Here is a 57,152-nt window from a genome sequence, read left to right as displayed (position 1 = left end):
ACGTTATCGAACGGCTGGCCTTGGGCCAGCGCCCCGCTGCCGATTTGAGCGATTGGGATGCCGTGGTTGACGGTCTGCTGAAGCCGGAACGTGAAGTCACCATCGCCATGGTTGGCAAGTACATCGAATTGCCGGACGCCTACAAGTCCCTGAACGAAGCCTTGCTGCACGCCGGCATCCAGCATCGCACCAAGGTGCGTATTGACTACATTGACGCCGAATCTGTCGAAACCCAAGGCGTGGAAATGCTGAAGGATGCCGACGCCATTCTGGTGCCCGGCGGCTTCGGTGACCGCGGTACGGAAGGCAAGATGGCGGCCATCCGCTATGCCCGTGAAAACAAGGTTCCGTATCTGGGTATCTGCTTGGGCATGCAATTGGCCGTGATCGAATATGCCCGTAATGTGGTTGGGCTTGGCGGTGCTTCGTCTACCGAATTCAACAAGCAATGCGCGCACCCCATCATTGCATTGATCACTGAGTGGACCAATGAAGCCGGCGAGCAGATTACCCGCGATGAAAACTCCAATCTGGGCGGCACCATGCGACTTGGCGCACAGGCTTGCCATCTGGAGCCGGGTACACTGGCGCGCAAGGTGTACGGAGCCGACACCATTGTCGAGCGCCATCGTCATCGTTATGAGGTGAACAGCGGCTATATCGCCCGCCTGGTTGACAAGGGCCTGCGCATTTCCGGCCGCAGCGCAGACCAGAACCTGGTGGAGGTCGTGGAAATCCCGACTCACCCCTGGTTCCTGGCCTGTCAGTTCCACCCCGAGTTCACCAGTTCCCCGCGCGGCGGCCATCCGCTGTTCAGCGGCTTCGTGGGTGCGGCGCTGGCTTACAAATCCTGATACAACAATAATTAATTACGCTTGCTAGGAGTGGCGCCATGAATGAACGCTTGCTGAGTCTGGGTTCCATCACCATGGGCAATTCCCGCCCGTTTGTGCTGTTCGGCGGCATGAACGTGCTGGAGTCGCGAGACATGGCCATGCGCGTTTGCGAGCACTATGTCGAAGTGACGCGCAAACTGGGCATTCCCTATGTCTTCAAGGCTTCTTTCGACAAGGCCAACCGCTCATCGATCACCTCATATCGCGGTCCGGGTCTGGAAGAAGGCCTCCGGATTTTTGAAGAGATCAAAAAGCAGTTCGGCGTTCCGTTGATTACCGATGTCCATGAACCGCATCAAGCCCAGCCGGTTGCGGAGGTCTGCGACATTATCCAGTTGCCCGCCTTCCTGTCGCGGCAAACCGATCTGGTCGTCGCCATGGCCAAAACCGGCGCCATCATCAACATCAAGAAAGCCCAATTCCTGGCGCCGCAGGAAATGAAGCACATCATCACCAAGTGCAACGAAGCTGGTAACGACAAGATCGTGCTGTGCGAGCGCGGTTCCAGTTTCGGTTATAACAATCTGGTGGTGGACATGCTGGGCTTTGGCGTCATGAAGCAGACCGGCCATCCCGTGTTCTTTGATGTCACACATTCGCTGCAAATGCCCGGTGGCCTGCCCAATGCCGCCGGTGGTCGTCGCGCCCAGGTAACGGAACTGGCTCGTGCCGGTATGGCGGTCGGTCTGGCAGGTTTGTTCCTGGAGGCCCATCCCGACCCTGAACAAGCCAAATGCGATGGTCCTTGCGCCTTGCGCCTGTCGCAACTTGAAGCATTCCTCAGCCAGGTCAAGGCCATTGATGACCTGGTCAAGCAATTTCCCGCCATTGATACCCATTAATCCTTAGGAGCCCTGGACATGTCCCAGATTATCGATATCCGCGCCCGTGAAATCCTGGATTCCCGCGGCAATCCCACGATCGAAGCCGACGTCATCCTTGAGTCCGGCGTTATCGGTCGCGGCTGCGCTCCCAGTGGCGCATCCACCGGTTCTCGTGAAGCCCTGGAGCTACGCGACAAGGATCCGAAGCGTTACGTGGGTAAGGGCGTGCTGACCGCCGTCGGCAATGTCAATCGCGATATCTGCGACCTGCTGACCGGTCGCTCCGTGTACGATCAGGCGGACATTGATCACGCGATGATCGCGCTCGACAATACCGAAAACAAGTCCAAGCTTGGCGCCAATGCCATGCTGGCTGTATCGCTCGCCTGCGCCCGCGCCGCCGCCATCGACAAGCGCGTGCCGCTGTATGAATACATCGCCGCCCTTCGCGGCGCGACCAGCTATACGATGCCGGTGCCGATGATGAACATCCTCAATGGCGGCGAGCATGCCGACAATACCGTTGATATCCAGGAGTTCATGGTTGAGCCGGTCGGTTTCACGTCCTTCACTGAAGCCCTGCGTTGCGGCGCAGAAATTTTCCACGCCCTGAAGAGCGTGTTGAAGGCCAAGGGCCTCAGCACTTCCGTGGGTGATGAGGGCGGCTTCGCTCCAAATCTGCGCAGCAACGAAGAAGCGCTGCAGGTCATCATGGAAGCCATCGAGAAGACTGGCTACAAGGCCGGTGACAACGTGCACCTGGCGCTGGATTGCGCCGCCAGCGAGTTCTACAAGAACGGCAAATACCATCTGGAAGGCGAGGGCAAGTCCTTTGATTCCGAGGGCTTCGCCGATTACCTGGCAGGCCTGACCCGTCAATATCCGATCATCTCGATTGAAGACGGCCTGGATGAATCCGACTGGGCAGGCTGGAAGTTGCTGACCGACAAGATCGGCGACAAGATCCAGCTGGTCGGTGACGATCTGTTCGTGACCAATCCGGCCATTCTGCAACGCGGCATCAACGAGGGTGTCGCCAACGCCATCCTGATCAAGTACAACCAGATTGGCACCCTGACCGAAACCCTGGATGCCATCTACCTGGCCAAGCAGAACGGCTACGCCACCGTGATTTCGCACCGTTCCGGCGAAACCGAAGACTCCACGATCGCCGATCTGGCCGTGGCGACCTCGGCCGGTCAGATCAAGACAGGTTCCCTGTGCCGCTCCGATCGCATGGCCAAGTACAACCAATTGCTGCGTATCGAGCAGGAACTGGACTATGTGGCTGCCTACCGCGGTCGTGCGGAGTTCCGTACTTTCCGTTAACCGTAAACCGGCTTCCGTTTTCCTGTGAAACGGAAGCCGCGGGGTGTTGTCATGCTGAATTCCATGTTTGGGCGTATGGTTTTCCTGCTGGCGCTGTTGGCGATCACCTGGCTGCAATCCATCCTGTGGATGGGGGAAGGCGGGATCTTTGACAACAACGAACTTGCCGAACAAATCAAGGAACATCAGAACGAAAACCGCCAGCTGGCAGAGCGCAACCGCATCCTGGATGCGGAAGTTCGTGACCTGAAGCAGGGGATGGAAGCGGTTGAGGAACATGCCCGACTGGATCTGGGCATGATCAAGAACGGCGAAACCTTTGTCCGCGTCACCCGCCCGCAAGCTCCGGCAGCGCCGGTGGTTGAGAGCGAGACACGTTGAAGATTCACGCGGTTGTCCCGGCCGCCGGAGCAGGAAAGCGCTTTGGCGGAGAAACTCCCAAGCAGTACGTATTGCTTGGGGATAAGACCGTCATGCAATGGACGCTTGACCTGCTTTCCGAATTGCCGGAAATCCGCGATATCACGGTTGCCATTCATCCCGAAGACACGCAAGCGCCGCGACTGGATTTACGCCACCCCGATAAAGTCCGTTTTACCGCCGGCGGAGTCGAACGCGCCGATTCGGTGCTGGCCGGATTACAGGCGATATCTTGCTCCGCAGACGACTGGGTGCTGGTGCATGATGTCGCCAGACCCTGTGTCCCGATCGGCGATATCAGGCGTCTGATTGCAGAAGCGACCCTGGATGCTGTCGGCGGTCTGCTGGCTTTGCCGGTCCGAGACACCTTGAAGGAAGCAGGGGATGATGGTCGTCATGTCAGCCGGACGGTTCCCCGTGAGCATATCTGGCAGGCGCAAACCCCCCAGCTGTTTCGTTACGGCCTGCTGCGGCAGGCGCTGGAGTCGGCGGCCGCCAAGAACCTGGCGGTCACGGACGAATCCTCCGCGATCGAGCTGTCCGGTCTGCGTCCGCGCCTGGTCAGGGGCAGTCCGCAAAACATCAAGATTACCTATCCTGAAGACCTTGCACTGGTTGAACATTTTCTGGGCCTGAAGCCATGAACACCTTCCCCCGTATCGGACACGGCATCGATGTCCACCGCTTTGGCGACGGCGATCATGTCACCTTGGGCGGTGTCCGCATTCCGCATGATCATGGTCTCATTGCACATTCTGATGGCGATGTTGCCCTGCACGCTCTTTGCGATGCCCTGCTGGGCGCACTGGCGCTGGGCGATATCGGCAAGCATTTCCCGGATACGGATAATGCATACCGTCAGGCCGACAGCCGCGGCCTGTTGCGTAAAGTCATGGAGTTGGTCCGTTCACACGGCTATACCGTCGGTAATTGTGACCTGACGGTGCTGGCCGAGCGACCCAAGCTGTCGCCTCATATTATGGAGATGCAGCAACGGATTGCCGCCGACTTGGGCATCGCTGCGGACTGTGTCAGTATCAAAGCCACGACGACCGAGAAGTTGGGTTTTGTAGGACGAAAAGAAGGTATTGAAGCTCATGCGGTTGTCATGCTGTTTCCTGTCAGGTAAATCATGCGAATCCTTTTGAGTAATGATGATGGCGTCTTGGCGCCTGGCCTGGCGGCCTTGGCCCAAGCCTTGAAGAATATTGCCGAAGTAACGGTTGTCGCACCGGAAAGTGAGCGCAGCGGTTTTTCCAGCGCACTCACGCTGGACCGGCCGTTGCGGCCATTGCGTCTTTCCAACGGTTTCTGGTCTGTTAACGGCACTCCGGCGGACTGCGTGTATCTGGCGGTTAACGGTTTCTTCGATCAAGAGCCGGACATGGTTATTTCCGGCATCAACAGCGGCGCCAACCTGGGTGATGACGTCCTGTATTCCGGCACGGTCGGCGCTGCCCTGGAAGGCCGGTTTCTGGGCAAACCTTCCCTGGCGGTATCGCTCTGCGGCGCGTCGGTGAAGCAATATACCGAGATCGAGCACTACAATACGGCTGCCAACATGGTTTGCGAGTTGGTTCAGCACTGGAAGGAGCTGCAACTGCCGGTGCATAACATCATTAACATGAATGTTCCCGATTTGCCGCAGGATGAAATACGCGGCTTCCGCCTGACCCGGCTGGGCAAGCGCGAGCGCGGCTTTTCCGTGAGTACGGTCGAAGACCCGAGGGGACGAAAGGCCTACTGGATCGGGCTGGCCGGAAACCCCAACAGAAATGAACCCGGCACCGATTTTCATGCCATCGACCAGGGCTATGTCAGCCTGACGCCGTTACAAACTGATCTGACCAGCCACGACGCACTTCCGGCGCTGACAGAGTGGCTCGACCGTCAACAAGGAAAATGAAACCATGCAATATCCCCGTCTGCGAAGCGGATTATCTGTCGCGCTGACCCTGGCTGTGATGGCCTGTTTGCCGGCTTGCACCAGCCTGCATCAAAAGCCGGAAGCCCAGCCCGGCGCAACCGCGGAGGCCAAGCCCAAGGAACCTCTTCCGGCGCTGAGTTACCCGCTGTACCGCGTCAAATCAGGCGATACCCTGTGGGCCATCGCGATGCATTTCGACAAGGATTACAAGGAGCTGGCGCGGATCAATAGCCTGGATGACAAATACACCATTTATGCCGATCAGGCGCTGCGATTGGAAGAAGAGGGCAAACCGGAAGAGCCTGCCAAGACGGTTGTGAAACCCCCGGTTACCCCCCCCGTGGTTGCAGCCGCCAAACCGGCGACAGCCAAAAAGCCGCCCAAAAGCGCTGCGTCAAGCGTAGCCGCCGCGGCTGCAAAACCGGCAACCGGCGCTGTCGCCAAACCTGCCGCCGCAATCGCCAAAACATCACCGTCTGTCAGTTCCCCGGTGCAACCCCTGCCGAAAAGTGGTTCACTCAAATGGGGGTGGCCCGCCAGTGGCGCGCTGCTCCAGCGGTTTAGCAATGAAGGTGTTGGCAGCAAGGGACTTGATATATCGGGCAATCGGGGAGACCCGGTCCGGGCAGCCGCTGAGGGTGTGGTTGTCTATGCCGGCGAAGGTCTTGTGGGCTATGGCAAGCTGATCATCGTCAGACACAGCGAAGATTACATTTCCGCCTACGCGCACAATGACCGTCTGATTGCCACGGAAGGGCAACGCGTAAAACTGGGGCAAACGATTGCCGAATTGGGATCTTCCGGTGCAGAGCGTGACAAGCTGCACTTCGAGATTCGCTACAAGGGCAAGCCGATTGATCCATTGACGCAATTACCCGCCATCAACTGAAACCAGCCTGCCGACCCTTTATCCAGAAAGGGGAGGCAGTGCCATGACAACTTCAAAAATACCCGCATCCGCTCCAAAAATCCGTAAGGTCGCCGTGCCGGGCAGTACGGATAACACCCAGATTTATCTCCACGATATCGGCGCCTCGCCGTTACTCTCGGCTGAGGAAGAAGTCTACTTCTCACGACTGGCCCGCCAAGGGGATGAAGCTGCCCGCAAACGCATGATCGAGAGCAATCTCCGGCTGGTAGTGAAGATCGCCCGACGATATGTGAATCGCGGACTTTCCTTTCTGGATCTGATCGAGGAAGGCAACCTGGGCCTGATTCATGCTGTTGAAAAGTTTGATCCTGAACGCGGCTTTCGCTTCTCGACCTACGCCACCTGGTGGATCCGTCAGACGATCGAGCGCGCGCTGATGAGTCAGACACGCACCGTCCGCCTGCCGGTACATGTCGTCAAGGAATTGAACTGGTATCTGCGGGCCGCCCGCGAACTCAGTCAGAAACTGGACCATGAGCCCAGCGCTGAGGAAATCGCCACCTTGCTGGAAAAGCCGCTGGAAGTGGTTGAACATATGCTGGGGCTAACCGAGCGCGTCACCTCCATCGACAGTCCGCTGGCGGGCGACACGGAAAAGAGCCTGCTCGATACGTTGGCCGATCCCCATACCGCCGATCCCGCCGACACCATCCAGACCGATGACCTGAACCACAATCTGGAACACTGGCTGGAGCAGTTACCCGAGCGGCAACGCGAAGTCCTGATGCGGCGTTTCGGCCTGGCGGGCTATGAGGCGGCCACGCTGGAGCGGGTGGGCGAAGAAATCGGGCTGACCCGGGAGCGCGTCAGGCAGATTCAGGTGGATGCCCTGCGGCGTTTGCGCGAAATTCTGATGCGGGAAGGATTGAACGCGGATACGCTGTTCAACGATGAAACACTGCACTGACACATGGCCTCCCCGACAGGAATCGAACCTGTAACTGCCCCTTAGGAGGGGGCCGTTATATCCATTTAACTACGGGGAGAAGCGCGGGTTGCAGATTCTAGCAACCCGTTTCCCGTTTGTCCTCTCGTTTTACGCCGACGTTATCCCTACCCGGAGTTGCGGTTTTGCTGCTGATTGATCCCGAACGCCGTCGTCGCCTCGCCTTGGCCTTTCTCGCCAATGCTCGCTCTCACTATCTGACAGGTCATGCCGCACAGGCGGTTTCCGATTACAAAGCTGTCCTGCTGGCATTACCGGACAACCCGGATGCCCTGCACGGTTACGGTATGGCCTTGGCCAGCCTGAACAGGTTTGATGAGGCACGGGAATGCTTCGCCAATCTGCTGCGCTATCAACCTGATGATGCCGATACCCTCAATAATCATGCGCTATCGCTGGCCAAACTGGGCCGCCATGAGGCGGCACTGGCCGATTATGCCAGGGCTTTGCAATCCGATGCGGACCGTGCGGATATCTGCTTCAACCAAGGTTTAAGCGAAATTGCTCTCGACCGGACGGAAGCCGCCGTCGCCAGTTTCCGGCAGGCGGTTGCGCTGCGTCCCGGATTCATCGATGCCCTGCATAATCTGGGCACTCTATATATCCTGCTATGGCGGCATGAAGAGGCCGCTGAGTGTTTTGACCAACTGGTCCGTCATGAACCTGCTTACCCCTACGCCTTGGGTAAATTGTTCTATACCCGTCAGTTCTGTTGTGACTGGGGACGCTTCGACGAAGATATCCGTTTGTTGCGTGCTGCTGTTGAAACCGGCAATCCGCTGATTACCCCCTTTGCTTATCTGGCTGCTTCATCAGGGGCGGCGCATGAACGTCGGAACGCTGAAATTACTGCCCGGCGTTTTCCACAAACCCCGATACCCGCTGTACGAAGGCCTCATCACCTGAATCAGCGAATCCGGGTCGCTTACCTTTCCGCGGATTTTCATGACCATGCCACGAGCTACCTGATGGCGGGCATGTTTGAAAAACATGATCGCCGTCGTTTTGAAATTTTCGCCATTTCCTATGGGCCGGATACCGGCGATATTCGTCAGCGTATAAAAGAGGGCTTTGATCACTTTTTGGATGTCCGATTGCTGACGGATGCTGCCGTAGCCGATTTGATTGCAGGGCTGAATATTGATATCGCTGTCGATCTGAAAGGACACACCACCCACGCCCGACCCGGCATCCTGGCTTATCGACCGGCTCCCGTCCAAGTCAACTACATGGGTTACCCGGGGACAACGGCACTGCCTTATCTGGACTACATTGTTGCGGATGCCGTGGTTATTCCTCCTGATGAACAGGATGCCTACACGGAGAAAGTGGTCACCCTGCCGGATTCGTACCTGGCCACGGATGATCAGCGGGAGGTATCAGCCCGCCGGTATACGCGTCAGGAAATGGGTCTTCCCGAGCAGGGATTTGTCTTTTGTTGCTTCAACAACAGCGGCAAGCTGACACCCGGCATGTTTGCACTCTGGATGCGCCTGCTGCTTCAGGTTCAGGGAAGCGTACTTTGGCTGATGACCTGCAATGCCGCGGCAACGCGAAACCTGCAGGCAGAAGCCCGGCGAATGGGCGTGGACTCCGGGCGACTGGTATTTGCCGACGTAATGCCGTCAGCGGAGCATCTCGCGAGACTGGCGCTGGCTGATCTTTTTCTGGATACCTTGCCGGTTAATGCGCATACCACCGCCTGCGACGCCTTATGGGGCGGCCTACCCGTACTGACCTGCCCGGGAAGTACATTTGCCGGGAGGGTGGCCTCCAGCCTGTTGCATGCGGCCGGGTTGCCGGAACTGATCTGCCGTGACTTGCAGGAATATGAAACCAGGGCTCTGGAATTGGCCGCATCACCGGACCGACTGGCTGAATTGCGCACCCGCTGGCAAGCACAACGGCTTTCCTGCCGTTTGTTTGATACCCGGCGCTTCTGCCGTCACCTGGAGTCGGCCTATGAAACCATGATGCAGCGAAGCCTGGCGGGCGAAATGCCACAAGGCTTCGCCGTGCGGCCGTTGCCGGATCAGGAACCCGCCACCCCGTGACGACCCGCCCAGTCCCGGGCAAATTGCGCGGCGCTTCGGCCTGACCGGTTACCGCGACCTTGCGCCCACTGCAAGGCCGCCATGCGGGCGCTTTCGTCCAGTGGCAAGCCATACGTCGACAGCCAGTGGCCGACAATATCCAGATAGGCATCCTGTGTCATGGCATAAAAAGACAACCACATTCCGAAACGGTCAGAGAGCGAAATCTTGTCTTCCACCGCTTCACCGGGATGCAGTTCGCCATCATCACCGACCGATGTCTGAAGATTGTCACTCATATACTCCGGCAGCAGGTGCCGCCGGTTGCTGGTCGCGTAGATCAGGACGTTATCGCTACCGGCATGCAAACCCCCGTCCAGCGTGGTTTTCAAGGCACGATAACTGGCATCATCGGCGGTGAATGACAGATCATCGCAATAAATAATGAAACGTTCAGGGCGATGGGCGACCAACGCGATAATGTCAGGCAAATCGTTCAATAAATCGCGGTCCACTTCGATAACGCGCAGGCCCTCCGCAGCAAACTCGTTCAGCAGCGCCTTGATCAGGGATGATTTGCCGGTGCCGCGACTACCGGTCAGCAGCACGTTGTTCGCTGGCAAGCCCTTCACAAACTGCAGGGTATTGCGACGGATCTCTTCCTTCTGGCGGTCAATGGCGCAAAGGTCGTTCAAGCGCACGGGACTGAGATCGCGCACGGTTTCCAGAAAGCCGGATTTACCCGCCAGGCGCCACCGGAAAGCCTTGCCGTTTTGCCAATCCGGCGCAGGCAAGACAGGCGGAAGGACATGGCGAGACTGGGCGACGAGTTGACGCAATTCCTCGATGAAATCAGCCGGTAAATTCATGATTTAGATATCCGAAAGAAGGATGTGGGCGCTATAATACACAAATCGTTACGTTTTCAACCGGATTGTATGAAAACCTCCTTGCGTCTTGCCTTAAGCATTATTCTTGCCATTCCCGCGCTTGCCTGGTCAGCCGGGTTCGATGACGCCATGCTGGCCTTCGAAAATCACGATTTTGCCAAGGCCAAAGCCATGATTGAGCCTGCCGCGCGCTCGGGGGATGCCGCCTCCATGACCTTGATGGGCAGGATTCTGGATGAAGGCATGGCCCAACCGGCCACCGCGGTAAACTGGTATCGACAAGCCGCCGAGAAAGGATTTGCCGAAGCGCAGGTTCAGTTGGCTGAATTGTATGATGCGGGGGAGGGCGTACCGCAGGATATCGAAATCGCCGTGATCTGGTATGAAAAAGCGGCGGCCCAGGGTAATGAAGATGCCTTGGTGGCTCTGGGGCAGCATTACAGTGTCGACCTGAACCACAAGAAATCCGCCGTCACCTATTATTTGCGGGCGGCTGCGCTTGGCAATGATACGGCCCAGTACCAGCTTGGACTGATATATCTGGGTGAAAAGGGCATACCCCGCGATGATATCAAGGCCTGGATGTATTTCAGCCTCTCGGCGGATCATATCCCCGAGGCCGCGCAGGCGAGGGATGTCCTTGAATTGAATATGAGTCCGGAAAGCCTGCAAGCCGCCCGCAAGGCCTTGGCGGATTGGGAAGCTTCTCATTGATCAATGATCATTTTTTGATTCTTCCGGTCGATTAAAAGACCTCTTTCGTCCCAAGCCCCTGTCTTGCAGGGATGAAATCATGTATTTTCGGGTGGTCTGTCCGGCAGTAATGGATCGATCCCGAAGTATTTGATCACTCTCGGAACCGGCCGGCTGTTCTTAACCTGCCTCTCGGGAGAGACCGCCCATGTTGCTCAAGAACAAGATCAGCCTGCTTCGTCAGGCGCTCGACCAGGCCGGCTCCTATGCCGAATGGAAGGAAATCGGGCTTGAGCTGGATGCGTTGACCGGCCTCGACCTCTGGAAGCTCGACAATGCTTCCGAACACTACAATCACGAACTTATCCGCGACCGCCTGATGAACCTGCGCCGCAACATGCGCCAGCAGGATAACCGCCAGCTGATGCGCTCGCTGCGGGAAGGCCTGCACCATGATCTCGGCAATATCGGCAATCCCTTGCTGTATTCCTACGCCCATGTCGGCACCAAGCGCCTTATCGAGGACTACATCGATCAGGTTTGCCTGTCACTGGAACACATCTGCGATACCGAGCTCGATTTCCTCAGTCTGGAAAACAAGAGGCGCTTCTTCGAAGATACCTACCACAGCTATGGCCAGCCATCGCTGATGCTTTCCGGCGGCGCAACGCTGGGGCTTTGGCATATTGGCGTCTGCAAGGCGCTGCACGAGCAGGGACTGTTGCCAAAGGTGATTTCCGGTTCCAGCGCCGGTTCCATCGTAGCCTCAATCATCGGCACGCATACCGACAGTGAACTGGAAAGTTTCTACGACGGCGACGGATTGTACCTGCACGCCTGGACCTTCAAGCGCCTGCGTGACGGCTTGCTGGGTCAGGGCTTCGCGGACCAGCGGCAACTGGAGCGTTTCCTGCGCAACAATATTGGCGAATATACCTTCGAGGAAGGCTTCGCCCGGACCGGCCGTCACATCAACGTCACGGTATCTCCGGTGCATGCGCATCACAACAAGGCGCGGCTGATGAACGAACTGACATCACCGTATCTCCTGATGTGGAGCGCCGCCCTGGCGTCCTGCGCGGTGCCGATCCTTTTCCCGCCGGTGACGCTGACCACCAAGACCGATCAGGGCGATTACCAGCCCTATATGCCGCTGAAACAATGGGTGGATGGCTCCGTCCGCACCGATTTGCCGCGGCAGCGTCTGGCGCGCCTGTTCAACGTCAACTTCTTCATCGCCAGCCAGGTCAATCCGCATATTGTCCCATTCATGCAGTCCGACCGCGAACGCCTGGAAAAGGGACGCTTGCGCTCATGGCCGAAAAAGGTGGCTCGCGCCCAGGTACAGATGCTGGGCATGGGCATGCTGGACTTCATGCGCGAACGCACCGGCATTGAAGTGCTGCGCCAATTGCTTGATCATGGTTACGGGATAATCGGTCAGCGGTATTACGGCGATGTCACGATCATCGCCCGATACACGCCGCGCCATTATTCCTATATGCTTCAAAATCTGGACAAAAAGACACTGGTCTGGTTCCGCACCCAGGCCGAGCGGGTCACCTGGCCCAAGATCGCCATGATCCAGACGCATGCAAAAGTAGGGCAGACGCTGGATCGCTGCCTCAACAAGATTTCCCAGCAATTGCAACAACAAGAAGAGCTGCGCCCGGCGAAGGTGATTCACCTGAACACGCGGCGCCGGCACAAGGCTCAACTGGGCTAACACTTTCAAGAAAACATCATCAGGGTTTAGTCGGGAATCATGAGTATCGAATTACCGGGTTACAAGATCGTTCGGGAACTGGGCAAAGGCGGGATGGCGACAGTCTATCTGGCCGTGCAGGTTTCCTTTGGACGCGAGGTCGCCCTCAAGGTCATGGCGCCGCACCTGGCCGCCGAGACGGGGTTTCCCGAGCGTTTCAACAGCGAGGCCCGCATGGTGGCCGCGCTGTCGCATCCGCACATTGTGACGGTTTACGATGTGGGTTCGCACAACAACTATCATTATCTGGCCATGGAGTACCATACCGGGGGCGACCTCAGCTCCCGTATCTCCAGCGGCGGCCTGACTCCCTATGAAGCCCTGCGCATTACCAAGCAGCTGGCGGATGCCTTGGGCATGGCCCACTCCAAGGGCGTGGTTCACCGCGACATCAAACCTGATAATGTCCTGTTCCGCGCCCATAACGACGACGCGATCCTGACCGACTTCGGCATTGCCCGCGATATGCAGGCGGAAAGCAATCTGACCCAGATCGGTTCCACGGTCGGCACGCCCAAATACATGAGCCCTGAGCAGGCGCGCGGTTTGAAAGTGGATGGACGCGCAGACCTCTACAGTCTCGGAATCATGCTTTACGAAATGCTGACCGGCAAGCCGCCGTTCAGCGCCAGCGACTCCATTTCGCTGGCCATCAAGCATTGCCAGGAGCCGGTGCCGCCGCTGCAAGGCGACCTGTCGCGTTACCAGCCCCTGATCGACAAATTGTTGGCCAAGGACGTCAAGAACCGTTTCCAGAACGGGGATGACGTCATGCGCGCCATCGACAATGTCCTCAAGCCGGCCGCCCAGCGTCCGGTGGCGGCCGCTCCGGCGGCCACTCCGGCCCAAAAGCCGATTGATCGCGCGGCCGCCGGGTTAACCCTGACTCTGGGCGTTCCATCCGCCCTGGAATCGCTCGCGCCTCCCACCGAAGCCGAGAAAAAGCCGTACGAGCCTTTCTTCAAGGTTTCCGAGGATATGGGAGGGAACTTTTTCTTCCGCAAATATACCTATCACCTAGCTTTTTCGTGCGATGACTATGATGAGTTCAAGGAAAAGCGCGAACGCATGCATCGCAAGCTGAAGGACTGGATGGAAAGCCGCGGCAAGAAGGCCGCCGAGCTGCATGTCTCCATTCAGGCCCACCCCTGGATTCATGCCCGGATCTGGGAGGTGCTGACCGATGACCAGCCTTACGACAGCCCGTTCGGCATGCTGCTGGAACAGGCAACCGTGACGTTGCATGTTTACGATGAACTTGAACCCGCCGGCAAGAAGATGCTGCTCCGGAACAAGGGCAAGAAGGTTCCTGCGGAAGAGTCCGTGATCACCTGAGCCTGGAAAACGGCTGTTTTGAACCGCGTCATGCTGTCTGTCCATGATTTGAACTGTATCTCCTGAGGTTGGCACGCCACTTGCTTGGATGGCTGCATAACCCAGGAGAGCAGGGCGATGCTACGAGTCCTTTTAGTCAACGATACCCCCAAGCAAGTCGGCCGTTTACGGACGGCGTTGGTGCTGGCCGGTTGCGAAGTGGTGGAAGAAGTTACGTCCGCCCTGATGATCCCCCGCCGCGTTTCCGACCTGAAAGCCGATGTCGTGATCATTGATACCGAGTCTCCCAGCCGTGATGTGCTGGAGCAAATCTGTGTCGTCACCCAAGACGAACCCCGGCCCATCGTGATGGTCAGCGAAGACAAACAGCCCGCCGCCATCAAGGCCGCCATCAAGGCCGGCGTCTCGGCTTATGTGGTGGAAGACATTGACCAGCACAGGCTTGGCGCGGTGCTGGAGGTAGCGCAAGCCCGTTTTGAGCAGGATCAGGCGCTGTTGTCGCAGATCCGCGAAGCCGAAATGAAACTGAGCGAACGCAAGACTGTGGAACGCGCCAAGGGCATCCTGATGCAATTGCGGGAGATGAATGAAGGTGAGGCTTACCACGCCATGCGCAAAATGGCGATGGACCGCAATATCCGCATTATTGATGTCGCCCAGAAATTATTGGCCATGAATGAATTACTGGCCTGAACGCTTGCACCATCACGCAACCGCCTTCGGGCGGTTTTTTTATGCCCGCCGCTCGCCGCACCACAACGGCTCCGATTGCTCACACTTCGCACCGTGCATGCACTGAATCGGGGTGCGCCCGGGCGGCAAACCCGTAAGCGATCAATATTTGAACAAACATGGCTCCCATTCACGTTCTGTGGCCTCTGTCTGCGCGGATAAAACAGCGATTTGAACCGCAATCGACCGTCATCGGCTGAAACATCGGCACAAGACCCGAAATTAGGGGCGTCCATCACAGTGCCTTTCCCCATAACAGCGCAAAACAGGCACCAAAAGCGGGAATCACGGTGATTTCAAGGAAAATCCTGGTTGGCACAGGTGTTGCACTGTCTAAGGCAAGAGCAACTATTTGGCCAAAGTTGGCTTTCGCTCCGATGCCTAAACGCGTTTCCTCGGGCATCTGCAATAGGTTGGGACAATGGCGTCCTCAGGTTAGCAGCCGAGGGACGCCTTTTTTTTGCCTTTTTTCCGTGACTGACGAGGTATTTATCATGGTGCAGATTCCTGAAGACCACATGACCAACACAATTGATCCGCTGGCCGAGGTCGCCGCCGAGGGACAATCCCGCCGTGATTTCCTGAAGAAATCCGTGATGGCTGCCGGAGCCGGATTACTGGGAGGGGCTTCCATGAGTGTATCCACCACCGCTTGGGCGGCTGGCAGCGACAAACCGGAAAAGACCGAGGTCAAAATCGGTTTCATTCCATTGACCGACTGTGCGCCGATTATCGTGGCGTCGGTGCTGGGTTTCGACAAGAAGTACGGCATCAAGATCATTCCCAGCAAGGAGGCTTCCTGGGCGGGCGTACGCGACAAGATGCTGAATGGCGAGCTCGATGCCGCCCACGTGCTTTATGGTCTGGTTTACGGTGTACAGCTGGGCATCGGCGGCCCCGCCCGCGACATGGCAGTGTTGATGACGCTGAACCAGAACGGACAGGCCATTACCTTGTCGAACCAGTTGCGTGAGCAGGGCGTCGTGGATGGCAAATCGCTGAAGCGGATGATCGACAGCAACAAGCGCGAGTACACCTTCGCCCAGACCTTCCCGACCGGCACCCACGCCATGTGGCTGTATTACTGGCTGGCGGCCTACGGCATCCACCCGATGCAGGACGTCAAGACCATCGTGGTGCCGCCCCCTCAAATGGTGGCCAACATGCGTGTCGGCAACATGGACGGCTACTGTGTCGGTGAGCCCTGGGGCGCCCGGGCCATCTACGACAACATCGGCTTCACCACCGCCACCACTCAGGACATCTGGGCGGACCATCCGGAAAAAGTACTGGGTTGCACCCGGGCCTTTGTCCAGCAAAACCCGAATACCGCCCGCGCCATGCTGATGGCCGTGCTGGAAGCGGCGCGTTACATCGACGACATGAAAAACCGTTCGTCCGTGGCCAAACTGATTTCCGACAAATCCTATGTGAATGCGCCGGAACAAGTCATCGAACAGCGCTTCCTGGGTAACTATGACAACGGGGTTGGCCGCAAATGGAAGGATGAGCATCCGATGCAGTTCTTTGATGAAGGCAAGGTTAACTTCCCGTACCTGTCGGACGGTATGTGGTTCCTGACACAGCATCGCCGCTGGGGTCTGCTGAAATCGGATCCGGATTATCTGGGCGTCGCCAAGGGTATCAACCAGATCGACCTCTACAAGCAGGCCGCCGCGCAGGTTGGCGTGACGGTGCCCGCCAGCCCGATGCGCAGCAGCAAGCTGTTTGACGGCAAGGTGTGGGATGGCAGCAATCCGAAGGCATACGCCGCCGGCTTCGCCATCAAGGCCTGACCCCATTGACCGGAGGAAGTGATATGACTGCCGTTCTGAGTGAAACCGTCGTGAAAAAGCCGCCGATGTCGCGCCGCAAGCCGCTGCCGTCCATCATGATCAAACCGGCGGCCTTCGTGAAATGGGCCTTCCCGCCGATTCTGGGTCTGGCCTTGTTCATTCTGGTGTGGGCGATGGTGGCGCAGTTCCGCCATGAATTGCCCGGGCCGCTATCCACCTGGAATTCCGCCGTCGAGCTGTTTTCAGATCCGTTCTACAACAATGGCCCCAATGATCAGGGTATCGGCTGGAATATCCTGCGATCCCTGGGTCGGGTGGGACTGGGATTCGGGATGGCGGCATTGATCGGCATACCGGTCGGTTTCCTGATCGGCCGGGTCAAGTTTCTGGGCGACATGTTCGCTCCGGTGATTGCCTTGCTGCGACCGGTATCGCCGCTGGCGTGGCTGCCGATCGGCCTGCTGGTGTTCCAGGCCGCCAATCCGGCGTCCATCTGGGTCATCTTCATCTCCAGTATCTGGCCGATCATCCTCAATACTGCCGCCGGTGTCTCTCAGGTACCGCAGGACTACCTGAATGTAGCGCGGGTGCTGCGGTTGTCCGAATGGAAGGTTTTCACCAAGATCCTGTTTCCGGCTTCACTGCCGTACCTGCTGACCGGTATCCGTCTGTCCATCGGCACCGCCTGGCTGGTCATCGTGGCCGCGGAAATGTTGACCGGGGGTGTGGGCATCGGTTTCTGGGTCTGGGATGAATGGAACAACCTGAATGTCCAGCACATCATCATCGCCATCTTCGTTGTCGGCATTGTCGGTTTGCTGCTGGAACAGATGCTGATCCGGATCGCCAACCGTTTCTCGTACGACAACTGATCAGGAGTTAAATCATGAGCAAGTTCCTGAGCATTGAAAACGTGGATATGCGCTTCAATACCAAGAAAGGGGAGTTCGTGGCCCTCCAGGATATCAACCTGAGCATCCGCGAAGGGGAGTTTGTCTCGCTGATCGGTCATTCCGGTTGCGGCAAGTCGACCCTGCTGAACCTGATCGCCGGCCTGACCATGCCCAGCGAGGGCTACCTGATCTGCAACGGTCGTGAAATCGCCGGGCCCGGTCCGGAGCGGGCGGTGGTGTTCCAGAACCATTCGCTGTTGCCGTGGCTGACCTGCTTTGAGAATGTCTATCTGGCGGTGGAGCGGGTATTCGGTGACAAGGAGCAGAAAGTTCAGTTGAAGGAGCGGACACTGTCCGCCCTGAAAATGGTAGGACTGGATCATGCCGTCCACAAGCTGCCGAAGGAAATTTCCGGGGGCATGAAGCAACGGGTCGGGATTGCCAGGGCGCTGGCCATGCAACCCAAGGTGCTGTTGCTGGATGAACCTTTCGGCGCGCTCGATGCGCTGACCCGTGCCCATCTTCAGGACGAATTGCTGAAGATTGTTGCCGCGACCAAGGCGACAGTGGTGATGGTGACACACGATGTCGATGAAGCCGTCCTGCTCTCGGATCGCATCGTCATGCTGACCAATGGTCCGGCAGCGACGGTCGGCGAAATCCTGGAGGTTGACCTTCCCAAGCCCCGCGAGCGCATGTCGCTGGCTAATGACGCCCGATATCACCAACTCCGCTCGGTCGTTCTCGATTTCCTCTATCGCAAACATTTGCGACCTGCCGCCTGATCTCTCCGTTTATTAACGGCTAATTCCGATTGCATTGACTGAAGTCAGCCCCCGCCGGGGCTGGCAAGGGTAACGTTTGCCTTGAACAGGCTGATATGAGGTGTTTGTATGAATAAGTTGCTTGCTGTGTCCGTTGTGATGGCTTCGGCCTTCCCTTCACTGGTACTGGCCGACGGGCTGGATGATGTCATGACCGCCCTGAGCAGCGGCAAGACCTCCCTTGAACTGCGTCTTCGCGCCGAACGGGTGGAAGATTCCGGCAAAACCGAAACCGCCAATGCGCAAACATTGCGCACCGTTCTGGGTTACAAGACCGGCGACTATCAGGGAGTCACCGGCTTCGTCGAGTTTGAGAACATCAGTGATTTTGGTCAGGATGACTACAACGATAACGTGACTGCCGATCCGGTCCGCAAGACCTTCCCCGTCATTGCCGATGTAGCCGTTACTCAGGTCAATCAGGCTTTTCTGGAAGGCTATGGCCTGAAACTGGGCCGCCAGAAGCTGATTTTCGACAACGCCCGCTTCATCGGCGACGTTGGCTGGCGTCAGAATGATCAGACGTTTGACGCCCTCAGCTACACCAACAAGGTCTTGATTCCCGCCACCGCCTTTACACTGGCTTTCGTCAACAAGATTAACCCGATTACCGGGATGAGCCAGTCGCGTAACGTTAACGCCCCGCTGGCCAATATCCGCTACAGCAAGGTCTTCGATAATTGGGGCATCACGGCCTCGGGCTTCTACTACGCGGTGGAAGAGGAAGAAACCGTCGGAGCCATCGGCCCGGCCAACTCCTTCCAGCATAGCGGCGCCCGCGTGGAAGGCTCGGTGGGCGATGCGCTGTATGAGGTGTCCTACGCCAAGCAGGACTCATACAAGAACGGCGCAGCGACTCCGGAAGCCAACTATTCCGACCTGCAATTGGGTTACAAGTTCGGTCCGGTCACCGTCAAGGCCCAGTACGAAGTGCTGGAGCCAGGCTTCAAGACGCCCTTGGCAACCCTTCATGCCTTCAACGGCTGGGCGGACCGCTTCCTGACTACGCCGACCAAGGGACTGGAGGACACCAACCTGAAACTGCTGGCCAAATATTGGGGACTTAACTTTGTTCTGGCGGCACACAGCTTCCAATCGAACAGCGGCGGTATCGATTTCGGCAAGGAAGTGGACTTCTCGGTCATGAAGCCGGTCAACCGCAACCTGTCACTGCTGCTGAAGTACGCCGACTACCAGTCTGACAATACGGCGCTGGTGCTGGCCGGAACCGCCAAGAACACGGACCTGAAGAAAACCTGGCTGCAGGCCGCCTACAAGTTCTGACGACGGAATCGATACGATAACAAGAGATAACAACAAAAAATCATCAGCGTTGTGATTCACGGAATGCCGTCGCAAGACGGCTTTTTTGTCCGAAAAAAGCACTTCCGGATATATCGAAGCTCCACAGGCGATAGACGCAACCTGTTAGAATGGCTGCATTATTTTGATGCGAATCCATTCCGATGGGCCTATGGCGTTCGGTGTATGTCACGTTGTTCAGCCTGACACTGGGCGGATGCCAGTCCGTCGGCTACATGGCGCATCTGGGCAAAGGGCAATGGCAGATGCTTAGCCATCGTCATTCCATCGACAACGTCCTGCGTAATCCCGATACCCCCGAAATCACCGTCCGCAAGCTGGAATCCCTGCAGAATATCCGGCAATTTGCCGCCGGGTTGGGATTACCCGCCAAAGGACAGTTTGATACCTATGTCGACATCCACCGGCGCTACGCCATGTGGTCGGTACAGGCGACCCCGGAACTTTCGCTTCAGGCGCGAAGCTGGTGCTACTGGTTTGTCGGTTGCCTGAGCTTCCGCAACTACTTTGAAGAAGCTCAGGCCGATAATTTCGCCGCCGGACTCCGGCAACAGGGTTATGACACCCACATTGGCAAGGTGGCCGCGTATTCAACACTGGGTTGGTTTCGCGACTCGATCCTCAGCAGCCAGCTGGATAAAAACGAAGCCGATCTGGCCGAGCTGGTGTTTCACGAATTGGCGCACCAGGTGGTTTATGCCAAGGGCGACCCGGTTTTCAATGAAAGCTTCGCCGAGGTCGTCGCCCATGAGTCGCTGCGGCGCTTTCTGGTGGGGCGACCCACCGAGCTGCAGAGCGTCCTGTTGCGGCTTGAGCGACAGCATCGCTTTGCAGAGCTGGTGCAGGAATACCGACGCGAACTGCAACGCCTGTATGCCTCGTCACTGAGCCCTGATGAAAAGCGGGCCGGCAAGCAGCGTATTTTCAACACGCTGAAAGAGGCTTACCAACGGTTGAAGCAGGAGTCCTGGCATGGTTACAACGGCTATGACACCTGGTTTGACGGCGTCAACAACGCCCGCATGAACAGTGTTTCGGTCTACCACGACCTGGTGCCCGCGCTGGACGCCTTGCTGGCCTCGACAGGCAACGATCTTCCCGCCTTTTTTAACCGGTGTCGTGAGCTGGCCAAGCTGCCACAGTCGCAGCGTCACGCCATTCTCGGCTATTCCCACTTTCAGGTTGAACTGATTCATGATTGAGCTTGCATCCTTTGCGGAACATCGGGTGGCGCTGGCGTTTAGCGACTACCTCAAAAGCATCGGTATTTCCAACCATGTCGAAGTGGAAACGGACCGCTTCGCCGTTTTCCTGAAACACGAGCAGGATGTGGAACGGGCCCGCACCGAACTGGACGAGTTCATGGACAACCCCGAGGATAACAAGTACTGGCAGGCGTCCTGGCAAACGGGAAATGTCATCGACCGGGGGATTAACCGCGAACAGACCGGGGCCGCTGGAATCTTGCGGGGACTATGGGCGAGGGGAGGCATCCTGACGCTGGCGATCACCCTCATTTGCCTGGTTGTCTGGCTGGGCCTGCTGGCTGAGCCGGAAACCGTCTTCAACGCGCTGCAATTCCCGGATGACTGGCGCCAGATGAACGGCCAATGGTGGCGATTACTGACTCCTGTTTTCCTGCATTTCGGAATGATCCACCTGGTTTTCAACCTGATCTGGTGGTGGGATCTGGCCGGGCTGGTGGAAAGAACCCAATCGAGAATGCAGTTGCTCGGGGTTTTTCTGGTCACCGCGCTGGTCGGCAACTTCTGGCAGTTTCACGAAACCGGCCCCGGCTTTGGCGGGCTGTCCGGCGTGGTCTACGGTCTGCTGGGTTATATCTGGATTTATCCGCTGGTGAATCCGCGCATCGGTTTTCGCCTGCGCCGCGAAATTGTCATTTTCATGGTGGGCTGGCTGCTGGTGGGCTACAGCGGCATTCTGGACAATGTGCTCGGCAAGATCGCCAACTCGGCGCATACCGGCGGGCTGCTGACCGGCGTGGTATTGGGAGCACTGTTTGGCCTGTTGCACCGCACATCACGGCCGCCGGAGTAGCTCAGGCGGTTTTTTCTGGTATGATACCGCCGCTTTGCGGGTGTGGCGAAATTGGTAGACGCACCAGATTTAGGTTCTGGCGGGGAGACCCGTGTAGGTTCAAGTCCTATCACCCGCACCAATCCTTATTAAAAACAGTAAGTTATAGTTGAAAGCTCAACTATTCTGTCATGTTTTCACTGCTGTCCCCGGATTGCAGATGCGCTTCCAGCGCCTGCTTGACCGCTTCGATCCGCGCCTTGCACACCTGATAGGCGCGCGCAGACTCTTCTACCAGCGGCACCAGACTGTCGATATCGAGATCCTTCTCTTCGCGCAAGCGTTCGGCATTACGCTGCAGAATCAGAAAGTTGTCGTTGAAACCGGGTGCGGTCTTGGCCTTGCTCATGAAGTTCTCCGGGCGTCGATATGCCCATCCTGCATTTGTATTGAAAAGGCGGCTCCCGGCGGAAGCTCCGCCTGATGGGTCAGTACACGATCGCCGCTGCGCACGATGCCGTAACCTCGTTTCAGGGTTTTCTCCGGCCCCAAAGCCAGGATGACCTGCATCAGGTGCTCGCAGGACGTTACGGCCTCACGCAGCCGCAGCGCCGACCGCTCGCCAATCGCCGACCATTGCTGCTCAAGACCGGTCTGTGACGCCTCCGCATGCCGGATACCGGCATCGCGACAGGATTGCATCAGGTGATCCAGCCGATCCTGACGACGCGCCAGCAACATCCCCGCCGCATGACGGATTTCCCGGTAATCCTGCTGCACCCGCTGTTCCCGGGCCATCAACAGATGGCCTGCGCGTGTGGAGATATCTTCCAGCCAATGACGACTGTCCTGTTCCACCAGTCGCATCCGGCGTTCGGCCAATTCCCGGATTTCGCGCATGGCAGCTTCCGCTTGCCCCACGGCATCGTGGATGGTTGTCAGGATCAACTGCGCCACCTTGGAAGGGGTATCGCATCGGCGGGCGGCGACCTCATCCAGAATGGTATTATCCGGCTCGTGGCCGATTCCGGTAATTACCGGCAGGGGACAACGGCATACCTGCCTTGCCAGGTCTTCATCATTGAGCCAGAACAGATCCGCCGCCGACCCGCCGCCGCGAATGATCACCAGCGCATCCACGGGATCGCGCTCATGCAGGCTGACCGCCCTGGCAATCGCCTGGACAATCGCCGGTGGGGCTGATGCCCCCTGAAAGGCGGTCTCATAGTAGGTGAAGCGGCAGATGCCCAGCCTGGCCAGCCGATCGGCTTCGGCGCGGAAATCCCCCAGACTGGCGGCCCCGGACGGACTGATGATTGCCAGATGGAGAAAATCCATCGGGAGGGGCAGGCGCTTGTTCAGCAGATAGACACCCTCAGCTTTCAAGGTGTCCCGGATGCGATTGAGCTTGGCCGCCATGTCACCCAGAGTATAGGCGCTGTCGATGCCCAGAATGTCCAGCTTCAGTCCGTAGCGGGGATTGAAGCGCGGCTGCACCGACAACAACAGCTTGATACCTTCGGCCAGTTCAACGCCGGTTTCCTGGCGAAATCGCTGAATCACGTGGCTGTTGCCTTTCCACAAAGTCCCGGATGTTGATGCCACCACGCTGCCCGTGGCGTCATGCTCCACCAGTTCCAGGAACCAGTGCCCCTGACTGACCTTGATCTGGTTGATCTCGGCGCGAACCCATACCGGTTGGGGAAATACCGCCTCAACCGTACCCTGGATCAGTAGCATGAAATCCAGCAGGCTGAGCCCCTTGGCGTCGTCGGCCGATTCAACCCGATACCCTGACTGCGGTTCGGCAATATGCCGGGTTGTTACAGGCTCGGCGCTGGCTGCGTATTTTCCCGAGGGCATCCAGCGCTTGAACGGCGACAGATCCTCCGCCTGGACAAACCATTTGCGCTCCATCGGGTCCCAGCGCGCGCCAAGAGCCTTGGCCTGGTCTTTTTCGGGGAAGGGAACCTGAAGGTAGGTACGCTGGGCAGCCATGACTCGCGGCAATCAATGACAAAGGATTGAATGGGGTTATACCGCCTGCGTACCCACCGACGCAACGGCGCTTGCCCTATTCACGCCTTGTTTTGGAAAAGATCGGGCTGCTCGGCCGCCATGCGTGTAGCGCGCACAAAGTCACGCTCGTAAAAGGCATCTGCCAGGCTGTAGAGGTGCTGCTGAATATCAGAAGGGCGATAGCCGGGTAGCAAGCGGAAACCGCAGTTCTCCAGCGTCAGGTTGCGGCGTTCGGCCAGCCGCAGCAAGTTATAGATGTTGTGCCAGATGTTACCGGAGCGGTAGGGCAGTCGGTGAAACAAGACCGCATTATCGATGGCATGCGGATCGTCGACCTGGACATATTGAGGCACAATGCGGGAAACCAGCTGTTCCAGCCGCTGCCAGACCACCGATTTTTCGTCATCGTCGTAACGGTTCCAGTCGATGATTTCATGGACAAAGCGCAAGCAACCCCGGCAAACCGTGTCACCGAAGACCGTGGAACATTGCCCGATACAGGGGGTGTTGTAGCGCCGCGCTTCCTTCATGGGGAGAGTCTTTCAGAGAAATGCCAACACACCTTAACCGGCATCCCCGGCGACCGGGAGGCGACAGGGACGCTACAGTCCATCAGACATTCCGCGGCGCGTGGAACAGCAGATAAAGCTCGGTCAGGATTTCCGGAATCTGCCGCACCAGCTGCATCATCAACTTGGGTTGACGACGCATCTGTTCCAGCTCGGGATCTTCCATCAGTCCGCTGACGACTACCATCGGCAGGGTCAGTTCCGCTACCAGATCTTCATCACGGGCATACCAGGATTCTTCCTGACTGAAGATGGCCTCCATGAAACCGACACACCAGTCCGTCAGCTCGTTGCCTTCACGGGTGGAGGAAAACTGCAGGTCGCAAGGCAGGGTCAGATTCTGTTCATGATAAAGACAGGCATGCATGCTTTTTTGCCATGCCTTCAAGTCTTCAACCAATTCTGCGGGAACCTGACCTTCAAACAACTCGCTCAGCCACTCATCCGCCTCGCGTTTCGGTCCGACGGTTACCGCCGCCAGAAAACCATGCGTGCCGCAAAAATCCAGACCATGCTCATTGCTGTCACCATCCAGATAATCCGCCAGACGATCGAGAGTGCTGTCTGGCAAGGCATAAAGTTCGTGCATGTGGCGGTCTCCCCCAAGAAAAAAGCCCCTGCAAGAGGGGCTTTTCATTATGCCGGATTTCAGACGAAAGGCGGCAGGTTTTTACGGGTGCGGTTGGCGGAGAACGCGGATTCCAGCCATTTCTTGACGCGCTGGGCATCGCCGATGCGGGTGTATTTGCCCCAGGAATCCATCAGCACCATGACAACCGGCTGGGACTTGATGCGGGCCTGCATCACGAGGCAGCGACCGGCTTCGTTAATATAGCCGGTCTTGGAAACGGCGATATCCCACTCATCACTCTTCACCAGCGAGTTCGTATTACGGAACTGCTGAACCTGGCCGCGAATCGCCACAGCATGCTCAGCCGTGGTGGTGAAGCGGTGGATCAGCGGATAATGGGTAGCCGCCTGCACCATTTTCACCAGATCGCTGGGGGAGGCCACGTTTGAGCTGTTCAGGCCGGAACTGTCCAGGAAACGGGCGTTCTCCATGCCGATCGCCTTGGCCTTGCGATTCATCGCGGCCACGGCAGCCGGCGTACCGCCCGGATAAGAACGGGCGAGGGCGGAGGCCGCACGGTTCTCGGAGGACATCAGCGCCAGCAGCAGCAATTCAGCCCGGGACAGCACGGTACCCACCGCCAGACGCGAGGATGTGTTGCGCAGGTGATCCACGTCAGCATCGCTAATCGTGATCGGCTCATCCAGCGGCAGCTTGGCGTCCAGCACCACCATGGCGGTCATCAGCTTGGTGATGGAGGCAATGGGCATGGTGCGGTTGGTATTCTTGGCATAAAGAATCTGACCGTTTTCCGCATTCATGATCAGTGCGGCGCGCGACTCCAGATTCAGCGGGATGCGGGCATCATTGGCCTGGGCGATTTGCGGGGCCGCGACAACGGCGGGAGCCAGCACATTACCGGCTGTCGCCACCGCTTGAACCGGAATACGGTTTCCGGAAGCACGAGCCGCGCGCGCCGGCTTGCCGGTCCGGGAAATGCGTGCCAGCTTCTCGCGGTTGCGCTCCTTGCGGGCGAGTTCGCGATCTTCCTTCGTCCGGGGCTTGGATGCCGCAACCCTGTGCGGCTTGGCGGGAGCCTGAGCCACCTGCTTGCGGTCGACATGGGATTTGGAAACAACCGCTTTCTTGCCGGCAGTCTTGTCTTTATGGACTACCCCGGCAGACTGCTTGCGGTTTTTGTTCTTGTCATGATGATCACCGGCCTGGGCGGAAACTGACAGGGAAACAGCCAGAGCGCCGGTTATCAGGGCTTGCCACAGGGTAGAACGTGCTTTCATTTTCTTAGCACCTTTAAAATACAAAAGAGTCCCGATCGGAACTCCGTCCACGGGAATAGTCATAATATCTGCTGCACGATGGTGCATCCTTAACACCAAGCATGTACCACTTTTGTGATTATGCAAAGAGTGTGACAGGTCAAAACAAGATTTTGTAACAAACTTCCTGACAAACGGTTGCGATTGCCGCAGGATCAAATTCCTGCTAGTAATCTGTACAAATTAAAGCGCTGCAGGATGCACCTTACTTTTTTGCGTTCGAATTCATTTATGATACGCAAAGTCCAGTTTTTTGCCGTGACATAACGCACATTTTTCAACCACTCCGGGGTAGAGACTTGATCAAGGTTCTCGTCGTAGACGATCACGACCTGGTTCGCATGGGAATCACCCGCATGCTGGACGATGTTCGTGACATTACGGTTGTAGGCGAAGCCGGAAGCGGCGAAGACGCCCTGACCAAGGTTCGCGAACTGAAACCCGATGTGGTGCTCATGGATATTCAGATGCCCGGCATCGGCGGATTGGAAGCAACCCGCAAACTACTGACGAATTATCCCAACATACGCATTCTCGCGGTAACCGTGTGCGATGAAGAACCGCTGCCATCCCTGCTGATGAAGGCAGGCGCTTCGGGATATGTCACCAAGGGCACAGCGCTTCCCGACATGGTTTCAGCCATCCGCAGCGTGGCTGCCGGACAGAATTACCTGAGCCCAGAAATTGCGCAGGAAATCGCCATCAATTCGCTGCAAAGCACCGGATCGCCTTTTGCCACCCTGTCGGAGCGCGAACTGCAGGTGGTGATCATGATCATTAATTGCCACAGCAATCAGGAAATAGCCGACAGCCTGTTTGTCAGCCCGAAAACCATCAGCACCTACCGTACCCGTATTTATGAAAAACTGCGGATCGACAGCGATGTGAAGCTGACCCTCATGGCGCTGCGGCACGGCCTCCTTCAGAACGATAAATAAGCGCATGTTGTTCCCGGCCCGAATCATCCGCCATGTCTGATTTCCCTGAACGCATCTCCGCCATTCTGGCGACCTTGCCGCATAAACCGGGCGTTTACCGCATGCTAGGAGCCGATGCGGAAATCCTCTACGTCGGCAAGGCCAAATCACTCAAATCACGGGTCTCGTCCTATTTCAACAAAAACATAACCCACCCCAAAACCCGGGCGCTGGTTTCCCGCATAGCCGATATCGAGCTGACGATAACGTCGTCAGAAATCGAGGCGCTGCTGCTTGAACAAACCCTGATCAAGACCCACAAGCCGCCTTACAATATCCTGCTCAGGGATGACAAATCCTATCCCTACATATTCCTGTCCGCGGATTCGCCGTATCCGCGGTTGGGTTGGCGGCGCGGGCGCCATGAAAAAGGCGGGCGGGTATTCGGTCCATATCCGGGCGCCAAGGCGGTATATGAAACACTCGAACTGCTTCAGCGGGTTTTCATGGTGCGTCAATGCGATGAGAATACCTTCCGGAACCGCGACCGTCCTTGCCTGCAATACCAGATCAAGCGTTGCCGGGCGCCGTGCGTCAAACTGGTCAGCCCTGAAGCCTATGCGGAAGATGTCATTAATACCGTGCGTTTTCTGGAAGGCCGGAACACTGAACTGCAGCAACGCCTGATTGAACGCATGGAAAACGCCTCCAGCGAGTGGCAGTTCGAACAGGCCGCTCTGTTTCGCGACCAGCTGTCGGCCTTGAAACAGATTCAGGCGCGCCAGGCCGTATATTGCGAACAAGGCGAGGCCGATATTTTCGCGCTGGCGCAGCAGGCCGGCGGACTGGCGGTCTCTGTCATGTTTGTTCGCGGCGGTCGTGTGCTGGGCACCAAGAGCTATTTTCCCGACTCTGTCGAAGAAGAGGCCGCCATTGTTCTTGCGGATTTCATCGCCGGCTTCTACTGCCAGCAGGAACGCGACCTGCCCGAGGAAATCCTGACCGACCGCGATCTGGGCGGGGAAGGGGATGTCATTGTCGCTGCCTTGCAGCAGCAATATGGCAAGCGTATCCAGGTACGCCACCGCGTACGCGAAACCCGGGCAGCCTGGCTGGATCTGGCGCACCTGAATGCGGAAGAAGCCCTGAAAGCACGATTGGCCAACCGCTTGCATCTGTCCGCCCGCATGGCGGCCTTGCAGGACGCACTGGACTTGGAAACGCCTCCCGCACGCATGGAGTGTTTCGATATCAGCCACTCACAGGGTGAAGCCATGGTAGCGTCGTGCGTTGTCTTTGACAGCGAGGGCCCCCGCAAGCGGGATTACCGTCAATATCTGATCAAGGACATTACCCCGGGCGATGACTACGCGGCCATGGAACAGGCCTTGACCCGGCGTTTTTCGCGCAAGGCCGATGACGCAGTCCTGCCTGACATTCTGTTTATCGACGGAGGCAAGGGCCAACTGGCCCAGGCAATCCGGGTCCTCGATTTGCTGGATATCGACTCGGTGTTGCTGGTGGGCGTGGCCAAGGGGGAAGGGCGCAAGCCGGGACTGGAAACACTTCATTTCGCCGACGACCGCGACCCCCTGCAATTGCCGGCGGATCACCCGGGACTGCATGTCATCCAGCACATCCGTGATGAAGCCCACCGTTTCGCGATTACACGCCACCGGGCCAAGCGGGACAAGAAGCGACGCGAGTCGCCGCTGGAATCCATCCCCGGACTCGGCCCGAAGCGCCGCCGCGACCTGCTGAATCATTTCGGCGGACTTCAGGAACTGGAAAAAGCCGGCATCAGTGACATTCAGGCGGTGCCCGGCATCGGATTGGCACTGGCCGAAACGATTTACGCTGCATTACACTAACCGTCCAACCTGGATGGCGGAGAACAGACTTGCCAGCCCCGACCCTGTGGAACGTCCCCAACATCCTTACCCTGATGCGGGTCGCCCTGATTCCTGTACTGGTGCTGCTGGCTTACTGGCCGGTCCCGTTCGAGCTGCAAAACATGCTGGTGGCCGGTGTTTTCCTTGTCGCCGCCATCACCGACTGGTTTGACGGCTATCTGGCCCGCGCCTGGAACCAGACCTCCGCCTTCGGCCGCTTCCTCGATCCAGTTGCCGACAAACTGATGGTGGCTGCTGCGTTAGTCATTCTGGTGCAATGGCATCCGCATGTGCTGATGGTAATCGCCGCCGTCGTCATCATTTCCCGCGAAATCACCATTTCCGCGCTGCGCGAGTGGATGGCGGAAATCGGCAAGCGCGCTAATGTGGCCGTTTCGTCAATCGGCAAATGGAAAACCACCGCGCAGATGGCGTCCATCACCGTGCTGCTGATGCGCGTAAGCGCCTTCGACTATATCGGTTACGGACTGATGTTCATTGCCGTGGCGCTGACCCTGTGGTCGATGATTATCTATCTGCGCGCCGCTTGGCCAGATTTAAAGCAATCAACGTAAACCACTATTGACGAAGAGAAAAAACCGTCTAGAATAGGCGGCCTGATGACGCGGGAATAGCTCAGTTGGTAGAGCACGACCTTGCCAAGGTCGGGGTCGCGAGTTCGAGTCTCGTTTCCCGCTCCAGATTTTCCGAAAGCCGACTTTAACAAGTCGGCTTTTTGCTTTTATGCATTGTTGTAGTCGCGGCGCGGGAGGCACACGGTTTGTCTTGTCTTTCCCGCTGGCCTGCGGCTACCATTATCGCTTTTCGTGATAGTGGAGAATCGGCATGATTACCGGCAGTCTTGTGGCGCTTGTCACTCCCATGCAGCCCGATGGCTCGATTGACTGGCCCGCACTGAAATCGCTGGTGGAGTGGCACATTGCCGAAGGTACGCACGCCATTGTCGCGGTTGGCACTACCGGCGAATCCGCGACCCTGGATGTAGCCGAGCACTGCTCCGTGATTCGTTCAGTGGTCGAAACTGCCAGCGGCCGCATCCCCGTCATCGCCGGCACCGGCGCCAACTCCACCCGCGAAGCGATTGAACTGACCCAGGCCGCCAAGGATGCCGGTGCGGACGCCTGCCTGCTTGTCACCCCTTATTACAACAAGCCGACCCAGGAAGGACTGTATCGCCACTATCGCGCCATTGCCGAAGCGGTGAATACTCCCCAGATCCTCTACAATGTTCCCGGCCGTACCGGGGTCGATATGACCAACGCTACTGTGGCGCGTTTGGCGGGCACGCCCAATATCGTCGGCATCAAGGACGCCACCGGCAATCTGGAGCGGGGCAAGGAACTGATCGCTCTGGTCGGCAGCCGCATGGCCGTTTATTCCGGTGATGACGCCACCGCGTGGGAACTGATCCTGTTGGGTGCTCGCGGCAATATCTCGGTCACCGCCAACGTCGCTCCCAAGCTGATGAGCGCCATCTGCGAAGCCGCTCTGGACGGGAATGCCGATCTGGCTCGCCAGTTGAACGAGCGCCTGACGGGACTGCACCAGAACCTGTTCATCGAATCCAATCCGATTCCGGTGAAGTGGGCCTTGCAGCAAATGGGCCGGATTCCTTCCGGCATACGCTTGCCGTTGACCTGGCTTTCCGAAGATTCGCAGCCCATCGTCCGCGCCGCATTGCAACAGGCGGGTCTGGTTTGATGCCGCGCCTCCTTATTGGCCTGGCGGCGGCCGCAGGCGTGCTGCTTACCGGATGCAGCCTGATGCCGGAACACTCTCTGGACTACCGGCAAGCCCGTAATCTGGCCCCGTTGGTTTTGCCGGAAGGTGCAACGGCCCGAAATATCCAACCGCTGTATGCGATACCTGATCTACCGCCTGCCCGCGCGACTGTCGCCCTCACTGAAGGCAATGGCCGAAAGCAGAAATTCCTGATTCCGGCCCCTGCGGACATGCCTGCTTCGGACAACGAGCCTACCGCTGGCGGTCAACCGACCGTCACCGTCGCCAAGCCCCGGCTGGCCAGTGATGGCAACGGCGCGCCGATCCTTCAGGTGGACGGTAATGCCGAGCAGGTCTGGGATAATTTGGGCAAAGCGCTGGAAAACAGCAAAGTCCGCGTGGATGACCGTAACCGCTCACTGGGCGTTTACTTCATCAAGCTGCAGGCACAGGACAAATCGCCCGACCTGCAACTGAAAATGAGTCGGACCGAAGGCACGATGGTGCTTTTCCTGCAAATCAATGAAGACACGGTTGCCGATGCTGAAACAGCCAGGCAACTGTTCTCCCGGCTTCTGGAGAGCTGGCCCGGATAAGGGCTGCTCCCGAGCGCAACCTTCCTGACTGAGACCGTCATCATGGAAAAAAGAGAACTGCTTTACACCGGCAAGGCCAAATCCGTCTTCGCCACCGATAATCCTGATTACCTTGTACTGGTTTTCCGTGACGACACTTCCGCGTTTGACGGCAAGAAAGTCGAGCAACTGGCGCGCAAGGGCCGCGTCAACAATATCTTCAACGCCTTCATCATGGGCAAGCTGGCGGAAGCCGGGATTACTTCCCACTTCGAGCGCCTGCTGTCGCCGACTGAAGTGCTGGTAAAGCGCATGACCATGATTCCGGTGGAATGCGTGGTGCGTAATTTCGCGGCAGGCAGCTTGGTTCGCCGCCTGGGCGTTACCGAGGGTCTGGAACTGAATCCGCCCACGTTCGAGCTGTTCCTGAAGAACGATGCGCTGGGTGACCCGATGGTCAACGAATCCCATGTCAAGTCCTTCGGCTGGGCTACCGAGGCGCAGCTGGCGCGGATGAAGGAACTGTCCTTCCAGGTCAATGACGTGCTGAAGGGGCTGTTTGCTTCCGGCAACATGCTGTTGGTCGATTTCAAGCTGGAGTTCGGCCTGTTCCACGGTGAAGTGGTGCTGGGTGATGAATTCTCTCCGGACGGCTGCCGTCTCTGGGACAAGGACACCCGCAAGAAGCTGGACAAGGATCGCTTCCGTCAGGGGCTGGGCGATGTGGTTGAGGCTTATGAGGAAGTCGGCCATCGCCTCGGTATCAACTTCGACGCCTGAGATCGTACAAGCCTTGAGCTAACCCGCTTTCAGGGCTTGAACGGCCGCATCAAAACGGGTATCGTGCGCGCTTCCGGAGAGGTGGCAGAGCGGTTGAATGTACCTGACTCGAAATCAGGCGTAGGCGCAAGTCTACCGAGGGTTCGAATCCCTCCCTCTCCGCCAGATTGATAAAAAAGCCCATGATAATTCATGGGCTTTTTTATGCCTCTAATTCCTACCCACAAAACAACCCACAAAGCCAGCAACCCGCCTATTTTTTGCCGTGCGTGCCAACGTCTTCATCCTGATCGACAACATCCGTTATCATAACGAAAGTTATTCTATAATCATCCTGAACCATTAAGCTACGGACCAAAGGCCAACCATGCGATATCCCCCCGAATACAAAGCCGCCGCCCGCGCCAGACTGATCGAGGCTGGCGGTGCGTTGGCCAAAAAGGAAGGGTTCAACAACACCGGCATGGATGCGCTGACAGCGGCGGCCGGGGTCACCACCGGCGCTTTTTACAGCCAGTTCAAATCCAAGGCCGAGTTGCTGCATGCCATTGTTGATCACGAACTGTCCCGCACACTGCAAGCCTTTAGCGGCAAAAGCAGTCGGGAATTACAGCGGGTATTGGGATGGTATCTCAGCCCCCGACATGCCGCGCACCCCGAGGAAGGTTGCCCGATTCCCGCCCTGGGACCGGAAATCGCCCGCGCCGATGACGCTACCCGCCAGCGCTTTGAAGAACTGCTCAAGCAACTGGCGGATACGCTGGAGCCCGTTACCACCGACCGCACCCAGGCGTGGGCGGTGCTGGCCCAGGCGGTGGGTGGCGTGATACTGGCGCGCGCGGTATTGAATCCGGAAACACAGGGCGAGATCCTTGGCGCCGTGCAGGCTGCCGCGCTGCTGGCGGTGACGGACAAGGTCGCCGCCCAATCTTGAACGGTGGACAACGCGGTTCAATCCAATATAAAAGCCCGTGTGATGACGGGCTTCTTTATTTTCATAACCGCTTAGCGGGCAAACGGATTCACTCCCGGTTGCAGACCCAATTGCGCCGGTTCACTGAGGCCACGCTCGACAGCCAGCTGGTTGACCCGATCACGAATACCGCGTTTGATGGCGGTATACGTGGCGCGATCCTTGGCCGCCAACTGGATGGCCCGTTCCTGAGCCAGCAGCGGCAAGTCATCCGCTGATACCGCCGCATCAACAATGCCACGGGCCGCGCACAATTCACCGCCCCAGGCATCCGCCGTCACCGACAGCTCAAACATGGCCTGGGCGTTCGGCAGCAACCGCACCACCTCCAGCATCGCGGGGGTAAACGGCAGCCGGATTTTGACTTCGGTATAACAGAAACGGCCGCGATCGGCGCGCATCAGCCGGAAATCGCAAGCCGCCGCCAGAATGGCGCCACCGGCATAGCAATTACCGTTGATCTCGGCAATGGTCGGCAGGTTCAGGGTGGCCACACGAAGAAAGAGCTCATCGAAACGTTGCAGAAACGGCTCGATTTCCGCGGTCGGCAGGGTGGTGATCCAGCCCAGGTTGATACCGGTGCTGAAGGTCTTGGGACTGTTGCTGCCAATGATCAGCGCGGCATTGCCATCGCTGCGGCTGACCAGATCCAGCGCGGCCGTCCAATCATCCAGCACTGCGTGGCTGAAGGTGTTGTCATTGGCGGTATCCGTCATGGTAATACGGAAAACATCACCCTCGCGGGTCAGAGTCAGGGAGTTGCGGGAAAGCAGCATGGTTCTTCCTTCATGGGTAAAAGAGGGATCGGCGCGATGGCGGTCTCGGGCCGCTTCAGGCTCGAAACTCGCGGAAATCCGGGATCAGCACAGCGCGTTCCCACCAAATGTGGAATTGTTCGCGCAGGCGCTTGGCATCCGCCGCCGAACGTGGCGTGAGGCCGCCTTGCCAAGGCTGGCGGTCAGTACAGCGCAACACCGCAATATTGTCCACCACCATCCAGGCCTCCTTGGCGTCGTGATCGTCCGCATGCAACTGACGGATCTCAATACGGCTGGACATCCGCCGCAACAAGGGAATCAGCCGGTGATGTTCGCGGATGGCATTGATCGGGTCGCCAACCAGGATCCGGCAGACCGTGTATTTACTGCGGCGGACCAGTTCAGAAACGGCCAGCACAAAATCTTCATTATCGAAACGGGGAAACTCCAGGTCCGGTGTCACCAGCAGCATTTCGCGGGTAGCCTGCTTCAGCAGACGCAAGGCGCCGCCGCGCAGTTGCCGGATGGACGTGAGTTTGATCAGTTCCGCATCTTCACCCAAGGTAAAATCCGGCACTTCCTCCCAATCCACGGACGGAGAATGATCCGGATGGTCCTCATCAGTAAACAGATCCGGCGCCTTGAGGATTTCCAGCTTCTCGGGCAATCCGTCCAGAACAAAGGGGATAGGTTCATCCCTACTGTCTGGCGGCGAGGACTCAGCCCCCTCCGGCTTGTTTTCATTCGTCATATTCTTCTTCTCCCTCACCCAGAATCAACCAGTAGCCTTGCTCAATCTGCTCACACAGCCAAGTCAGATTATTGGTCTCGGCCAGCCAATCGCGCAAGTGGGCTTCATCCAGTTGCCGATGATCCACCAGCAGGGCGACAAAACGGCCATCCGGGAGGTCTTCGACCGCTTCGCCGTTGATAAACAGCCGGTCAGCATGCCCGGCCTCGCCCAGATACAACATCCGGGACGCAGGATCACGACAGATCAAGGCGCCTGCTTGCAGGACATCCAGTAATTCGTCCGGCGAAATGGCTTCGCCCACGGGTTCGTAATCGGGATACTTGGGTTCGCTGAGGAAAGGGGCCAGGACCGTATCCAGGCGGGTATGATCTCGCAGCAACTCCAGAACCTGGGTTTTCAGAGCCTGCAGATGCGCCGGATTGATCCAGCCGGGATTGGCCTGCGGCTGCAGGCCGGGGTCGGCGTAAAGTCGGTCCGAGCCCGCAGCCTCCAGAGCGGCATCCACCAGTTGCTCCAGGACATGACTGAGGACGGGCGCACGGAAGCCAAAGGAAAAAGTCAGGCATTCATTCTGGGAAACCCCGTAATGCGCCAGTCCGGGAGGCACATACAACAGATCCCCGGGATTGACCGTTTCATCAAAGGTCACCGGCATGTCACGCAGGATGCGCAGCGGCGTCCCGTCCAGGCGCGGCGAATGCTGGTCGCACTGCGCGCCAAGTTGCCAGCGTCGCTGACCAGCACCCTGCACCAGAAAGACATCATACTGGTCGTAATGCGGTCCGACGGAGCCGCCCTCGGGCGCGTAGGAAATCATGATGTCGTCGGTGCGCCAGCCGGGAATGAAGCGGAAGGCGTCCCAATAGGCGGCCAGTTCGGGCAAGTAGTGGTCGACGGCTTGCACCAGCAGCGTCCAGTGGGTTTTCGGCAACTGTTTGAACTGCCGGGGGGAGAACGGTCCCTTGCGCAATTCCCAAGGCGATTTGCCGCCTTTTTCCAGCACCAGCCGCGCCTCGATGCCTTCTTCCTGGGAAAGCTCGATCAGGTCATCACGACCCACCAAAGCCGGAATATCCGGGAAAGCGTTGCGGACGAGAAGGGGCTTTTTCTGCCAATAGTCACGCAGGAATTCGTCGGCGGTCAGGCCGCCCAGGTGGGCGAGAGGAAGACGGGGAGTCATGTAGGGCAGGTTCCGGCTGGAGGTGATACGGCAGTATAACCTCCCCGGCGTGTGGCGTTACAGGTGAAGATCCGGATGGACCGTTTGCAGCGTCAGCAACAAGGCCTGATCGAAAACCGCCGTGTCCACGACCGGAATCTGGCCCGGAACACTGCGCTGTAGCTGGCCGTAAAGACGCAGCAGGTATTCATCCAGATCGGGTTGCGGCGGAATCATTTCCGCTTCGCGTACCTGCGCTTTCAGCGCCAGCAACTCGTCAAGCTGCTCACGGATATCGCCGCGAGGCAGGAACTCGTCCAGCAGGCGGGAAAGCGACAGGGGCGGTTGCGATCCATGACTGACAACCCACTGGCAAGCCAGCAGGTCGCGGAACATCGACACATATTTCATCAGGCGAAGATCGCGGTCCTCGGCCAGCTTGGTGATGCAGTCCTTGGCCTGGGCCAGGTAATGGATGCAGAGCACGGAGGGCAACAGGGTGTCATCCAGCAATGCCCGCAGCGGAGCAACGCCGGCTTCGTGCTGCCGATAGAGCACGGGCGAGGACAGCCACTCCCGCAAGCCGGGATGCGACTTGCGCAGCATGCCTAGCGCTTTCTTGATGTCCCAGCCGACAAGCGTGATCCGGTCTTCCGCAGTTGCTTCGATCACATCGCGCTTGTCGAACACGCGCAGGTAATGCGCGGGCGGGTGGACATAAAGGAAGCGGACCTCATATCCGCTGTCCGACGATGGAGTCCCCCGGCCGCGATCGCCGGTTTCACCGGCCCACAGGATGGTGACCTGATGTTCGCGGGCAAGGCGGTCGAGGGACTCCTGGATCGCTTCGTCCATCAGACGGCCTTGGCCTGGGCGGCGGCGTTGCCGGTGTAGGTCGCCGGGGTCATGGCGCGCAGGGAAGCACGGGCGGACTCCGGCAGCACGGCCATTTCCGGGCTGTCGAGGAAGGCCTGAATGTCAGCGGCGGTGATCACCTTGCCGCGCGTGAAAGCCTTCAGCTTTTCATACGGTTCGGCAATGCCGTAACGACGCATCACGGTCTGGATCGGCTCGGCCAGCACTTCCCAGGCGTTGTTGAGGTCGTCGCCCAGACGGGCTTCGTTCACTTCCAGCTTGCCGATGCCCTTCAGGGCGGCTTCATAGGCAATCAGGCTGTGCGCCAGGCCGACGCCCAGGTTACGCAGCACGGTGGAGTCGGTAAGGTCGCGCTGCCAGCGCGATATCGGCAGCTTTTCGCCCAGGTGCGCGAGGATGGCGTTGGCCAGACCGAGGTTGCCTTCGGAGTTCTCGAAGTCGATCGGGTTGACCTTGTGCGGCATGGTCGAGGAACCGACTTCACCTTCCTTCAGGCGCTGCTTGAAGAAGCCCAGCGAGATGTAGCCCCAGACATCGCGGTCGAAGTCGATCAGGATGGTGTTGAAGCGGCGGATGGCATCGAACAGCTCCGCGATGTAATCGTGCGGTTCGATCTGCGTGGTGTAGGGATTGAAGTCCAGCCCCAGCGACTCGACAAAGGCCTTGGCGTTGGCGGCCCAGTCAATGTCCGGATAGGCCGACAGGTGGGCGTTGTAGTTGCCGACCGCGCCGTTGATCTTGCCGAGGATTTCCACGCCGCGCAGCTGCTTGACCTGACGGCCCAGGCGGTAGGCGACATTGGCCATTTCCTTGCCGAGCGTGGTGGGGGAAGCGGTCTGGCCGTGGGTGCGGGACAGCATCGGCAGGTCGGCATATTTATGGGCGAGACCACGAATGGCTTCATGCAAGGCCGTCATCTGTTCCAGCACCGTATCGCGACCGGCCTTCAGCATCAGGCCGTGGCTCAGGTTGTTGATGTCTTCGGAGGTGCAGGCGAAGTGGATGAATTCGGTCACGGCCGCCAGCTCGGGAATCCCGGCCACCTTGTCCTTGAGGAAGTATTCCACGGCCTTGACGTCGTGGTTGGTGACGCGCTCCTTGGTCTTGATCCACTCGGCGTCGGCTTCGGAGAAATCGGCGACCAGGGCATCGAGGAAGGCATTGGCTTCGGCGGAGAAGGCCGGAACTTCCACGACGCCGGGATGGCGGCTCAGCTGTTGCAGCCAGCGCACTTCCACGGTGACGCGGGCGCGGATCAGGCCGAACTCGCTGAACCAGGGGCGCAGGCTGTCGGCCTTGCCGGCATAGCGGCCGTCAACGGGAGAAAGGGCGGTGAGGGTGCTCAGCATGAGGCGGCTCCGGGTGAATGGCGAAAAACGCGAATGATAATGGAAGTGGGGAAGGGCTGCATCACCCGTTTATCCACGGGTATCAAGGATGATTTGGCGCAGCTCCTTGAGAATGCGGCCACGGGCGAACAACAGATGCCAACGTCGACCGCCCAAGCGGTGCCATAACGCCGCCGCCTGCACGCCGGCCAGCAGCACGGCCCGGATCTGCTCGGGTACGCCGGAGGTGCGCAGACGCTGCTCGCTGCCACGAATCTGGATGCGTTGCGAAAAGGTGCCCAGCGTATCGATATAGATCCCGGCCAGCTTGTGGGTCATGCCGGTGCCGGTAATCCCGTCGGCGAAATGGGGCATCTGAACTTTCGCCTGTTCCAGGCGCTTGCGGGTCGAGGTCAGCATCTCGGGGTTGCCCGCCAGCTTGCGTTCGATCTGGGTCAGCCCGAGGGCATAACGCAGACGGTCGGCCTGACGGCTGTCGCGGCGCATCCGGTCCTTGCCCGGCGCGGCGCCCATCATCAACGACTCTTCCAGCGTGCGCAGGCCGGTGGTCAACCCGGCAATCGCGCCGTACCGGACCGCCGGATCATCGGAATCGATACGCAGCAGGCTGTCCAGCAGCACTTTGCGGGCGTCGGCGTCGACGGTAGCTCCCCAAGCCAGGGCGTCAGCCAGCGCGGAAGCCTGGAAAACGGCGGCCAGCGCCAGCACACGGTTGCGGTAAGCCTGATCCGGTTTCATGTGCGCTCCGTCCGTTCGATCACGCCGCCGCCCAGACAGACATCACCATCATAGAAAACCACGGACTGACCCGGCGTGACCGCGCGTTGCAGCTCATCGAACTCGACACGCACCTTGCCGTCGCCCGCATCATGGATGACGCAGGGCTGGTCAGGCTGGCGGTAACGGGTTTTCGCCATGCAGCGGTGCGGCAGTTGCGGCGGCTCACCGGCCACCCAGTCCGGCGCGGCCGCGAACAGGCGACGGCTCATCAGCAGCGGATGTTCATGCCCCTGACCGATCACCAGCCGGTTGCTATCCAGATCCTTGTCCACCACGAACCACGGCGCTTCCGGAGCATGCTTCACGCCGCCAATGCCAATGCCCTGACGCTGGCCGAGCGTGTAGTACATCAGGCCGAGATGTTCGCCGATTTTCACACCTTCGTCCGTGACAATGTCACCGGGACGGGCGGGCAGGTATTGTTGCAGGAAGTCGCGGAAACGGCGCTCGCCGATAAAGCAGATGCCGGTGGAGTCCTTCTTGGCGTGATTGATGAAGCCCTGCTCGGCGGCAATGCGGCGCACTTCCGGCTTGGGCAGTTCCCCCACCGGGAACAGGGTGCGGGCAATCTGGCGGCCGCTGACGGCGTGCAGGAAGTAACTCTGGTCCTTGTTGTCGTCCAGACCCTTCAACAGCTGCGCGCAGTCGGTATCGGCACTGTGACGGGTGTAGTGGCCGGTAGCAATGAAGTCCGCGCCCAGCACCACGGCATAATCCAGGAAGGCCTTGAACTTGATTTCCTTGTTGCACAGGATGTCCGGGTTCGGCGTGCGTCCGGCCTGATATTCCGCCAGAAAGTGCTCAAAGACGCGGTCCCAGTATTCCGCCGCGAAGTTGGCGGTGTGCAGCCTGATGCCCAGCCGGTCGCACACGGCTTGCGCATCGGCCAGATCTTCCTTGGCGGTGCAATATTCCGTACCGTCATCTTCTTCCCAGTTCTTCATGAACAGGCCTTCGACCTGATAGCCCTGCTGCATCAGCAAATAGGCGGAAACCGAGGAATCAACCCCGCCGGACATGCCGACGATGACTTTGGTGGAACTGGCGGACATAAGCAAAACCGTAGCAGACCGGACTTGAAATCCGGCATAGGACAGATAAGGAAGAAACGTGACTCAGGCGGTCGCGACCGTGTCAGGGACTGCGGCGGCAGTGACCGGATGCTCATAGATCAAATCCAGCGGATAACGCTTGCCCGCCAGGAAGTCACGCAAACAGCGGGGGACCAGCGGGCTGCGGGCATGACCGCCGGCCTCCAGTTCCTCCACCGTCATCCAGACCGCGCGAATGATACCTTCATCCAGCGGTTGGTTGTAATGATGCACCGGGCGCGCGATGAAGCAGACCCGATAATACGTGAAGTCATCCACGGCATGGGGCGGGGTATAGGTATAGAAGCCGAGCAGGCCGGTAATCTCGACATCCCAGCCGGTTTCCTCCAGCGCCTCGCGGCGGGCGGCCTCGACCAGGGTTTCTCCCTTTTCCACATGACCGGCGGGTTGGTTGAAAACCGGCTTGTCCCAGTTCTCGGCATCCTCTTCCACAAGCAGGAAACGGCCTTCGCGCTCAACCACCACCGCGACAGTGACCCGTGACTGCCATGCCATATGACACCTCATCAATGACGATTACCTGCAATGGCGGTATTCTACACCAAAACCCTGACAGGATATTTTCATGGGACTGACCCATCTTGATGAAAAAGGTGCTGCGCGCATGGTGGATGTGGGCGATAAATCCCACACCGTTCGCGAAGCCATTGCCGAAGCCCGCATCCGCATGCGCCCAGAAACCCTGGCCATGATTGTTGAAGGCCGCCACGCCAAGGGGGATGTGTTCGCCGTGGCGCGCATCGCGGGCATCCAGGCCGCCAAGCGCACCTGGGAGCTGATTCCCCTGTGCCATCCTTTATCGTTGTCCTCCGTGAAGGTCGACCTTGAGGCCGAAGCCCCGGACGCCGTGTGCGTGACCACAACCTGTCGCCTGATCGGCCAGACCGGAGTGGAAATGGAGGCGCTGACGGCGGCTTCCGTGGCCGCACTCACCCTGTACGACATGTGCAAGGCTGTCGACAAGGGCATGGTGATTGAAAACGTCCGCCTGCTGCGCAAGGAAGGCGGCAAATCCGGAGTGTGGCAAGCATGATCAAACTGTGTTTTTTTGCCCGTTTCCGGGAAAAGCTGGGTGTTGCGGAAGAGTCTCTGCCGCTGGAACAGCCCACGACCGTTTCAGCACTGATGTCGCAACTGGCCGGGCGGGGCGGAGCGTGGCAGGAAATCTTTGACTGTCCGCGCGGTATCATGGTGGCGATCAATCAGGACATGGCCACCGTGGACAGCCTGATCCACGATGGCGACGAAGTCGCGCTGTTTCCACCGGTGACCGGGGGCTGAATCATGATTTCCATCCAGACCGCCGATTTCGATACCGGGGCCGAGATTCGCGCCTTGCAGGGAAACAGCCAAACCGGGGCCGTGGTCAGTTTTACCGGACTGGTCCGAGACATGGCCAGTCACGGCGCGGTGACCGCCATCGAGCTGGAACATTATCCGGCCATGACCGAGAAATCGCTGCAGGCGATTATTGAACAGGCCGGGAAACGATGGCCGATACTGGGAGTTCGCGTCATCCACCGTATCGGTTATCTGGCCGCCGGCGAGCAGATTGTCATGGTCGCGGTTTCCAGCGCCCACCGCCATGCCGCCTTTGACGCGGCCGCCTTCATTATGGATTTCCTGAAGTCCCGGGCGCCGTTCTGGAAGAAGGAATATGTGGATGGCGAAGGATTCTGGGTCGAATCAAAATCCTCCGACGAAGCCGCGCTGGAGCGGTGGAATCAGACCTAGACAATTCCTTGAAAATCGTTTTGCCGCGAAGCGTTAGCCCGCTAGAATATCGTCCTCCCGAGATTCCGGAAATTAAAAGCGAGGACGGCCATGCGGCGGGTTATTTTCAATCAGAAAGGCGGCGTCGGTAAATCCAGCATCACCGTGAACCTGGCGGCCATCAGCGCCGGACAGGGCTATAAAACCCTGGTGCTGGACCTGGATCCGCAGTGCAACGCCACCCAATACCTGCTGGGGGAAAGCGCCGAAGCCTCGCCGGAACTGCAGCCCAATATCGGCCAGTTTTTCGCGCAAACCCTGAAACTGACCGGACGCGACAAGCCGCTCTCGGAATATGTGCATCCGACACGTTTTGAGAATCTGCATGTGATTCCGTCGAATCCCGAGCTGGGCGAAATCGAGCACCTGCTGCAGAGCAAGCACAAGATCTACAAACTGGCCGGCGCGCTGAAGGAAATCCACCGTCAGTATGACAACATCTTTATTGATACTCCGCCGGCGTTCAATTTCTATACCCTGTCCGCCCTGATTGCCGCCCAGCGCTGCCTGATTCCCTTCGACTGCGACGCCTTTTCGCGCCGGGCGCTGTATACCTTGCTGGAGAATGTTGGCGAAACCCGCGCCGATCACAATACCGAACTGGAGGTGGAGGGGATTATCGTCAACCAGTTCCAGCCGCGCGCCACCTTGCCGGTGCAACTGGTGGAGGAATTACGCTCGGAAGGTCTGCCGATCCTCAAAACCCACCTGTCATCCTCGGTGCTGATGCGGGAATCACACCAGAAGAGCCTGCCGCTGGTGCACCTGAACCCCCGTCACAAGCTGACCGAAGAGTTTGTCGCCTTGTTCGGCGAGTTAAGCGCCCCCTGAAGCCCCTGAATGACATCGGGGCGCATTACGCGCCCCGATGTCAGCCTGCCGCCTTCAATTCATGGACAGTGTCTCACCACCGTACAGTTTACGGTAGCGGCTCATTACCCGTCTGACATAATCCTGTGTTTCCGCAAAAGGCGGTATACCGCCGTACTTGTCGACATTGCCCTCACCGGCATTATAAGCCGCCAAAGCAAGCTCCAGATTCTTGAAGCGGTCAATCAGGTAACCCAGGTACTTCGTGCCGCCGTGGATATTCTGTTTCGGATCGTAGGAGTCGGCGACATCAAAGCGGCGGGCGGTGGCTGGCATCAGTTGCATGAGTCCGCGCGCGCCAGGGCCGGATTTGGCGTTGGGATTAAAACCGGATTCGGTATGAATGACCGCCTTCACCAATCCCTTATCGACACCATAGGCGGAAGCCGCCTCGGCAATCAGACCGTCAAAGGCATCCTTGAACTTGCTGAAACTGGGCCGGACAGCGAACTCGTCGCGTCCCCAATTATGATACGAATGTACATTGGTATCAGCGTACCAGGTGACCTTTTCCAGTTGGGTATAATGACGGAAATCTTCACCACGCGGACGTGTGCGGTTATCCACCACATTTGTGAATAAAACGTTGCCGTTTTCGTCCTTGAACTTGTAAACATTGCCCGCTTCGGCCGCCGAAGCTGAAAAAAGAATCAGGCCAATGTAAACCGGAAATCGCCTCATTTGTTTGTTATCTGCCGGATGCTTGTTTTGGTCTATTTTGAACGAGTCAGCGGGTTGATGACAAGACATTCAATCAATCCGGATATGCGATTATTTCCACAGCAAACGCTCAAAATCAGTATCTTTTTTAAACATATCCACAAGCACCTTTGTTGACGGGGTTCATGTCAAGCCGATGGTTCAACTTTCGGGAAAAAAAATGATTGTGACACTATTGAAAAAAATATCTTATTGATTTTATTGCTGTTTTTACATGTGATCATTTTTTGATCAATCTAAGTCAAAGCCTTGTGAACCCTGCTTTCCCACCCAGTTATCCCCAGCTTGTCCACAAGGTTATCCACAAATTTTGTGGAAAAGTCGCAGGACGTCAACTTATCCACAACCTTGAGCTTTTCGGGCATTTGCGTTTCACTTGCCGCCTTTGGGGGAGTTGATCATGCTTAATCGCGTCTGGCCCGCATTTTTCCTGCTGGCGTTTGCATCCTGCCTGTGGCAAGCCATCATGGGACATCCGGAAGTCCTGGCCGCCGCCGTGGAAGCCAGCTTCAAAACAGCGAAATCCGCCGTGGAAATCGCGCTGGGCCTGACCGGCGTGCTGTGTTTCTGGCTGGGCCTGTTCCAGATTGCCGAAAAGAGCGGCCTGACCGACCGCCTGGCCTGGGTACTGGCGCCGTTGTTCCGGCGTTTGATGCCGGAGGTGCCGCCGGGGCATCCGGCCATCGGCTCGGTTACCCTGAACATGGCCGCCAACATGCTGGGCCTGGACAACGCCGCCACGCCGATGGGCCTGAAGGCGATGCGGGATCTGCAGTCGTTGAACCCCGATCCCGATACCGCCACCAACGCCCAGGTGCTCTTCCTGGTTCTGAATACTTCTTCGGTCACACTGATTCCGGTCAGCGTCTTCGTGTACCGCGCCCAGATGGGCGCGCCCGATCCCGCCAGCGTGTTCCTGCCGATCCTAATGGCCACCAGCGTCGGCACGCTGACGGGCCTGCTGGCCGTTGCCTGGGTGCAAAAGCTCAAGCTGTGGGACAGGGTTGTCTTCGCCTACCTGGCGGCCTTCCTGGCCCTGATGGCGGGCATGGTGAGCCTGGTTATCGGCCTGCCGCCGGAAGCATTGGGCGCGCGTTCCTCGCTGATCGGCAATCTGGCCATTTTCGGCGTCATCGTGCTGTTCCTGCTGGCGGGCTGGCGAAAGCAGGTGCCGTTGTACGATTCTTTCATTACCGGCGCCAAGCAGGGCTTTGAGGTTGCCGTTAACCTGATTCCGTTCATGGTGGCGATGCTGGTGGCGATAGCCATGTTCCGCGCCAGCGGCATTCTGGACGCCTTGCTGCACGGCGTGGCCGGCGGCCTGGCCTGGCTTGGCATGAATACCGACTTTGTTCCGGCCTTGCCGACCGCGCTGATGAAATCCTTCTCGGGCAGCGGCGCGCGGGCGATGATGATCGAAACCATGCAGACGTATGGCGTGGACTCCTTTCCGGCGCGCGTAGCGGCCATTGTCCAGGGATCGAGCGAAACCACCTTCTATGTCCTGGCCGTCTATTTCGGCTCGGTCGGCATCCGCCATGAGCGACAGGCGCTGGCCTGCGGCCTGTTGTCCGATGCCGCCAGTGTTGCAGCCGCCATTCTGGTGGCATACTGGTTCTATACCTAAAAAACGGCTACCCGTCCGCAACCCGGCGAGGCAGGCCGCCGGGCCGGTCCCGGAAACCGGGAGTTACCGTGGTGACTGTGCGTTTCCCCCCTCTATTCAATCATCAGGTCTACCCACCGCGACTGCAGGCGGAAATGCTGGCGTTGGGCGCCCGGGTTTCCCGGCCGCATCTGGGTATCATCATTGCCACGATGACCCTGGCCGTCAGTCTGGACAAGGTGTCATCGCCGTTGCTGGCCGGATGGTATCTGTTCGCCATCCTCACCTCGCTGGGCGGTTTCCTGTTCCGCCGGCGCTTTTGGCGCATCGATGCCGAGCACCCGGATCCGCACCGGCTGCGAAACGGCGAATTGCAGGGCTTTGCCTACAGCGCCGCCGTCGGCCTCCTGTGGGGTGTCAGTGGCTTGCTGATGACGCCCGGCGACGATGAACACAATCTCATCCTGACCATCATCTATCTGGGCGTGGGCGCCGGGGCGGGGTCGATCGCCATCTTCGGTTTGGGCCATATGCTGATTGGCGCCATCCTGTCATCGCTGTTGTTTGTTTCACGCTTTCCCGTCGTTTTCCCGGAACATTGGCAACTGCTGGCAACGCTCTTTCTGCTTTACCATTTCGTGATTGTCCGCATGGCCCTGGAACGCCGGGATGTGATTGCCCAGAACATGCGCCTGCGGGAAGACAAAGAGGCGCTGCTGGAGCAGCAAGCCATCGAAGTGGCGCGGACGAAGCAGGCCAATCAGGACAAATCCGCCTTCCTGGCGGCGGCCAGCCACGACCTGCGCCAGCCGGTTCATGCCGTCATGCTGCTGGGCCATGCGCTGCGCCTGCGGGTACGGGACGGGGAAAGCGGCGAACTGGTCGAGAAAATCCTGGAAGCCGGGCACGCCCTGTCCGAGCAGTTCAATAACCTGATGGATCTTTCACGGCTGGAAGGCGGCGCGTACCGGCTCAATTTCACCCGGTTAGGATTGGAAGACTTCCTGCAGCGCCTTTGTGCCACGCACCGGCAAGCCGCCGCCGCGCACGACATCCGGCTGCGGTTGCGCATTGATGATCGGTTGAGGCGTCAGGCGCTGTATTCCGATACCGGCCTGCTGGGACGCATCCTCGACAATCTGCTGGCGAACGCCGTCAAATTTTCCACCGCAGGCGGCCATATCCTGGTGACGGCGCGCATCCGCCGCGGGCATGTCATTCTGGCTGTTCTGGATCAGGGCAGGGGCATTCCACCGGATCAGCAGGAAAACGTCTTCAAACCGTATGTGCAGCTGGACAACCCCACCCGCGACCGCTCGCGGGGCATCGGGCTGGGGCTGAGTATCGTCCAGGAGGCGGCATCGCTGCTGGGCGCCAGGATTTGCCTGCATTCGGAAGCGGGGCGGGGATGCCGCTTTGAGCTGGATCTCGGCGAGCTGGTGCTGGAGCCGCTGGACGAGTCGCGGCCCATCGGATTCCGTCCGAAACCGCTTCCGTCGCCCGGCAACCTGACGGGTAAGCGGCTGTTGCTGGTGGAAGACGATCCGATGGCCGCCGCCGCCCTGATTGCCTGGGCGGGAAACTGGGGACTGACCGTGGAACATCATGCGGATCCGAAGACGGTTCCCGGCTCGGCGGAACCGGACCTGATTCTTTGCGATATCCGGCTGCCGGGCCATCAGGACGGCATTGAGCACCTGACCGATTGGTTGGCGGAATGGCCCGGCGCACGCGGCCTGCTGCTGTCGGGGGAGCTGTCGCCGGAAACCCACGAGCGGGCCGAACAGGAAGGCCTGATACTGCTGTCGAAGCCGGTCAACCCCGACCTGCTGCTGCAGACCCTGAACGGTTTGCTGCGCGCCGCGGCCTGACCCCCTCCATGGTGGGGAAGGCAGCCATGCGCCGGGCCGCTATAATTTTTTCCAGAATCCCCGACACCACAAGAAATCCGGGACCACCATGCATTTACTGATTATTGATGATCACCCGATGACCTGCGCCGGATTACGCAGCCTGCTTCAGGCCTGCTATCCCGAGGCCGTCATCCATACCCGCCACAGTGCGGAAGGGATCACCGAACCGGCGGCGGACGCCGACTACATTTTCCTGGACATGCACCTGCCGGATCTCGGCTTCAACGCCATGCTGGACATATTGTCGCCGTGGATATCCCGCGTGATCCTGATTTCCGCGGCTCCGGAACCCGCCGCCGTGGCCCATGCACGCTATCGCGGCGTTCGCGGGTTGCTGCTGAAAAATGCCGATGTCGAACATGTGCTGGACGGTTTCCGCCGCATCCAGAAAGGGGAATATGTCTTTGATCCCGATATGTCCGGTAGCGACTGGCAAATGCCATCGCTGACCGATCGGCAGCGAAGTGTGTTCGATGCCTTGCTGGAAGGCCTCTCCAACAAGCAGATCGCCCGGGTACTGGGCATCAGCGAACATACGGTCAAGGAACATGTCACCGCCATCCTGGGCATATTCGGCGTAAAGAACCGGCTGGAACTGGTGCTGAGTCAGCAAATCCGCAATTGACCGGGACGATACCCCCCCACAGAGGGGAGTCCGGATACCCGAAGGCAACGATAAACTCCAGAGAATTGCTCATTCCGGGAAAAGCCCCGGGAACCTTAAATCAAGCATCCTGAGGATATGGAAATGCTAAAAACCCGCCCCCTTGCCGTCCCGCTGGCCGTCATGGCCGTCTCCCTCGGTCTGGCTGCCTGTAACGGCAATGATGATGACGCCACCGCGAACCAGACGCCGACCGCCACCAAAACCATTACGGTGACCCCCTCGCTGGGCCGCGTCTCGAACGCGCGCGTCATCCTGCGCAATCCCTCCAATCCGGCGCAGGAATACGGACGGGGCAACCTCAACGCCCAAGGCAGCGCCACGATCAATATTCCCGCGACTGTCAGCGCGGTAGTGGCCGAACTGCAACCGCTGGCGGGCGCCACCTATTTTGATGAAGCCATCACGGATGATCCGCTGACCGCCGCCAATGAGTCGCTGGTGCCGCTGACCCAGAATCTGCACACCGCATTCACCTTGTCGGGCGCGGCCAACGCCAGCATCGGCATGACCGCGCTGACCGAAGCCGCCTATCAGCGGGCGCTGGCCCAGGCGGGCAGCGCCGCCGCGTTGAACGCCGCCTATATCAACCAGGCTAACGCCTATGTGCAGCAGGTATTCAACGTCAGCAATATCCTGCAGTCGCCCGTGATTATCGGCAGTGCCGCCGACTACGCCAACCTGATCAATTCCAGCCTGAATGCGGCTTCCCGCGAATACGCCATGCGACTGGCCGCGCTTGCGCAACAGGCGCGCACGCAGATCCCCGGTTCCACGCAACCTGCCATAGACATGATGAATGCCTTGGCGGCAGACCTGCAGGCCGGCGGGCTGGACGGCGTGGGCGTTAACGGCAATATCGCCAATCTTCCCTATGCCGTGAATACCGCCAATTTCGCGGCGGCCTGGGCAACGGCCATGCAAGCCATCCTGGCCAATATCCAGACGTTGCTGACCGGATCGCTGTCATCCACCGAACTGCAAAACCTCGGCAATTACTTCAACACGCTGGCCGCGCAACTGAATGTCACGCCGTCGCCGGTTATCGCGGCAACACCGGTGCGGACAGTAAACGGAATCGCCGAATATGCCTGTTCGGATCGCAACAACATCCGCAGCGTGAATGGCGGAGCGACGCTGGACATGGACTTCGTCAACAACAGCGGCCAATCGGTCAACATTGACTGGCTGAATACGCTGGGAACCGCCATCCGCTACCGCACCTCGCTGGTCAGCGGCAGTAATTACTATCAGAACAACACCTATGTCGGGCATCCCTGGTTGCTCACCAACGGCAGCGGCGCTTGCAAGGGCATCTTCATGGCGGTTACCGCAGGCAACAAGGTGATTACCCTTAATGCCGACGGCACTTCCACGCTGGGTGTGCCGGGCGGCAGCTCCAACACCGAACCGGCAACCGTCAATGCCGCGCTGGGCGGCAACTACACGCTGACCTACCATCAGTCCCAGGCGGGTGGTCTGTATTCCGATGGACAGCAGGTCAACTTCAGCGTCAACGCCTCAACCGGGGTCCTGAGTGTCGGCGGCATGCCGCTGGGTAATCCGTACTACATGAAGTTTGGCGGAGTCGCGAATACCGCCGAAGTTATCTGGAAGGATGGCAATATCGAATACGCCCTGACCAACAATACAACCGGCATGTTTAACGAGATCAATATCTCCGACAGCTCCAAGGCAAAGCCATTCATGGGACAGTTCCGGATGCCGGCGGTTGCCCAGACGTGCCAGACAACCGGAGCGGATAACAAGCTGGGCTTCAACAATGCCCCCACGGATTTCTGCGGCTTCGTCCGGGGTTCTTCGTCCGCCATCACCAACCCGGATATCTACACATTCTCCTCGGGTGATGCGGATAAACGTATCCTGAAGATCACGGTGAGCGCAGGAGCGGTGCAAAGCGTCATTGTCGAGAACTCGACATATGCCTTCGGGTGCGGGGCAGGGTCGCAGACCGCGTGCAGCGGCATCAACTTTGTCAACGGCGCCAATCAGAAGGAGTTCGTCTTCAGCAATACCACGCTGGACGCCATCACCGGGTCTACCCAGCCCCTGACCGTGACGGGCGGCTCGGTGATTCATCCGGTGGCGGCAACCGGTGCTGCATCGCAACTGGCGCTGCCGTCAGGCACCATCCTGACCAACAGCGCGACTTTAACCGTGACGCTCATGCCGGCCTTTCCGCCCAGTGGACGGATCATGACCTTCAAGCAAGGAAACGCCAGCGCCACCCTCTATGATTATGGCAACACGCTGGGGATTGCTGCTGGAGACTCCGGCATGTCGATCGGTATCAACCCTTTGAACGCTTGCGCTCTGGTAGCCGGGTCGGTCACTCCGGATACTCCGGCCTGTTCAGACGTAGGCGTGGACTTCAACCGTTCAACCGGGAAAGTGACTTTCACCAACACTCCCATGCACGCGATTGTGTTCACCTGTCCGGGCAGCTGCCAGCTCAGCGGCCAGTTGGGCTTCACGCCTTACTGATGGGATAACGGGACTTCATCCCCCATCAAGGCGGCCTCCGGGCCGCCTTTTTCATTTCCCGGCCGAAATAGGGTAAAATCCGCCGCTTCCGATTTCCCGCCGCAGCCGCACCGCCATGACTGTTGAAACCTTTGCCCCGCAAGCCAAACCCGCTCCCGTTGATGAGTCCCTCGTCGCCGACCCCAAAAGCCGCACCGAGTTCAACAAGCTGCAAAAGCGCCTGCGCCGCGAAGTCGGCCGCGCCATCGCCGATTTCAACATGATCGAGGACGGCGACAAGATCATGGTCTGCCTGTCCGGCGGCAAGGACAGCTACACCATGCTCGACATCCTGCTCAGCCTGCAAATCAGCGCGCCGATCAAGTTCGAGATCGTGGCGGTGAACCTGGACCAGAAGCAGCCCGGTTTTCCCGAGGATGTGTTGCCGAAATACCTGACCGAGCGCGGCATTCCCCATTACATCCTGGAAAAGGATACCTACAGCATCGTCAAGGAGCTGACCCCGGAAGGGAAGACCTACTGTGCGGTCTGTTCGCGGTTGCGTCGCGGCAGCCTGTACGGCTTCGCCCAGGAAATCGGCGCGACCAAGGTGGCGCTGGGTCATCACCGCAACGACATCATGGCCACGCTGTTCCTGAACCTGTTCCACGGCGGCAAGCTGAAGGCGATGCCGCCGAAACTGCTGTCGGATGACGGCAAGAACATCCTGATCCGTCCGTTGGCCTATTGCGACGAAAAGGACATCATCGAATACGCCCGCTGCAAGGCGTTCCCGATCATTCCCTGCAACTTGTGCGGTTCACAGGAAAACCTGCAACGCGCCATGATCAACGACATGCTGCGCGACTGGGACAAGAAACATCCGGGGCGGCTGGAAAGCATCTTCACCGCCATCGGCAATGTGGCGCCGTCACAACTGGCCGACCGCGAACTGTTCGACTTCGTCAACCTGAAAGCGGACACCACACCGGCAACACCACAGGCAGCCGATTCCAATCGACTGGATGTGGTCAATCTGATGCTGTCCTGACGCCGTGGCCTCCCGTTTCCAGTACACCGACCTGCAGCGCATCACCCGCTGGCTGGGCTGGCTGATGCTGCCGCCATTGCTGCTGACTGTGCGCGGCTTTGTCCATGGCCTCGACAGCTATCACTGGATGGCGGGTGTTCCCCTGGATACAGCCTTGTCGGCGTTGCCCGCCGATGTCCGTCATAGCCTGAATACGGACGGCATGCTGCGGCTTTCCCAGATTACCGCCACCATGGTGATGCTGAATTTCCTGTGCTTTGGCTGGATGTTCATCGCCTTCCGCAACCTGATTGTTTTGAACGGGCAGGGTGAAAGCAGCGCGCACAGCCCGATGGGTATTATCAAGGACATTGCCAGCGGCCTGCTGACCGCCACCCGCATGCTGCGCCGCCTGTTCCAGGGCAGCGCCCACCCCGATCACGCCCACCTGACGCTGCGCTACACCATTCCGGCCTGCACGCTGTCGCTGATTGTGGCCAACGTCTGCAAGATCCTCGCGGTGGTGGACCTGCACGCCGCCAATACGGTGCGCGACTGGATGGCGGGGGAGCGCTGGATGCTGGCGGCCTATGTCTTTTATGTTTTGCTGTATCTGCTGGCCTGGCGGGTGGCGACGCGTCTGGAAATGCTGCAACGCGCGGCCTGGCAACGCCTTCAGCCCGCTCAGGCCTGACATTGGCCTTCGCGCGGCAGGCTGCGGTCGCGGTAACCCTTGATCAGTGCCCGCATTGGCGGTAAAAGCGAAGCCTAGTCCTCCCTGCTTCGATCCGACCGCCATGAACACGCCTTTGCTGAATGAACGCGACATCGCCTTCCTGCTTTACGAACTGCTGGACACCGGCCGCCTGCCGGACCGCGAGCGCTATCGCGAACACTCCCGCGAGGTCTTTGACGCCACCCTGCAAACCGCGCGCACGATCGCCGAAAAATACTTCGCCAACCACAACGCCAAGGGCGACGCCAACGAACCCACCTTCGATGGCGCGCAGGTACAGCTGATCCCGGAAACCAAGGCGGCCTGGGACGCCTTTGCCGGGGCCGGATTTCTGGCGGCGGGCTATGACTACGAGGAAGGCGGGCTGCAACTGCCGGAAGTGATCCTGCGCACGGCGATGGCTTACATCAACGCTGCGAATATCTCCACCACCGGCTACCTGTTCCTCAGCATTGGCGCGGCCAACCTGATTCACGCCTTTGGTTCGGAAGCGCAAAAGGCCCGTTATCTGCCGCCGATGCGGGAAGGGCGCTTTGCCGGGACCATGGCCATGACCGAACCGGCGCAAGGCTCGGCGCTGGCTGATATCCGTACTTATGCCGTAGAGCAGCCTGACGGCACGTATCGCCTGTTCGGGCAGAAGATGTTCATCTCCGGCGGCGACCAGTCACTGACCGAAAACATCGTGCACATGGTGCTGGCGCGCATCAAGGGCGCTCCGGTAGGCGTGAAGGGTATTTCCCTGTTCATCTGCCCCAAATTCCTGGTGAATGAAGACGGCTCGCCGGGTGCACGCAACGATGTCGCCCTGGCGGGGCTGCTGCACAAGATGGGCTGGCGCAACACCACCTCCACTGTGCTCAGCTTTGGTGAACAGGGCGGGGCGGTGGCCTATCTGGTCGGCGAGGCGCACAAGGGTCTGGGCTACATGTTCCAGATGATGAACGAGGCCCGCATCGCGGTGGGCCTGGGCGCGGCGGCCTTGGCCTATCAGGGCTTCAACTACTCGCTGGCCTATGCGCGGCAACGCCCGCAGGGCCGGTTGCCCTCCAGCAAGGATCCGCTGTCGAAGCAGGTCAACATCATCGCCCATGCGGACGTCAAACGGATGCTGCTGGCGCAAAAGGCCTACGCCGAAGGCTCGCTGGCGCTGTGCCTGTATGCCTCCAGCCTGTTTGAAGACCAGAGCACCGCGCCGGATAGCGAAACCCGTCGCCGCGCCGCGCTGCTGCTGGACCTGCTGACGCCGGTCGTCAAGTCATGGCCGTCCAAATACGGCACCAAGGCCAACGAACTGGCGATTCAAGTGCTGGGCGGCTCGGGTTACATCCGGGAATACCCGGTGGAACAGTATTACCGCGACAACCGCCTGAACCCGATCCATGAAGGCGCGGAAGCCATTCACGGCATTGATCTGCTGGGGCGCAAGGTCGGCATGCAGCAGATGGCGGGGTACTCAGCGTTCCGGGAAAACGTCGCCGCCACCATCCGGGAGGCCGCCGGACTGGAAGCCACCGCCGGTTTTACCGCACCGCTGGAAGCCGCCATGACCCGGCTCGATGAGGTAACGCGCCATCTGCTGGGCGTCATTCCCGCCAACCCCGATCTGGGTCTGGCCAACGCCACGGTCTATCTGGATCTGTTCGGGCGGATAACCCTGGCCTGGCTTTGGCTGTGGCAAGCTGTCACCGCCGCCGAAGGACTGAATCAACCCGGTTTACCGCAGGCGGATCATGATTTCTATCAGGGCAAGCTGCATACCACGCGCTATTTCTTCCAGTGGGAATTACCGGAAACGGACGTGATGGCGGATTTGCTGAGCCGTCTGGAAGCGACGCCGCTGGAAATGCAGGATGCCTGGTTCTGAGTGCGCAAAAATACCGGGCCGGACGATTGTCCCGACCGGCCCTTTCATACGGGCCGGGGGTCCGTTAACGTAACCGGCAACCATTCCACCCATTGACAACGAGACCGTCTCATGGCCGACACCGACAGCTCCGGCATCAGCTTCACCGCCTACTACACCAGCGAAGTGTGGCGGCAGCATGGCCTGTCCGCGACCGCCTTCGATACCCGCGAGGGCAAGGCGCTGTATTGGCTGGGACGGCCGGTGGAGCTGTTTGCGGAATATATCCTGGGCGTCAGTAACGATGTCATGCTGCTGCAGCGGCACCTGATCATTGATGATGTGGTGCGCCGCGCCATTCGCGAGGAAGGCGTCACCCAGATTGTCGAAATCGCTTGCGGCCTGTCGCCGCGCGGAACCCGGTTTTGCGCAGAGTTTCAGGAGTTGCATTATCTGGAGGCGGATTTGCCCGGCATGGCCGCGCACAAGCAGCAATTGCTTGTCCAAAACGGCCTGCTGGATAACCGTCACCGGGTTTGTTCCATCAATATTCTGGAAGAAAACACGGAAGAGGCGCTGAATACGGTTTTCCGCCGCGAACTGGACACCAGCCGTAAAACACTGGTCATTACCGAAGGCTTGATCAATTATTTCGACCTGCCGACCATCAGCGGCTTTTGGAAGCGGCTGGCGCAAACGCTGAAAGCTTTTCCAACCGGATACTACATCACCGACCTTTACCCTGACTTCAAATGGCACCCGGTCACCCGTTTTGTGGACAGCTTCATACATGGCCTGGCCTTCGCCACCCGCAGCCGAGTCAGCCTGCACTTCCGGACGGAACAGGCCATCCGGGAAGGCTTCCGGTCCTGTGGATTCCGGCAAACCGCGGTTCATATTCCGGAATCCTATTACGGCGTGCTGCCCATACCGGTGCAGCGACTGTCCAGCCTGGTTCGCGTAATTGAAAACCGGGTTTAATGATAGGGAACTAATAATATATATGGCTCGGGTCTGTGTATTTTACCAAAATACGCCAACTGATTTAATGATGTTCTCTTGGAACATATTCAGGTAGATAATCCCGCCAACGCTAGTAATGGTTTCTACTGCAAAGGGTCTAATGGAAAAGCGCAGCGCCGGAGTGGTATCGGATACATCTCTCGTTTTCTCACTGTTTGAACAGCAATCCCGGACAGGAACCTGGGTGCTGGAAACCTCAAAGGGTCTTGTTCATTTTTCGGCCGGGGCATTGACCATGCACGGGCTGGCCCCCGACCTGAATCCAATCGGCCTCGACGAGTGGCTGGCCTGCTACAGCGACGCCGCCCAATCCCGGGTTCAGGCCATGTTGGCTGAGCTTCAGAGCTGTTCCGAATCAACGGCGGCCGAGCTTGAGATTGCCCGTCCCGGCCATGCCTCCCTCTACGTCCATCTTCTGGCGCGACGACATCCCGAAGATCCGGAAGCCCTGATCGGCATTTTCTTCGAGCGCGATTGCTGTCAGGCCTATGAGGCAAGCGAACAGGCACGATTGCAGGAATCGCTCAAGAACAACAAATACTGGCCCGATGTCATGGATCACCTGAAGGTCGGGATGTGGGACTGGAATATCCGCAACAATCATGTCGAGCGCACCGGTTACTGGAATACGCTGCTGGGCATTGCGCCCGGGCAGGATACTGAAATCCAGCACTGGGAAGACCGGATAGACCCCGAAGACCGGGAAAAGTGCGCCGCGCTGGTCAAGGATCATTTTGAAGGGCGCACCACCTTTTTTGAAAATGAGTACCGAGTCCGCAACAGTCCGGACAGCTTTCGCTGGATTGCCGATCGCGGCAAGATTACCGAATGGGACGAGCATGGCGAGCCCGCCCGCATGTCCGGCATCATTCTCGATATTACCGAACAGAAAAGACTGCAAAGCCGCCTGGTTGATCGCGAAACCCAGTTCCAGGCCGTCTTCAACTCCATGTTCCAGTTCGTGGGCCTGCTTGAAGCCGACGGTAGCGTGCTGGAATGCAACCAGGCCGTCTATGAAATGACCGGGCTGCCCTACGGGCACATGCGGGGCGTGGTCCTCTGGGAAGGCTCCTGGTGGAAAGACGATCATCAACGACGCATGGTGCGGGAAGCGATCAGCAAGGCCGGGACCGGAGAATTCGTCCGCCGGGAAGTGGATATTGTCGATCGCGAGGGTGTGCAGCACCGGGTGGATTTTTCGGTAAAACCGGTTTTCGGAACCAACGGCGAAATCCGCTGGCTGGTCACGGAAGGCAGGCATCTCAATCCGGCGGAAGCGTTGCCAGTGCCGGCCGAAACGCCCGCGGATGACGATATTCCGCCCGAACCGCCGCACCTGGAGGATGATAGCTCCGGGACTGTCCTGCTGGTGGACATGAACTGCGCCATCATTTCCGCCACACAGGGCTTCAGCGATCTGATCGGATACACCGAGGAAGAATTGCGGCAGATGAACTTCCGGGAAATCACGCATCCTGAGGATCTGGGCCTGGATCAGGGCTATGTGAACGGCATGCTGACCGGCGACTGCAACTTCTACAGCCTCGAAAAGCGGCTGATCAACAAGAACGGGGAAGTTGTACCGGTGGATATGGAAGTGACCGTGATGCGCCGCAGCAACGGCAGTCCGCTGCACATGCTCAAGCAGATCCGCGATTTGCGGCCTGCCTGGCATGAACAGACGCTTCGACGGATCTAGTTGCTGCTGATCCGGCGTTTCAGGTGCTTCTGGTCGATAATGCGCGTCGCGATTTCCTCGACCGACATTTCCGACACATCCAGGAAGGGAATGCCTTCGCGGATATAGATCGACTCGATGGCCCGCAATTCCCGCATCACCTGCTGCGGACTGGCGTAACGGCTGTTGGCCTTGCGCTCGTTGCGGATCATGGTCAGGCGGTCGGCGTCAATCATCAGGCCGAACAGTTTGGAGCGATGCTCCTTCAGCGCCTTGGGCAGGCTTTCACTGTCCAGATCGTCTTCTGTCAGCGGGTAGTTGGCGGCGCGAATGCCGAATTGCAACGCCAGGTAAATGCAGGTCGGCGTCTTGCCCGACCGCGATACGCCGATCAGGATGATGTCCGCCATATCGTAATGACGGGTGCGGGCGCCGTCGTCATTGTCCAGCGCGAAATGCACGGCGTCGATGCGGGTCTTGTAGGTCTGGGTATTGACCGAATGCGACTTGCCCACCGCGTTCATCGGCTTTTCGCCCAGCAAGGTCTCCAGTTTTCCAACAAAGGTCTCGAAAACGTCGAACATGCAGGCGTTCGCACTCGCTATAATGGAGCGGATTTCCTTGTCGACAATGGTGTCGATGATGATGGGCTGGATGCCGTCCTGCGCCGCGACCTCATTGATGCGCACGACAGCTTCGCGGGCCTTCTCCGGACTGCCAACGTAGGGCAGGGTGTGCTGTTCGAACGAGACGTTCCCGAACTGCGCCAGCAGGCTGTGACCCAGGGTTTCGGCGGTGATGCCGGTTCCGTCGGAGATAAAAAATACGCTTCTTCTCATTGGCTGGCCTTTGGGGTTTGTCTGATGCGGATGGAGTCTTTATAGTAACGGGCAGTCGCCACTGACGGCGAGTGTAATACACAATCCGCTGTGGACATAACCTGTCCCGGCCACAATACGTCCGGGTTGCGATCCACCCCGGCGATGACCCAACCTAGTAAGGGAGCCTCACCTTGGAAGCACTTGTTCTCTGGTTTCAGCAACTTGGCAAG

Annotated in this window: 57 protein-coding genes and 4 tRNA genes (2 of these 61 running past the window's edge); 44 read left to right on the top strand and 17 right to left on the bottom strand. The window is 58.7% G+C overall.

The window, feature by feature from the left end:
• The 9 genes in view from EV700_RS10330 to rpoS are tightly spaced (at most 51 nt apart) and all read left to right on the top strand, a layout consistent with a single transcriptional unit that may run on beyond the window.
• A protein-coding gene (locus tag EV700_RS10330; RefSeq protein ID WP_130413407.1) for a CTP synthase crosses the window boundary here: on the top strand, positions 1-854 show its 3' portion. It extends 775 nt beyond the left edge of the window; 854 of the gene's 1,629 nt are visible here — the last part of the coding sequence; its start codon lies off the left edge, out of view; it ends in the stop codon at positions 852-854.
• Between the two features lie 38 nt (positions 855-892).
• Positions 893-1,738: a 3-deoxy-8-phosphooctulonate synthase gene (gene kdsA, locus EV700_RS10325; protein WP_130413405.1), complete on the top strand. Its 846-nt coding sequence runs from the start codon at positions 893-895 to the stop codon at positions 1,736-1,738.
• An 18-nt stretch (positions 1,739-1,756) separates the two neighbouring features.
• Positions 1,757-3,049 carry a phosphopyruvate hydratase gene (gene eno, locus EV700_RS10320; protein WP_130413403.1) on the top strand — a complete coding sequence of 431 codons (1,293 nt, stop codon included), beginning with the start codon at positions 1,757-1,759 and terminating at the stop codon, positions 3,047-3,049.
• A gap of 51 nt (positions 3,050-3,100) precedes the next feature.
• Complete coding sequence (gene ftsB / locus EV700_RS10315) at positions 3,101-3,430, top strand: cell division protein FtsB (protein WP_130413401.1); 330 nt, start codon at positions 3,101-3,103, stop codon at positions 3,428-3,430.
• Positions 3,427-4,113: a 2-C-methyl-D-erythritol 4-phosphate cytidylyltransferase gene (gene ispD / locus EV700_RS10310; RefSeq protein WP_207224635.1), complete on the top strand. Its 687-nt coding sequence runs from the start codon at positions 3,427-3,429 to the stop codon at positions 4,111-4,113. The genes ftsB and ispD overlap by 4 nt, the downstream gene beginning before the upstream one ends.
• Positions 4,110-4,598 (top strand): 2-C-methyl-D-erythritol 2,4-cyclodiphosphate synthase, encoded by a 489-nt coding sequence (gene ispF / locus EV700_RS10305; RefSeq protein WP_130413399.1) that lies wholly within the window; start codon positions 4,110-4,112, stop codon positions 4,596-4,598. Before ispD ends, ispF begins: the two co-directional genes overlap by 4 nt.
• 3 nt (positions 4,599-4,601) lie before the next feature.
• Positions 4,602-5,375: a 5'/3'-nucleotidase SurE gene (surE, locus tag EV700_RS10300; RefSeq protein ID WP_130413397.1), complete on the top strand. Its 774-nt coding sequence runs from the start codon at positions 4,602-4,604 to the stop codon at positions 5,373-5,375.
• A 4-nt stretch (positions 5,376-5,379) separates the two neighbouring features.
• Positions 5,380-6,285, top strand: coding sequence for a peptidoglycan DD-metalloendopeptidase family protein (locus EV700_RS10295; protein WP_130413395.1), 906 nt, complete (start codon positions 5,380-5,382; stop codon positions 6,283-6,285).
• A 43-nt stretch (positions 6,286-6,328) separates the two neighbouring features.
• Positions 6,329-7,234: an RNA polymerase sigma factor RpoS gene (gene rpoS / locus EV700_RS10290; protein ID WP_130413393.1), complete on the top strand. Its 906-nt coding sequence runs from the start codon at positions 6,329-6,331 to the stop codon at positions 7,232-7,234.
• Between the two features lie 4 nt (positions 7,235-7,238).
• Here the strand turns inward: rpoS and EV700_RS10285 are convergent.
• Positions 7,239-7,313, bottom strand: a tRNA-Arg gene (locus EV700_RS10285).
• 85 nt (positions 7,314-7,398) lie between these two features.
• On the opposite strand from EV700_RS10285, the gene EV700_RS10280 reads away from it, so the two are divergent.
• Entirely contained in the window at positions 7,399-9,327 is a 1,929-nt protein-coding gene (locus EV700_RS10280; protein WP_165391421.1) for an O-linked N-acetylglucosamine transferase, SPINDLY family protein, read from the top strand.
• Here the strand turns inward: EV700_RS10280 and EV700_RS10275 are convergent.
• Positions 9,306-10,175, bottom strand: a complete 870-nt coding sequence (locus tag EV700_RS10275) for an ATP-binding protein (protein ID WP_130413389.1) — start codon at positions 10,173-10,175, stop codon at positions 9,306-9,308. The two genes, EV700_RS10280 and EV700_RS10275, sit on opposite strands and share 22 nt — an antisense overlap.
• Positions 10,176-10,256: 81 nt before the next feature.
• Here EV700_RS10275 and EV700_RS10270 point away from each other — a divergent pair, with 81 nt between their 5' ends.
• The 11 genes from EV700_RS10270 to EV700_RS10220 all read left to right on the top strand — a co-directional run bounded on the left by EV700_RS10270 (position 10,257) and on the right by EV700_RS10220 (position 21,736).
• Positions 10,257-10,910 carry a tetratricopeptide repeat protein gene (locus EV700_RS10270; RefSeq protein ID WP_165391420.1) on the top strand — a complete coding sequence of 218 codons (654 nt, stop codon included), beginning with the start codon at positions 10,257-10,259 and terminating at the stop codon, positions 10,908-10,910.
• 187 nt (positions 10,911-11,097) lie between these two features.
• Entirely contained in the window at positions 11,098-12,615 is a 1,518-nt protein-coding gene (locus EV700_RS10265; protein ID WP_130413385.1) for a DUF3336 domain-containing protein, read from the top strand.
• Positions 12,616-12,654: 39 nt separating this feature from the next.
• Positions 12,655-13,989 (top strand): serine/threonine protein kinase, encoded by a 1,335-nt coding sequence (locus tag EV700_RS10260; protein WP_130413383.1) that lies wholly within the window; start codon positions 12,655-12,657, stop codon positions 13,987-13,989.
• Positions 13,990-14,106: 117 nt separating this feature from the next.
• Positions 14,107-14,682 carry an ANTAR domain-containing response regulator gene (locus EV700_RS10255; RefSeq protein WP_130413381.1) on the top strand — a complete coding sequence of 192 codons (576 nt, stop codon included), beginning with the start codon at positions 14,107-14,109 and terminating at the stop codon, positions 14,680-14,682.
• 557 nt (positions 14,683-15,239) lie between these two features.
• Positions 15,240-16,517, top strand: a complete 1,278-nt coding sequence (locus EV700_RS10250; RefSeq protein ID WP_130413379.1) for a CmpA/NrtA family ABC transporter substrate-binding protein — start codon at positions 15,240-15,242, stop codon at positions 16,515-16,517.
• Positions 16,518-16,540: 23 nt separating this feature from the next.
• Complete coding sequence (gene ntrB, locus EV700_RS10245; protein ID WP_130413377.1) at positions 16,541-17,389, top strand: nitrate ABC transporter permease; 849 nt, start codon at positions 16,541-16,543, stop codon at positions 17,387-17,389.
• A 14-nt stretch (positions 17,390-17,403) separates the two neighbouring features.
• Positions 17,404-18,195 (top strand): ABC transporter ATP-binding protein, encoded by a 792-nt coding sequence (locus tag EV700_RS10240; RefSeq protein ID WP_130413375.1) that lies wholly within the window; start codon positions 17,404-17,406, stop codon positions 18,193-18,195.
• Between the two features lie 108 nt (positions 18,196-18,303).
• Positions 18,304-19,518, top strand: coding sequence for an alginate export family protein (locus EV700_RS10235; protein WP_130413373.1), 1,215 nt, complete (start codon positions 18,304-18,306; stop codon positions 19,516-19,518).
• 182 nt (positions 19,519-19,700) lie between these two features.
• The gene (locus EV700_RS10230; RefSeq protein WP_130413371.1) at positions 19,701-20,759 is read left to right on the top strand and encodes an aminopeptidase; all 1,059 of its coding nucleotides are present in this window, start codon (positions 19,701-19,703) and stop codon (positions 20,757-20,759) included.
• Entirely contained in the window at positions 20,752-21,615 is an 864-nt protein-coding gene (gene glpG / locus EV700_RS10225; RefSeq protein WP_130413369.1) for a rhomboid family intramembrane serine protease GlpG, read from the top strand. Before EV700_RS10230 ends, glpG begins: the two co-directional genes overlap by 8 nt.
• A gap of 36 nt (positions 21,616-21,651) precedes the next feature.
• A tRNA-Leu gene (locus EV700_RS10220) sits at positions 21,652-21,736 on the top strand.
• Positions 21,737-21,775: 39 nt separating this feature from the next.
• Here the strand turns inward: EV700_RS10220 and xseB are convergent.
• The 5 genes from xseB to pbpG form a co-directional block, all read right to left on the bottom strand.
• Positions 21,776-22,003, bottom strand: coding sequence for an exodeoxyribonuclease VII small subunit (gene xseB, locus EV700_RS10215; RefSeq protein ID WP_130413367.1), 228 nt, complete (start codon positions 22,001-22,003; stop codon positions 21,776-21,778).
• Complete coding sequence (xseA, locus tag EV700_RS10210) at positions 22,000-23,592, bottom strand: exodeoxyribonuclease VII large subunit (RefSeq protein ID WP_130413365.1); 1,593 nt, start codon at positions 23,590-23,592, stop codon at positions 22,000-22,002. Before xseA ends, xseB begins: the two co-directional genes overlap by 4 nt.
• 80 nt (positions 23,593-23,672) lie before the next feature.
• Entirely contained in the window at positions 23,673-24,143 is a 471-nt protein-coding gene (locus EV700_RS10205) for a DUF1289 domain-containing protein (RefSeq protein WP_130413363.1), read from the bottom strand.
• 82 nt (positions 24,144-24,225) lie between these two features.
• The gene (locus EV700_RS10200) at positions 24,226-24,771 is read right to left on the bottom strand and encodes a YecA/YgfB family protein (protein ID WP_165391419.1); all 546 of its coding nucleotides are present in this window, start codon (positions 24,769-24,771) and stop codon (positions 24,226-24,228) included.
• A 59-nt stretch (positions 24,772-24,830) separates the two neighbouring features.
• Complete coding sequence (gene pbpG / locus EV700_RS10195) at positions 24,831-26,051, bottom strand: D-alanyl-D-alanine endopeptidase (protein ID WP_130413359.1); 1,221 nt, start codon at positions 26,049-26,051, stop codon at positions 24,831-24,833.
• A 338-nt stretch (positions 26,052-26,389) separates the two neighbouring features.
• Here pbpG and EV700_RS10190 point away from each other — a divergent pair, with 338 nt between their 5' ends.
• From EV700_RS10190 to EV700_RS10150, 9 genes are all read left to right on the top strand, one after another.
• Entirely contained in the window at positions 26,390-27,028 is a 639-nt protein-coding gene (locus EV700_RS10190; protein WP_130413357.1) for a response regulator, read from the top strand.
• 32 nt (positions 27,029-27,060) lie between these two features.
• Positions 27,061-28,878, top strand: a complete 1,818-nt coding sequence (gene uvrC / locus EV700_RS10185) for an excinuclease ABC subunit UvrC (RefSeq protein ID WP_130413355.1) — start codon at positions 27,061-27,063, stop codon at positions 28,876-28,878.
• A gap of 29 nt (positions 28,879-28,907) precedes the next feature.
• A complete protein-coding gene (gene pgsA, locus EV700_RS10180) occupies positions 28,908-29,474 on the top strand; it encodes a CDP-diacylglycerol--glycerol-3-phosphate 3-phosphatidyltransferase (protein WP_278044907.1) in 567 nt (188 codons plus the stop codon).
• Positions 29,475-29,524: 50 nt separating this feature from the next.
• A tRNA-Gly gene (locus tag EV700_RS10175) sits at positions 29,525-29,600 on the top strand.
• Positions 29,601-29,745: 145 nt separating this feature from the next.
• Entirely contained in the window at positions 29,746-30,621 is an 876-nt protein-coding gene (gene dapA, locus EV700_RS10170; protein WP_130413353.1) for a 4-hydroxy-tetrahydrodipicolinate synthase, read from the top strand.
• A complete protein-coding gene (gene bamC / locus EV700_RS10165; protein ID WP_130413351.1) occupies positions 30,621-31,238 on the top strand; it encodes an outer membrane protein assembly factor BamC in 618 nt (205 codons plus the stop codon). The genes dapA and bamC overlap by 1 nt, the downstream gene beginning before the upstream one ends.
• Positions 31,239-31,280: 42 nt before the next feature.
• Entirely contained in the window at positions 31,281-31,997 is a 717-nt protein-coding gene (gene purC / locus EV700_RS10160) for a phosphoribosylaminoimidazolesuccinocarboxamide synthase (protein WP_130413350.1), read from the top strand.
• A 75-nt stretch (positions 31,998-32,072) separates the two neighbouring features.
• A tRNA-Ser gene (locus EV700_RS10155) sits at positions 32,073-32,162 on the top strand.
• Between the two features lie 202 nt (positions 32,163-32,364).
• Positions 32,365-32,931 carry a TetR/AcrR family transcriptional regulator gene (locus EV700_RS10150; RefSeq protein ID WP_130413348.1) on the top strand — a complete coding sequence of 189 codons (567 nt, stop codon included), beginning with the start codon at positions 32,365-32,367 and terminating at the stop codon, positions 32,929-32,931.
• 71 nt (positions 32,932-33,002) lie between these two features.
• Here the strand turns inward: EV700_RS10150 and EV700_RS10145 are convergent, their stop codons facing one another.
• From EV700_RS10145 to EV700_RS10110, 8 genes are all read right to left on the bottom strand, one after another.
• Complete coding sequence (locus tag EV700_RS10145) at positions 33,003-33,746, bottom strand: enoyl-CoA hydratase/isomerase family protein (RefSeq protein WP_130413346.1); 744 nt, start codon at positions 33,744-33,746, stop codon at positions 33,003-33,005.
• A gap of 55 nt (positions 33,747-33,801) precedes the next feature.
• Positions 33,802-34,479, bottom strand: a complete 678-nt coding sequence (locus EV700_RS10140; RefSeq protein ID WP_130413344.1) for a DUF7931 domain-containing protein — start codon at positions 34,477-34,479, stop codon at positions 33,802-33,804.
• Positions 34,469-35,662 (bottom strand): ribosomal protein uL16 3-hydroxylase, encoded by a 1,194-nt coding sequence (locus EV700_RS10135; RefSeq protein ID WP_130413343.1) that lies wholly within the window; start codon positions 35,660-35,662, stop codon positions 34,469-34,471. Before EV700_RS10135 ends, EV700_RS10140 begins: the two co-directional genes overlap by 11 nt.
• Positions 35,663-35,719: 57 nt before the next feature.
• Positions 35,720-36,496: a DNA polymerase beta superfamily protein gene (locus EV700_RS10130; protein WP_130413341.1), complete on the bottom strand. Its 777-nt coding sequence runs from the start codon at positions 36,494-36,496 to the stop codon at positions 35,720-35,722.
• A complete protein-coding gene (gene purB, locus EV700_RS10125; RefSeq protein ID WP_130413670.1) occupies positions 36,496-37,863 on the bottom strand; it encodes an adenylosuccinate lyase in 1,368 nt (455 codons plus the stop codon). The genes EV700_RS10130 and purB overlap by 1 nt, the downstream gene beginning before the upstream one ends.
• A gap of 72 nt (positions 37,864-37,935) precedes the next feature.
• Positions 37,936-38,604 (bottom strand): lysogenization protein HflD, encoded by a 669-nt coding sequence (locus EV700_RS10120; RefSeq protein WP_130413339.1) that lies wholly within the window; start codon positions 38,602-38,604, stop codon positions 37,936-37,938.
• Complete coding sequence (gene mnmA / locus EV700_RS10115) at positions 38,601-39,698, bottom strand: tRNA 2-thiouridine(34) synthase MnmA (RefSeq protein ID WP_130413337.1); 1,098 nt, start codon at positions 39,696-39,698, stop codon at positions 38,601-38,603. The genes EV700_RS10120 and mnmA overlap by 4 nt, the downstream gene beginning before the upstream one ends.
• Positions 39,699-39,761: 63 nt before the next feature.
• Positions 39,762-40,253, bottom strand: a complete 492-nt coding sequence (locus EV700_RS10110; protein WP_130413335.1) for an NUDIX hydrolase — start codon at positions 40,251-40,253, stop codon at positions 39,762-39,764.
• A 70-nt stretch (positions 40,254-40,323) separates the two neighbouring features.
• On the opposite strand from EV700_RS10110, the gene moaC reads away from it, so the two are divergent.
• From moaC to EV700_RS10090, 4 genes are all read left to right on the top strand, one after another.
• On the top strand, positions 40,324-40,791 hold the full coding sequence (gene moaC / locus EV700_RS10105; protein ID WP_130413333.1) for a cyclic pyranopterin monophosphate synthase MoaC: 468 nt from the start codon (positions 40,324-40,326) through the stop codon (positions 40,789-40,791).
• The gene (moaD, locus tag EV700_RS10100) at positions 40,788-41,039 is read left to right on the top strand and encodes a molybdopterin converting factor subunit 1 (RefSeq protein WP_130413331.1); all 252 of its coding nucleotides are present in this window, start codon (positions 40,788-40,790) and stop codon (positions 41,037-41,039) included. The genes moaC and moaD overlap by 4 nt, the downstream gene beginning before the upstream one ends.
• Positions 41,040-41,042: 3 nt before the next feature.
• Entirely contained in the window at positions 41,043-41,492 is a 450-nt protein-coding gene (locus EV700_RS10095; RefSeq protein WP_130413329.1) for a molybdenum cofactor biosynthesis protein MoaE, read from the top strand.
• Positions 41,493-41,582: 90 nt separating this feature from the next.
• The gene (locus tag EV700_RS10090; RefSeq protein ID WP_130413327.1) at positions 41,583-42,362 is read left to right on the top strand and encodes a ParA family protein; all 780 of its coding nucleotides are present in this window, start codon (positions 41,583-41,585) and stop codon (positions 42,360-42,362) included.
• Between the two features lie 54 nt (positions 42,363-42,416).
• Here the strand turns inward: EV700_RS10090 and EV700_RS17225 are convergent, their stop codons facing one another.
• Positions 42,417-43,151: a lytic transglycosylase domain-containing protein gene (locus EV700_RS17225; RefSeq protein WP_207224634.1), complete on the bottom strand. Its 735-nt coding sequence runs from the start codon at positions 43,149-43,151 to the stop codon at positions 42,417-42,419.
• Positions 43,152-43,521: 370 nt separating this feature from the next.
• Here EV700_RS17225 and EV700_RS10080 point away from each other — a divergent pair, with 370 nt between their 5' ends.
• From EV700_RS10080 to EV700_RS10040, 9 genes are all read left to right on the top strand, one after another.
• Complete coding sequence (locus tag EV700_RS10080) at positions 43,522-44,748, top strand: nucleoside recognition domain-containing protein (protein ID WP_130413325.1); 1,227 nt, start codon at positions 43,522-43,524, stop codon at positions 44,746-44,748.
• Positions 44,749-44,819: 71 nt separating this feature from the next.
• On the top strand, positions 44,820-46,598 hold the full coding sequence (locus tag EV700_RS10075) for a hybrid sensor histidine kinase/response regulator (protein WP_130413323.1): 1,779 nt from the start codon (positions 44,820-44,822) through the stop codon (positions 46,596-46,598).
• 88 nt (positions 46,599-46,686) lie between these two features.
• Positions 46,687-47,265 (top strand): LuxR C-terminal-related transcriptional regulator, encoded by a 579-nt coding sequence (locus tag EV700_RS10070; RefSeq protein ID WP_130413321.1) that lies wholly within the window; start codon positions 46,687-46,689, stop codon positions 47,263-47,265.
• A 123-nt stretch (positions 47,266-47,388) separates the two neighbouring features.
• A complete protein-coding gene (locus EV700_RS10065; RefSeq protein WP_165391418.1) occupies positions 47,389-49,809 on the top strand; it encodes a hypothetical protein in 2,421 nt (806 codons plus the stop codon).
• Positions 49,810-49,924: 115 nt separating this feature from the next.
• Complete coding sequence (gene ttcA / locus EV700_RS10060; RefSeq protein WP_130413317.1) at positions 49,925-50,839, top strand: tRNA 2-thiocytidine(32) synthetase TtcA; 915 nt, start codon at positions 49,925-49,927, stop codon at positions 50,837-50,839.
• A 4-nt stretch (positions 50,840-50,843) separates the two neighbouring features.
• On the top strand, positions 50,844-51,512 hold the full coding sequence (locus tag EV700_RS10055; protein ID WP_130413315.1) for a hypothetical protein: 669 nt from the start codon (positions 50,844-50,846) through the stop codon (positions 51,510-51,512).
• 103 nt (positions 51,513-51,615) lie between these two features.
• Positions 51,616-53,421, top strand: coding sequence for an acyl-CoA dehydrogenase (locus tag EV700_RS10050; protein ID WP_130413313.1), 1,806 nt, complete (start codon positions 51,616-51,618; stop codon positions 53,419-53,421).
• A 111-nt stretch (positions 53,422-53,532) separates the two neighbouring features.
• Positions 53,533-54,381 carry a class I SAM-dependent methyltransferase gene (locus EV700_RS10045; protein ID WP_130413311.1) on the top strand — a complete coding sequence of 283 codons (849 nt, stop codon included), beginning with the start codon at positions 53,533-53,535 and terminating at the stop codon, positions 54,379-54,381.
• Positions 54,382-54,658: 277 nt separating this feature from the next.
• Positions 54,659-56,122 carry a PAS domain-containing protein gene (locus EV700_RS10040; protein WP_165391417.1) on the top strand — a complete coding sequence of 488 codons (1,464 nt, stop codon included), beginning with the start codon at positions 54,659-54,661 and terminating at the stop codon, positions 56,120-56,122.
• On the opposite strand, the gene ppsR is transcribed toward EV700_RS10040, so the two are convergent.
• Positions 56,119-56,940 (bottom strand): posphoenolpyruvate synthetase regulatory kinase/phosphorylase PpsR, encoded by an 822-nt coding sequence (gene ppsR, locus EV700_RS10035; protein WP_130413307.1) that lies wholly within the window; start codon positions 56,938-56,940, stop codon positions 56,119-56,121. The genes EV700_RS10040 and ppsR overlap by 4 nt on opposite strands.
• 173 nt (positions 56,941-57,113) lie before the next feature.
• Here ppsR and ppsA point away from each other — a divergent pair, with 173 nt between their 5' ends.
• Positions 57,114-57,152, top strand: the 5' end (the start) of a protein-coding gene (ppsA, locus tag EV700_RS10030) for a phosphoenolpyruvate synthase (RefSeq protein WP_130413305.1). The gene runs 2,334 nt beyond the window's last position; 39 of the gene's 2,373 nt are visible here — the first part of the coding sequence; the start codon lies at positions 57,114-57,116; its stop codon lies off the right edge, out of view.

The organism is Fluviicoccus keumensis (assembly GCF_004217445.1).
Taxonomy (GTDB): Bacteria; Pseudomonadota; Gammaproteobacteria; order Pseudomonadales; family Moraxellaceae; genus Fluviicoccus; species Fluviicoccus keumensis.
This window is presented reverse-complemented; position numbering and strand designations above follow the sequence as displayed.

Coding starts and splice junctions, on each gene's coding strand:
- kdsA (WP_130413405.1), top strand. CDS start 893: ATGAATGAACGCTTGCTGAGTCTGGGTTCCATCACCATGGGCAATTCC.
- eno (WP_130413403.1), top strand. CDS start 1,757: ATGTCCCAGATTATCGATATCCGCGCCCGTGAAATCCTGGATTCCCGC.
- ftsB (WP_130413401.1), top strand. CDS start 3,101: ATGCTGAATTCCATGTTTGGGCGTATGGTTTTCCTGCTGGCGCTGTTG.
- ispF (WP_130413399.1), top strand. CDS start 4,110: ATGAACACCTTCCCCCGTATCGGACACGGCATCGATGTCCACCGCTTT.
- surE (WP_130413397.1), top strand. CDS start 4,602: ATGCGAATCCTTTTGAGTAATGATGATGGCGTCTTGGCGCCTGGCCTG.
- EV700_RS10295 (WP_130413395.1), top strand. CDS start 5,380: ATGCAATATCCCCGTCTGCGAAGCGGATTATCTGTCGCGCTGACCCTG.
- rpoS (WP_130413393.1), top strand. CDS start 6,329: ATGACAACTTCAAAAATACCCGCATCCGCTCCAAAAATCCGTAAGGTC.
- EV700_RS10275 (WP_130413389.1), bottom strand. CDS start 10,175: ATGAATTTACCGGCTGATTTCATCGAGGAATTGCGTCAACTCGTCGCC.
- EV700_RS10265 (WP_130413385.1), top strand. CDS start 11,098: ATGTTGCTCAAGAACAAGATCAGCCTGCTTCGTCAGGCGCTCGACCAG.
- EV700_RS10260 (WP_130413383.1), top strand. CDS start 12,655: ATGAGTATCGAATTACCGGGTTACAAGATCGTTCGGGAACTGGGCAAA.
- EV700_RS10255 (WP_130413381.1), top strand. CDS start 14,107: ATGCTACGAGTCCTTTTAGTCAACGATACCCCCAAGCAAGTCGGCCGT.
- EV700_RS10250 (WP_130413379.1), top strand. CDS start 15,240: ATGACCAACACAATTGATCCGCTGGCCGAGGTCGCCGCCGAGGGACAA.
- ntrB (WP_130413377.1), top strand. CDS start 16,541: ATGACTGCCGTTCTGAGTGAAACCGTCGTGAAAAAGCCGCCGATGTCG.
- EV700_RS10240 (WP_130413375.1), top strand. CDS start 17,404: ATGAGCAAGTTCCTGAGCATTGAAAACGTGGATATGCGCTTCAATACC.
- EV700_RS10235 (WP_130413373.1), top strand. CDS start 18,304: ATGAATAAGTTGCTTGCTGTGTCCGTTGTGATGGCTTCGGCCTTCCCT.
- EV700_RS10230 (WP_130413371.1), top strand. CDS start 19,701: ATGGGCCTATGGCGTTCGGTGTATGTCACGTTGTTCAGCCTGACACTG.
- glpG (WP_130413369.1), top strand. CDS start 20,752: ATGATTGAGCTTGCATCCTTTGCGGAACATCGGGTGGCGCTGGCGTTT.
- xseB (WP_130413367.1), bottom strand. CDS start 22,003: ATGAGCAAGGCCAAGACCGCACCCGGTTTCAACGACAACTTTCTGATT.
- xseA (WP_130413365.1), bottom strand. CDS start 23,592: ATGGCTGCCCAGCGTACCTACCTTCAGGTTCCCTTCCCCGAAAAAGAC.
- EV700_RS10205 (WP_130413363.1), bottom strand. CDS start 24,143: ATGAAGGAAGCGCGGCGCTACAACACCCCCTGTATCGGGCAATGTTCC.
- EV700_RS10200 (WP_165391419.1), bottom strand. CDS start 24,771: ATGCACGAACTTTATGCCTTGCCAGACAGCACTCTCGATCGTCTGGCG.
- pbpG (WP_130413359.1), bottom strand. CDS start 26,051: ATGAAAGCACGTTCTACCCTGTGGCAAGCCCTGATAACCGGCGCTCTG.
- uvrC (WP_130413355.1), top strand. CDS start 27,061: ATGTCTGATTTCCCTGAACGCATCTCCGCCATTCTGGCGACCTTGCCG.
- dapA (WP_130413353.1), top strand. CDS start 29,746: ATGATTACCGGCAGTCTTGTGGCGCTTGTCACTCCCATGCAGCCCGAT.
- bamC (WP_130413351.1), top strand. CDS start 30,621: ATGCCGCGCCTCCTTATTGGCCTGGCGGCGGCCGCAGGCGTGCTGCTT.
- purC (WP_130413350.1), top strand. CDS start 31,281: ATGGAAAAAAGAGAACTGCTTTACACCGGCAAGGCCAAATCCGTCTTC.
- EV700_RS10150 (WP_130413348.1), top strand. CDS start 32,365: ATGCGATATCCCCCCGAATACAAAGCCGCCGCCCGCGCCAGACTGATC.
- EV700_RS10145 (WP_130413346.1), bottom strand. CDS start 33,746: ATGCTGCTTTCCCGCAACTCCCTGACTCTGACCCGCGAGGGTGATGTT.
- EV700_RS10140 (WP_130413344.1), bottom strand. CDS start 34,479: ATGACGAATGAAAACAAGCCGGAGGGGGCTGAGTCCTCGCCGCCAGAC.
- EV700_RS10135 (WP_130413343.1), bottom strand. CDS start 35,662: ATGACTCCCCGTCTTCCTCTCGCCCACCTGGGCGGCCTGACCGCCGAC.
- EV700_RS10130 (WP_130413341.1), bottom strand. CDS start 36,496: ATGGACGAAGCGATCCAGGAGTCCCTCGACCGCCTTGCCCGCGAACAT.
- EV700_RS10120 (WP_130413339.1), bottom strand. CDS start 38,604: ATGAAACCGGATCAGGCTTACCGCAACCGTGTGCTGGCGCTGGCCGCC.
- mnmA (WP_130413337.1), bottom strand. CDS start 39,698: ATGTCCGCCAGTTCCACCAAAGTCATCGTCGGCATGTCCGGCGGGGTT.
- EV700_RS10110 (WP_130413335.1), bottom strand. CDS start 40,253: ATGGCATGGCAGTCACGGGTCACTGTCGCGGTGGTGGTTGAGCGCGAA.
- moaC (WP_130413333.1), top strand. CDS start 40,324: ATGGGACTGACCCATCTTGATGAAAAAGGTGCTGCGCGCATGGTGGAT.
- moaD (WP_130413331.1), top strand. CDS start 40,788: ATGATCAAACTGTGTTTTTTTGCCCGTTTCCGGGAAAAGCTGGGTGTT.
- EV700_RS10095 (WP_130413329.1), top strand. CDS start 41,043: ATGATTTCCATCCAGACCGCCGATTTCGATACCGGGGCCGAGATTCGC.
- EV700_RS10090 (WP_130413327.1), top strand. CDS start 41,583: ATGCGGCGGGTTATTTTCAATCAGAAAGGCGGCGTCGGTAAATCCAGC.
- EV700_RS17225 (WP_207224634.1), bottom strand. CDS start 43,151: ATGTCTTGTCATCAACCCGCTGACTCGTTCAAAATAGACCAAAACAAG.
- EV700_RS10080 (WP_130413325.1), top strand. CDS start 43,522: ATGCTTAATCGCGTCTGGCCCGCATTTTTCCTGCTGGCGTTTGCATCC.
- EV700_RS10070 (WP_130413321.1), top strand. CDS start 46,687: ATGCATTTACTGATTATTGATGATCACCCGATGACCTGCGCCGGATTA.
- EV700_RS10065 (WP_165391418.1), top strand. CDS start 47,389: ATGCTAAAAACCCGCCCCCTTGCCGTCCCGCTGGCCGTCATGGCCGTC.
- ttcA (WP_130413317.1), top strand. CDS start 49,925: ATGACTGTTGAAACCTTTGCCCCGCAAGCCAAACCCGCTCCCGTTGAT.
- EV700_RS10050 (WP_130413313.1), top strand. CDS start 51,616: ATGAACACGCCTTTGCTGAATGAACGCGACATCGCCTTCCTGCTTTAC.
- EV700_RS10045 (WP_130413311.1), top strand. CDS start 53,533: ATGGCCGACACCGACAGCTCCGGCATCAGCTTCACCGCCTACTACACC.
- EV700_RS10040 (WP_165391417.1), top strand. CDS start 54,659: ATGCACGGGCTGGCCCCCGACCTGAATCCAATCGGCCTCGACGAGTGG.
- ppsR (WP_130413307.1), bottom strand. CDS start 56,940: ATGAGAAGAAGCGTATTTTTTATCTCCGACGGAACCGGCATCACCGCC.